Source organism: Anaeromyxobacter sp. Fw109-5 (genome assembly GCF_000017505.1).
Lineage (GTDB): Bacteria > Myxococcota > Myxococcia > Myxococcales > Anaeromyxobacteraceae > Anaeromyxobacter.
Map to the genome: position 1 here is coordinate 1,410,393 of NC_009675.1, position 56,211 is coordinate 1,466,603.

The following is a 56,211-nucleotide window of genomic DNA, read 5'->3' on the forward strand; positions in this document are numbered from 1 at the left end:
TCGAGAGCCGGGCGTGGCCCAGGCCCGCGCGGCGGTCGCGGTAGAGGCCGAGCTCGTCCGGGCCCCGGTGCCGGATCGCCCCGACCATCGCCCGCAGGTCCTCCAGCGCCGGCGGCGGCAAGCCATCGCGAAGGGCGACGCAACCGGCGATCCCGCACATGCTCAACTCCCCGGGAGCTCGGTCACGAGGAGCGGGGCCTCGTGCAGGTAACGGCTCGCCCGCCGCTTCGCCTCGATGTCGCGGTAGACGCGCTCGACCTGCTCAGCGGTGAGCCCCAGGGCGGCCCCGACCTGCGCCGCCGAAACCTCGTGATCGTGCGCCCAGAGGCAGAGGTCCATCTCCCGGTACGGGAGCGCGAAGAAGAACTCCTCCTGCGTCTGGGACAGCGAGAACGTATCGGTGGTGGGGGGACGCGCCCGGATCTCCCCAGGGACGCCCAGGTGCTCGGCGAGCGCGTAGACCTGGGTCTTGTACAGGTGCGCGATCGGCTTGAAGTCGGCGGCGCCGTCTCCCTGCTTCACGAAGAACCCCTGGTCGTACTCGAGGCGATTCGGGGTGCCGGCGACGGCGAAGTTGAGCCGATCCGCGTGGTAGTACTCCATCATCTTGCGCGCGCGCTGCTTGAAGTTCGTCGCCGCCACGAGCTGGAGATACGCCGCGGCCGACATCCGGGAGCTCCGCTCGCGACCCAGCGGGTCCGCGACCGTGAGGAGCGTCACGTTGAGGCGGTCTCCCGCGAGGAGCGAGGGGAGGGTGAGCTTGCACCGCCATCCCTCCCCGTACTCGGGGACCACCGACCGGATCGCCTCCAGCTGCCGCTCGTAGCAGCCGAGCCCTGCCAGCGCGGGTCCGACGTCCTCGACCAGGTGGCGGATCCCGAGGTGGTCGGCGAGCGAGCGGCCGAGCCTCAGCGCGTCGCTCGAGGAGTCGCGCTCGGGCATGAGCAGCCCGAGCACCCGGTCCGCGCCGAGCGCGCGCGTGCAGAGCGTCGCGACGACGGAGCTGTCGATGCCCCCCGACATCCCGACGACGGCGCCGCGGCGCCGTAGCGTCCCGAGCACCTGGTCACGGATGGCCTGCTCTATCCCTTCGGCTGCCCTCGCCGCGTCGATTCGCAGCACATCCCGCGTGAACATGGCGTGTCGGACAATAGGACGTCTCCGCGCGGGCAACACGCCACGGAATGGGGCGGTCGTTGCGATGAGGAGCTCCCGCCCAATACTTACCCGCACCGTGAACTCGCCGTTCCTGCACGAATGGCTCTTCTTCCACGCCGCCCGCCGGCCCGACGCCCCGGCGGTGGCGACCCCCGCGCTGCGCCTGACCTACGGCGAGCTCGCCACCCGGGTACGCGCGCTGGCCGCGCACCTCGCGGAGCACGGGGTCGCGGCGGGGGACCGGGTCGTGCTCGCCGTGCCGAACACCCCGGCGACCGTCGTCGCCGGGCTCGCCGTGAATGCGCTCGGCGGCACGGCCGTGGAGGTGAACCGGGAGTGGGGCGGAGAGGTGCTCTCCGGGGTCGTCGCCCAGACCGGTGCCCGCCACGCGGTGATCTGGGGGCGCGACCTCCGAACCTGGGCCGGCGTCGCCGCGCGCTCGCGGCTCGACGCCGTCTGGGTGCTCCACGCGGCCGGGCTCCCGGAGGCGCTGCCGGGCGTCGCGTCCACCTCGGTCCTCCTCGAGGACGGCCGGCTGCACGCGGCGGCCCCGGCTTCGCCGCCGCCGTCACCCGAGCTGCGGCCCGACTCGCCGGCGCTCATCCTGTACACGTCCGGGAGCACCGGCCGGCCGCGCGGGGTCGTGCAGACGTTCCGCAACGTCGACGCGAACACCCGATCGATCGTGCAGTACCTCGGACTCGGCGCGGACGACCGCGCCCTGCTGGTCTTGCCGCTCTACTACTGCTACGGCCGCAGCGTGCTGCAGACGCACCTGTTCGCCGGCGGCTCGGTGTTCCTCGACAGCCGCTTCGCGTTCCCCCGGGTGGTCCTGGACGCGCTCGCCTCGGAGCAGTGTACGGGCTTCGCCGGGGTCCCGCTCACGTTCGAGATCATCCGGCGGCAGGTGAACGTGGCGTCGATGGCGTTCCCCAGGCTGCGATACCTCACCCAGGCCGGAGGCGCCATGGCGCCGGAGACCATCGACTGGGTGCGCCGCGCGTTCGAGCCGGCGAAGCTGTTCGTCATGTACGGACAGACCGAGGCGACGGCACGCCTCTCGTACCTGCCGCCCGGCAGGGCGGAGGACAAGCGCGGCTCCATCGGCGTCCCCATCCCCGGGGTCGAGCTGCGCGTGGTCGACGAGCAGGGCCGTGAGCTGGCGCCCGGCGCCGTGGGGCACCTCGTGGCGCGCGGGGGCAACGTGACCCTCGGATACCTCGACGAGCCCGAGGCGACCGCGGAGATCCTGCGCGAAGGGTGGCTCTGGACCGGGGACCTCGCCTACCGAGACTCCGAGGGGTTCCTGTTCCATCAGGGACGCTCGAAGGAGATCCTGAAGGTCGGTGGCCATCGGGTGAGCCCCGTGGAGATCGAGCACGTCATCGCGGACCACCCCGACGTCGCCGAGGCCGCGGTGATCGGGATCCGGCACGACCTCGTGGGCGAGGTCCCCGCCGCGTTCGTCGTCGGCCGGGCGGGCAGGAGCCCGAGCGAGGCGGCCTTGCTCCAGCATTGCCGCGAGCAGCTGCCGCCCTACAAGGTGCCCGTCAAGTTCACCGTCGTCGAGGCGCTCCCGCGCAACGAGGCGGGCAAGCTCCTGCGCGCGGAGCTCGCCCGCCGCGCCTCCGAGTGAACCCCGGCGCCGGGGGCGCGCCGGCTCGGTCCTCGGTGAGGCTCCTCGCCCGTGGAGCGTGCGCTGGGAGGAACGAGCGTGACCCGGATTCTCGGGACGCGCTCGGCGTGCAGACGCTCGCCGTGCCGCCCCCGTGAGATTGCGCCGGCGGGAGGAACCTCTCATGCCGTGGGATCGCAGGACTCGACGTGTGAGATAAGCGCCCTTACCTGAGCGTACGGTTCCAAAGGGCGAGCGCGGTGGGGGGTGAAGATGGCTCACGCTGGGTCCATCCGGGTGGATGGCTGGTTGACGATGCGCTGTCGGGCCGCGGCTGCGTTCGCTGCGGGTACGGCCGCGCTCGCTCACCCCGGCTGGCGGTACGCCGCCATCTTCGCCGTGGACGGCGCCGCCGCCCTCGCCGCTCTGCACGTCGCGTTCTGGCTGCGGTTCGAGGGCGAGCTCCCGCTCTTCTACGGCCGGATGCTCCCGGCGGTGTCGGCCCTCCTCCTCGTGACGCGGCTCTCGTCCAACGGGCTCGCCCGCCTGCACCGATGGTCCTTCCGGCTCGCGGGCCTGGACGAGGCACTCCGGGTCGTCGCGGCTGCCGCGGCGGGTACGGCGGTCTTCCTCGCCGCGACCGTGGTGCTCTCGCTGCGGCTCCCGCTCACCGTCTACGCGCTCGAGCTCTTCCTGTCGGCCACCGCCTTCGGCGCGGTGCGCTTCCTTCCGCGCGCCGGCCTCCAGTGGCTGGGGAACCGGTCCCGGACCCGCGCGGGGGCGCCGCGCGCGCTCGTCATCGGCGGCGGTCACGCGGCGGAGCTGCTGGCGCGCGACCTGCTGCGCGAGCCCGGCGGCCAGTACCAGCTCGTCGGGTTCATCCACGAGGACGGCCACACGGGGTGCGCGCGCATCGACGGGATCCCGATCCTCGGCGGGGTCTCCGATCTGCCTCGCCTCATCTGGCTACACCGCATCACGGCGGTGCTCCTCGCCGATCCGCGCGTCGGCGCGGCGCGGATCAGGGAGATCGTGTCGCTCTGCTCCACCTCCCGCGTGCGGTTCAAGATCGCCCCGTCCTCCTGGTGTCACCTCGAGCAGCGCCTCTCGGGGGCGATGCTCGCGGACATGTCGCCCGAGGACCTGCTGCCGCGCGACGCCGTCGCCTTCGACGAGTCGGAGATCCGTCGGCTCGTCGGCGGACGGCGCGCGCTCGTGACGGGCGCCGGCGGCACCATCGGGGGGGAGCTCTCCCGCCAGCTGGCGCGCAACGGCGTTCGACAGCTCGTGATGGTCGACATGAACGAGAACGAGCTCTACCTGCGCCGCCTCGCGCTCGCCGAGGAATACCCGGACGTCGAGATCCGCTGCGAGGTGGCCGACGTCCGCGAGGCCGCGCCGCTCCTGCGCCTCGGCCAGCGCTACCGGCCGGATGACGTCTTCCACGCGGCGGCGCACAAGCACGTGCCCCTCATGGAGGATGCGCCGGCGGAGGCGGTGAAGAACAACGTCTTCGGGACCTTGAACGCCGCGCGCATGGCGGACGCGTGTGGCGCCGAGCGGTTCGTGCTCATCTCGACGGACAAGGCGGTGAACCCGACGTCCGTGATGGGAGTGACGAAGCGCGTCGCCGAGCTCGTGGTCCGCGACCTCGCTCGCCGCTCGCGCATGCGGGTCACCGCGGTCCGGTTCGGGAACGTGCTCGGCTCCTCCGGCAGCGTCATCCCGATCTTCAAGCGGCAGATCGCGCGCGGCGGCCCCGTGACCGTCACGCACCCGGAGTGCACGCGCTACTTCATGACGATCCCGGAGGCGGTGGGGCTCGTGCTGCTGGCCGGCCTGGGCGGCCACGGCGAGCTGTGCGTCCTCGACATGGGCGAGCCGATCCGGATCGCCGACCTCGCGCGGAGCATGATCACGCTGTCCGGGCACGTGCCCGGAGAGGACGTGGAGATCGTCTACACGGGGCTGCGCCCCGGCGAGAAGCTGACCGAGGAGGTGCTCACCGAGCAGGAGGAGCGCTCCCTCGTCGTGCGCGATCGCATCCGGGTGACGCAGAGCCCTCCGCCGCCCGACGACCTGCAGGCGCGGCTGCGCGAGCTCCGTGCCGTCGCGGATGGGGGTGAGCGCGACGAGCTCCTCGCTGCCCTCGCGGCGCTCGTGCCGACCTACCTGTCGCCGCGCGACCGGTTCACCCACGGGCCGCCGGTCGCGACCACGCCCCCCGCGCACGGGAGCGGCAGGGGCGGGAGCTACGGACCGCCGGGGCTGAGCGTCGTGGGACGCCCCGGTGACGCCGGGGCCCGCCTGTGAGGGTTGCGCGATGCGACGAGATCGGCAGGCAGACGACGCGGTCGTCGAGGTGAACTTCGCGGCGGGAACCCTCAAGGAGGAGTCCCGCCGCCCGGCGACGGAGGAGCTCACGTTCGCGGATCTCGTGCGGGCGCTCTTCGCCGCGCGCTGGCTGGTCGGCGGGTTCGCGCTCGCGGCGCTCGCGCTCGGCTTCGCGTACGTGCTTCACGCGGTCCCGCTGTACGAGACGGCGGCGCTCCTCCAGATCGAGGAGACCAGCCCGACGCTGCACGGGCTCGAGGACCTCTCGGAGATCATCGGCCACACGACCTCGCCCGCGGAGACCGAGATCGAGATCATTCGCTCGCGAACGCTCATCGGCTCCGTCGTCGATGGGCTCCGGCTCGACCTCCGCGCAGAGCCCCGCCGGGCGCCCCTGATCGGCCGCGCGATCGCGCGCCGCTGGAAGGGCGACGGCCCGGCGCCTGCGCGGTTCGGCCTCGGAAAGTACGCCTGGGGTGGCGAGCGCATACGCCTGGCGGAGCTGCGGGTCCCCGATCGCCTGCTCGACCAGCCGCTCGTGCTCACGGCGCTCGAGGGGGGGCGGTACCGGCTCGCCGAGAGGGAGGGGGGCCAGCTGCTCGAGGGGAGGGTGGGGCAGCGGGTGGGCGGCGACGGCGCGGCCGTCGAGATCGACGTCGACGAGCTCGTCGCGCGGCCGGGCACCGAGTTCGTGGTCGTGCGAAGCGAGCGAGGCGGGGTGGTGACGGCCGTCCGCGAGGTGCTCCGGGCGTACGAGACCACACGCAAGTCCGGCGTCCTCGTGGCGCGTTTCCAGGACACGAGCCCGGAGCGCGCCGCGGCGACCTTGAACGCCATCGCCCAGGCGTACCTGCGCCGGAACGTCGAGCGGAAGTCCGCCGAGGCCGCGCAGATGCTCGGATTCCTCGAGTCCCAGCTCCCGCACCTGAAGGAGAACGTCGACAAGGCCGAGCTCGCGATGAACGAGTATCAGCGCGACAAGCGGACCCTCGACCTGTCTCACGAGGCGCAGGGGATGCTCGAGCAGTCCATCCGGATCGAGACCGCGCTGCAGGAGCTGCAGATGCAGGCGACCGATCTGCGGCAGCGCTTCACGTCGAGCCATCCGGCCGTGGTCGCGGCGCAGGAGAAGATCGCGAAGGTGAAGGCGGAGCGCGCCGGCCTCGAGGAGCAGATGCGCGGGCTGCCCAAGCGCGAGCTCGAGTCCGCACGCCTCGCGCGCGACGTGACGGTCGCGTCGGAGCTCTACGTGCTCGTGCTCAACAAGGCGCAGGAGCTCAAGGTCGCGAGGTCGGGCGTCGTGGGCAACGTGACCGTGCTCGATCCGGCGGAGATCCCTCGCAGCCCGGCGCGCCCCCGCCCCCTGCTGGTGCTGTCGCTGGCGCTCCTGCTGGGCCTCGGCGCCGGCGTCGCCGCCGCGCTCGCGCGCAGGGCGCTCACGGAGGGCGCCGACGACCCCGACGAGATCGAGGCCCGCACCGGGCTGCCCGTGTTCGTCATGGTCCCGCACAGCGACACCGAGGGGCGCCTGGATCGCGAGGCGCGCCGCGTGCCGGGCGCGTTCCGCACCGCCCTCGCGGAGGCGGCCCCGGACGATCTCGCCGTCGAGGGGCTGCGCAGCCTCCGCACGGCGCTCCAGTTCGCCCTCGTGGAGGCGCGCAACAACGTCATCGCGCTCGGCGCGCCGGCCCCGGCGGTCGGCAAGTCGTTCGTCTCGGTCAACCTCGCCCACCTCCTCGCCGCCGCGGGGCGCCGCGTGCTGCTCGTCGACGGCGACCTTCGCCGCGGCCGCCTGCACCGCTACTTCTCCCTCGAGCGGACCCCCGGCCTCTCCGACGCGGTGAGCGGCACGGTCCCGCTCGAGCAGGCCCTTCGCCGTACGGGGATCGAGCGCCTGGACGTCCTCTCGACCGGCCGCATCCCCCCCAACCCGGCGGAGCTCCTGGCGAGCCACCGCTTCCAGCAGCTCCTCGCGTCGGTGTCGGAGCGCTACGATCTCGTGCTCGTCGACACGCCGCCCGTGCTCGCCGTGACCGACCCCGCGCTCGTGGCGCGGCTCGCCAGCGTGAACCTCCTCGTCCTGCGGGCGGGGGCGCACTCCATCGCGGAGATCGCGCAGGCCGCGAAGCACCTGGCGCAAGCCGGGGTGAAGCTCCAGGGCGCGATCCTCAACGAGGTCCAGGGAACGCGCGGCGGGCGGTACGGGCGCGGAGGGCGCTACTACCGCTACGACTACCGCTCCGACGCCTCGTAGCGGCGGCGGGGGCGGGCCCGCCGGAGCCGGCGCGCGACTCGGGGCCGCGCAGCGGGACGCCGCCCGCCCGCGCGAAAGTGGACCTCCGGAGTCCCGTAACGACGCGTTCTCCCGAGGTTTTCGGCGCGATCGCGGGGTGACGCCCGCCGACCTGCCGTGCTATACGGCCCGAGCTTTCCCGACCTGCGCCCGCCGTCGGCTCGCCGCCGTTTGGCGCGCGCCACGTTCCGTCGGGAGCGAGGAGCCACCGTGATCGAGGCGTACCTGAAGCACGAGGCGGAGCGGAAGGCGCAGGGGATCCCGCCGAAGCCCCTCGACCCCGAGCAGACGCGCGAGCTCGTGAAGCTGCTCGAGAGCCCGCCCAAGGGGCAGGAGGCGTTCCTCCTGGGGCTGCTGCGCGACCGCGTCTCCCCCGGCGTCGACCCGGCCGCCGAGGTGAAGGCCGCGTTCCTCGCCGAGCTCGTGAAGGGGACGAAGAAGTCGCCGCTCATCTCGAAGAAGGAGGCGGTGCAGCTCCTCGGCACGATGATGGGCGGCTACAACGTCCCGCCGCTCGTCGCGGCGCTCTCCGACGCCACCCTCGCCGACGACGCCGCCAAGGCGCTGTCCGGCATGACCTACGTCTACGGCGCCTTCGACGAGGTCGTCGCGCTCGCGAAGACGAACGCCGCCGCGAAGAAGGTCGTGGAGTCGTGGGCGAAGGCGGAGTGGTTCACGAGCCGCCCCGGCGTCCCCGCGCAGGTGAAGGTGAAGGTCTTCAAGGTCGACGGCGAGATCAACACCGACGACTTCTCGCCCGCGGGCGACGCGTCCACCCGCCCGGACATCCCGCTCCACGCGCTCGCCATGGGCAAGACCCGCTTCAAGGGCGGCCTGCAGACCATCGCCGACTTCCGCGCGCAGGGCTTCCAGGTCGCCTTCGTGGGCGACGTGGTCGGCACCGGCTCCTCGCGCAAGTCCGCCTGCAACAGCGTGCAGTGGCACATCGGCGACGACATCCCGTTCGTCCCCAACAAGAAGCGGGGCGGCGTCATCATCGGAGGCGTCATCGCGCCCATCTTCTTCGCCACCGCGCAGGACTCGGGCGCGCTCCCGATCCGCGCGGACGTGACGAAGCTGAAGACCGGCGACGTCGTGGTGGTCGACTCCGTGAAGGGCGAGATCCGCAGCGAGGCCGGGGAGGTGCTCTCGACGTTCAAGCTCGCCCCGAACACCCTCGCGGACGAGTTCCGCGCCGGCGGCCGCATCCCGCTCACCATCGGCCGCTCCGTCACGGAGAAGGCGCGGCAGGCGCTGGGGCTCCCGGCCACCGACCTCTTCGCGAAGGTGACGAACCCGCAGCCGAAGGCCGGCCAGGGCTACTCGCTCGCCCAGAAGATGGTCGGAAAGGCCTGCGGCATCCCGGGCGCGCTCCCGGGCGGCTACTACGAGCCGAAGATGACCACCGTCGGCTCGCAGGACACCACCGGCCCCATGACCGCGGACGAGCTGAAGGAGCTCGCCTGCCTGCGGTTCCAGTCGCCGATGTTCATGCAGTCGTTCTGCCACACGGCGGCGTACCCGAAGCCGGCCGACGTGAAGATGCACCGCACCCTGCCGCAGTTCGTCCAGGAGCGCGGCGGCGTGCCGCTCCGCCCGGGCGACGGCGTCATCCACTCGTGGCTGAACCGGCTGCTCCTCCCGGACACGGTCGGCACGGGCGGCGACTCGCACACGCGCTTCCCCCTCGGCATCTCCTTCCCGGCGGGCTCGGGCCTCGTGGCGTTCGCCGGCGCGATGGGGTTCATGCCGCTCGACATGCCGGAGTCGGTGCTCGTCCGCTTCAAGGGCAAGCTCAACCCCGGCATCACGCTGCGTGACGTCGTCAACGCCATCCCGTACTGGGCCATCCAGCAGGGCCTGCTGACGGTGCCGAAGAAGAACAAGAAGAACGTCTTCAACGGCCGGATCCTCGAGATGGAGGGGCTGCCCGACCTCACCGTCGAGCAGGCGTTCGAGCTGACCGACGCCGCGGCGGAGCGGAGCGCGGCGGCGGCGGCGGTGAAGCTCTCCGAGAAGAGCGTCGCCGACTACCTGCGCTCGAACGTGGCGCTCATGACGAAGATGATCGAGGACGGCTACGGCGACCGCGAGACGCTGAAGGGCCGCATCGCCGCCGTCGAGGCGTGGCTCGCGAAGCCCGAGCTGCTCTCCGCCGACGCGAACGCCGAGTACGCCGCGGTCATCGAGATCGACCTCGCGCAGATCGCCGAGCCGATCCTCGCCTGCCCGAACGACCCCGACGACGTGAAGAAGCTGTCCGACGTCGCGAACACCAAGATCGACGACGTGTTCCTCGGCTCGTGCATGACGAACATCGGCCACTTCCGCGCGGCCGGCGAGATCTGGAAGGGCCAGAAGTTCAACCCCGGCGTGCGCACCTGGATCTGCCCGCCCACGCGGATGGACCAGCAGCAGCTGAAGGACGAGGCGTACTACTCGACCTACAGCGCGGTCGGCGCCCGCATCGAGATCGCCGGGTGCTCGCTCTGCATGGGCAACCAGGCGCGCGTGCCGGACGGCGTGACGGTCTTCTCGACCTCGACCCGCAACTTCGACGACCGCATCGGCAACGGCGCCAAGGTGTTCCTCGGCTCCGCCGAGCTCGGCGCGGTGTCGGCGAACCTCGGCCGGCTGCCCACGCCGGCGGAGTACTTCGCCGCGTACAACGAGAAGATCGCGCCGAAGGCCGGGCAGGTGTACCGCTACCTCCAGTTCGACGAGCTGGAGGGGTACAAGGGCCTCCGGGTCGTCGCCTAGGCACCCACCCTTTCGCCACGAAAATCGGAGCGGCGCGCCGCGAGCACGGCGCGCCGCTCCGCTGAACAGTTGGCATCGCGAGGCGCAGGAGACCGGAGCCGAGACGGGCACCCGCAGCGAAGAGCGCCGAGGCGTACTGCATCCGTACGCCGCAGGCGCGATGAGCGAGGACGCCCGTCGCAGGCCCGGTATCGTGCGCCGCGGCGCTCAGTGCGCCGCGCCCGCCTGCTCCCGCTCCCAAAGCCGCTGGTCGAGCGCACGCTCGAGCCAGGCGAGGTGCCGCTGCTCGTCGGCGTAGTTGCGACGGACGAGCTCGAGGAGCTCCTCGGGGAAGGGCTTCGCCAGGGCGCGCGCGTACGTGGAGGTGGTGAGCTCCTCGTTGGGCTTCATCGCGCGGAGCGCCTGCTCGGTCCCGAGGCGGGCGCGCAGCCCCGTGACGCTGCCCAGGATCGTGCCCTTCATGTCCGGCTTCGCCCCCGGCGGCCGCACGTTCATGTCGAGCAGCGCCTTCGAGAGCTCGAGGATGTGGCGCTGGTGGTCGAGCCTGAACCGGGCGAGCTCCGTCGCGATCCAGCCGTCGCCGATCGCCTCGATGGCCCGGTCGTAGGCGACGACGGCGTCGACGTCGAGCTGCACCAGGTTCGTCAGCTCCTCCGCGATCTCGTGCACGTTCATCTCTTTCGCTGCCTCCCGGGCACAAGGTGGTGACGCGGCGCGGCGCCCGCACCGGCGCCTCGCGGGAGCGCGCGCGGACCGCGGCCTAGGGGAGCGCGGCGACGGAGGAGGTGTCGAGCCAGATCGCGCGGGCGAGCGCCTCCTCGAGCCACGCGAGGTGCCGCTGCTCGTCGTCGCCCGCCCGCTCGACGAGGGCACGCACGTCCGCAGGGAGGGGCGTCCCGAGCACCTTGCGGTAGACCGCCGTCGTGAGCTGCTCGTTCCAGCGCATCGCCTCGAGGAGCTCCTGGGCGTTCAGGCGGCGCAGCGGAGGCGTGAGGGCCCCGATGACCACGCCCTGCACGTCGGGCTCGACGTCCGGGGCGCGTCCGCCGAGCGCGTGGAGCGCCTCGTGGAGCGCGAGGGCGTGGCGCTGGTGCTCGACCTTGAAGCGCGCGAGCTCGCCGCCGATCGTCGTCCCCGCTCCCCCGACCCAGGCGATCGCCACGTCGTAGGCCTGGAGGGCGTCGATCTCGAGCTCCATCAGGCGCGACAGCTCGGCGATGACGTGCGACTCCTTCATCCGGTCCTCACTGTCGGAAACGTGCTCTTGTCGACCAGTGCGGTCCACGACCCCCTTGCAGGCAAAAGAGAGCCGGGGAGGCGCCCGGGAGGGGGGAGGGCGAGCGGGCGAGCGGGTTCCGCTTGCGCGCGCCCGGATCGGGCGCAGGCTTCCGGGATGCCGAAGGTCGACGCCATCGAGGTCGTGGAGGACTACACGGACCGCGCCCGCTGCGACGAGGGCTTCCTGCGCCTCAAGCGCTACCGGGCACGGAACCGGCGCGCGGACGGCTCCGCCTCACCCGTCTACCCGATCGACGTCATCGACCGGCCGACGCTGGATGCCGTGGCGGTCGTCCTCTGGGCGCGCACGCGTCGCGGGATCGAGGTCCTCACCCGCAGGGGGCTCCGGCCGGCGGCCTACTTCCGCCGCGGAAAGCCCGCGGTGCTCCCCGAGCCCGAGTACCTGCTCGTGGAGGAGATCGTGGCGGGCGTGCTCGAGCCGGGCGAGCGGGGTCTCGACGCGCTGCGCAGGCGCGGCGCCGAGGAGGCTCGGGAGGAGGCGGGCATCGAGCTCGCGCCGGAGGCGCTCGAGCTGCTCGGCGGACCGTTCTTCCCGCTCCCCGGCATCGTCTCGGAGAAGATCCACCTCCTCGCCGGCGAGGTGGCGAGGCCGGACGGGGAGGGGAGCTACGAGGCGCCGCACGAGGGTGACGGCTCCCCGCTCGAGGAGGGCGCGCTGCTGACCTGGCGCGAGCTGGGCGCCGCCGTCGCGGCGTGCGAGTCCGGCGAGATCGAGGACGGCAAGACCGAGCTCGCGCTGCGGAGGCTCGCCGCGCGGCTCACGTGCCGTTGAGCCCCCGCGGGCGCTAGTTGTTCGGCGCGCCCGCCTCGATCCAGCTCAGGATCACCACGCGCTCCGCACCGGTCACGGCGACCGGGAGCGCCGGGTGCCCCGAGAGCAGCCCGGACGCCGCCTGGTAGAGCGGGGCCGACTCGTTCGCCGGCGTCGCGAGGTTCTGCGACTGGATGACGGCGTGGGCCGCGGCCTTGTCGCTCTGCGCGAAGGGCAAGCTGTCGGCGAGCCCCTCGGGCACGTGGCACGCGTTGCACCTCTGGACGAGGATCGGGTGGACCTCGCTGAAGGTGTGGTGGATCTCTCCGGCGCCGCCGGCGTCACCTTCGTCGTCGTCGCCGCAGGCGATCCCCGTCGCGACCACCGCCGCCAGCATCCACGGCCATCTCCTCGAAGGCGTCATCGTCTCCCTCCCGGCGAGAACAGGTTTGGGACGAGGCGAGCGGACGGCGACCTCCGCCCGAGCCGGCTGCCCGTAAGAAACGAGTGCCCGACCGGAGGATCCGGTCGGGCACTCCCGCCCCCGAGGGCTCCACCGATCGGCTACTGCTGGATCGGGTGCGCCTGGTTGAGGTCGAACGCCGTCCCTGGGCCGTGGCACACCGCGCAGCCCGCGTCGGTCGGCTGCGCCCCGCCGGAGTGGAGGCACTCCTCGCTGTTCAGCTCGGCGAGGGTGTTGCACGCCGGCAGCCCCGTCCCCTCGAACCGGGTCTGGTCGTGGCAGGCGGTGCAGACCGCGATCGTGGCCGGGACCTCCGTGTCCGCGCCGAACAGCGTCGTGTCGAAGACCGCGGCGTTGAGCGGCAGGTTCCAGGTGTTCGCCACGTGGCAGATGGCGCAGTTCGCGGTCGTGTTCGGGATCTCACCGGGGAACGTGTGCGGGGTGTTCCCGAAGCCGTAGATGGTGACCTCCTCGCCGCGGATCCCGGCCGCGTGGATCTCGTGGATCATCCGCTTGAAGTCGATCGACTCCGCGGGCGTGCCCGCGCCCGGGCTGCCCGTCCCGCGCCGCCCGGCGTCGGTGGCCCGCGGGTTGTGGCACACCGCGCAGACCTGGATGACGTTGTTGCGGTTGGCCCCGTGCGCGGAGAGGTAGCCGTGGCAGGCGTCGCACTTCTGGACGTCGACCACCTGCCGGCGGTCCGCCGCCGCGCCGCCGCCGACGCCGAAGTTCCGGATGGCGTTCTCGACCGGCATCTCCTCGCCGTTCAGGATCGGGTGACCCTCGAGGTGGACCGACGCGCTCGTGACGTCCGCCGGGATCGCCGCCGTCGCGCGCAGGTCGTACACGCCCGGCTGGCCTGCCACCGGCGTGACGTTGCTGGTCACGGCGGGCGCCGTGCCTCCCGTGGGCGTCGCGACGATGGGGACCCGCAGCGGCTGCCCCGGAGACGTCGCGCCGGAGCCCTGGTTCGTGTAGTCCGTCGTCGGCCACCCGAACATCGCGTTGAGCGACGCGCCCTGCGTGGTGTAGGCGGCGTCGGTCTCGAGCGCGTACGCGGAGTTGTCGGGCTTGCGCACCGCGAACCGCACCACCGGGACTCGATCGTCACCCACGGTGACGTTCATGATGTCGTAGCGGAACGCCTTCGCCTGCTCGGAGAGCGGCACGTGCCGCTGCTGGATGTCCGCCGCGGTGTGGCACCCGGCGCAGTTGGCGGTCGCAGGCTGGCTGAGGATGTGGTTGCACAGCGCGGGCGGCGCCGCCGTCGCCGTGCCGCAGTCGGGCAGCCCGGCCTGGGCGAAGCGGACGTTGTCGTGGCAGGAGGTGCACGCCGCCGCGGACGGCCGCGTGTTCCAGCGCGCCGCGTCCTCGCCCTGGTGGCAGAGCGCGCAGTCGCGCACGTCGTTGATGAAGCCGGCGTCGTAGACGTGCACGCCCGCCGCCGGATCGGTGCTCGTCGCCTGGCGGAAGCCGACGATGGTGTACGGCGCGCCGGCCCCCTGCGCGGACGGGAGGTCGCCGCCCATGTGGATCTTGTGGACCATCACCTTGAAGTCCACGGTGTTGCCGGTGTCCGGATCGGTGGACTGCGGCGAGTGGCAGGTCTGGCAGACCGTCACCCCGAGCCGCTCGTCGTGGGCGTTGACCGCGGGCGCGTGGCACCGGTTGCAGGCCTGCAGGCTCACGACCTCGTCCTTCGCGGCCGTCCCACCGGCGGGGATGAAGTTCACCGTGTCGGTCGACGACGAGGTCGCCGCCTCACCCGCCGCAGTGTGGCGCGTCAGCCAGATGCCGGCCGTGTGCGTCGCGGCGCGGTCGACCTGTGCGCCCGCCGGGAGGGCCGCGAGCGTGTAGCGGTAGACGCCGTCCCCCTGGTGCGTCAGCCGTTGATCGAGCGTCGCGTCCGTGGGCGCCTGATCGAACGTCGCCTGATCCGCGCTGGCCTGGACCGGTTCGTTCACCCCCTCGCCCTCGCGCTGCCACTGGCGGCCAGTCTGCGGGCGCGTGTAGTACGAGGTGTAGTCGCCCGCCTCGGCGTCGAGCTTCGAGAGCGTGATCCGCGGCACGCTCGTCCACGGGAAGGTCTGGGGCGTCGCGGCGCCGTTCTTGATCTCCTGCACGAGGGTGGTCACGGCGGTCGTGCCGTCCGTCACCTTGAACGTGACCGTGGGGGCGCCTCCGCCCTCGGGGATGTCGACCCCCTGGATGTCCACCTTGAGCGCGCCGGTCTGGATGGCGGCGTTGTCGCCCAGGGCTCCGCCTCCTCCTCCTCCTCCGCCGCCGCCACCACCGCCGCCGTCGTCGTCGTCGTCGCCGCAGCCGGCGGCGAGCGCCATCATGATCGCCACGGCGATGCTCCACGCCGCCCCTCGGACACGCCAAGTCATCGTCCGTCCTCCTTCGTGCACCGAGGGTCACGTGCCGCGGAAGATCGCTCTGGACCGAGCGCACACACGTGCCCGCGGCGAAGTTGCCCGCGTTCAGGGCACGGTGCACCACAACCGGGAGAGAAGGCAGGCCCCGCGGCGGGGCGAGACGCATGCGGAGCTACCCGGCGGGCCGCGGCACGGGCGGGCGGACGGGGCAAGGTGTCGCGCGGCAGCGTACGCCTCGTGAATTTACGCGCAGGACGTGCGTGCGCAAGCCGCGCGGCGGCGCCCGCTCGCCCCGCCGCCGGTCGAGCGCCCGCACCGCGCGACGGCGAATTGCGCAGACCGCGGCGAGCCGGGAAGATTCACTGCATGGCAAACGATCGTTCCCGGCGCCGTCGCGGCGCGCGGCGCGCGGCGCCCGCGAATCCGCGGACGCGCGTGGAGAAGGACACCATGGGCGAGATGACGGTGCCCGCCGACGCGCTCTACGGCGCGCAGACGGCCCGCGCCGTCGAGAACTTCCCCATCTCCGGCCTCCGCGCCCACCCGGCGTTCGTCGACGGCACCGTGCGCGTGAAGCTCGCGGCGGCGCGCGTGAACGCCAGGCTGGGGCTCCTGCCCCGCGCGAAGGCGCGGGCCATCGAGGCGGCCGCGCGCGAGGTCCTCCGGGGCGAGCACCGCGAGCACTTCGTGGTGGACGTCTACCAGGCCGGCGCGGGCACCTCGCACAACATGAACGTGAACGAGGTCCTCGCGAGCCGCGCGACGGAGCTCCTGGGCGGGCGGCGCGGGCAGCCGCTCGTCTCCGCGAACGACGACGTCAACATGGCGCAGTCCACGAACGACGTCGTCCCCACCGCCATCCGGCTCGCCGCGCTCGAGCTCGCGCCCGCCACCATCGACGCGCTCGGCACGCTCGCCGGTACGCTCGAGGAGAAGGCGCGCGCGTGGGAGGGCGTCGTGAAGTCCGGGCGCACGCACCTCATGGACGCGACGCCGATCCGGCTCGGGCAGGAGGTCTCCGGCTGGGCCGCCGCCCTCCGCGCCGCCGGAGGGCGGATCCGGGACGCGCTGCCGGAGCTCTCGGTCCTCGGCCTCGGCGGCACCGCCGTCGGCACGGGGCTGAACGCCCATCCGCGCTACGCGAGGCTCGTGGTCGCGGAGCTCGAGGCGCTGACCGGCGTCCCGCTCACCCCGTCGCCGAACCTGTTCTACGCGATGCAGTCGCTCGCTCCGGTCGTGGCGCTCTCCGGCGCGCTCCGCACCGCCGCGCTCGAGCTGCTCCGCATCGGGGGCGACGTCCGGCTCCTGGGCAGCGGCCCGAACACCGGCCTCGGCGAGCTGAGGCTCCCGGCGGTGCAGCCTGGCTCGTCCATCATGCCCGGCAAGGTGAACCCGTCGATGGCCGAGATGCTCGCCATGGTGTCCTACCAGGTGGTCGCGATGGACGCGGGGATCGCCTGGGCCGCGAGCGGCGGGCAGCTCGAGCTGAACGTCATGATGCCGCTCGTCGCGTGGGACCTCTGCCACGCGCTCGAGATCCTCGCGAACGCCGTGCGCGCGTTCGACCTCCGCTGCGCGCGCGGGCTCGAGGCCGACGAGGCGCGGGCCCGTCACTACGCGGAGCGCACGGTGAGCCTCGCGACCGCGCTCGCGCCGCGGCTCGGGTACGCCGCCGCCGCCGAGATCGTGAAGGAGTCGGTGCGGACCGGCCGCTCCATCGTGGAGGTGGCCGTGTCCCGCGGCGGCCTGACGGAGCGGGAGGCCCGGCGGATCCTGGATCCAGGCAAGCTCACGCGGCCTGGCAGGGCTTGATGGCGGTATCATCTGCCCGTGCCACGCCTCGGCGAGCTGCTCGTGCAGGAGGGGACGTGCGATCCGGACGCGATCCGCGGCGCGCTCCGCAACCAGGTCATCTTCGGCGGACGGCTGGGGACGAACCTCCTGGAGATGGGCGCGATCGCCGAGGACGCGCTCGCCGCGGCGCTGGGCCGGCGCCACCGGCTGCCCGCGCTCTGCGGCGAGCTCCCGCTCGAGCCGAAGGCCCTCTCGCTCCTGCGCGCAGAGGTCGCCGACCGCCACGACGTCGTGCCCTACCTCGTCGCGGATCGCCGCCTCGCGATCCTCGCCTGCGATCCCTCGAACCTCCGCATGCTCGACGAGGTCGCCTTCGCCACCGGCAAGCAGGTGCACCCCATCGTCGTGCCGGAGGCGCGCCTCTGGACGCTCCTCAGGCGAGCCTACGGCGTCGCGCGGCAGCTCCGCGGCATCGACGTGGAGTTCGGGTCGCTGAAGGACGGGGGGGCACCCGCGGTCGCGCCGCGCGCCGCCCCCCCTCCGCCCGGCGCCGCCCCGGACCTCCTCGGCGAGGGGGACTTCGAGGCGCTCTACGCGCGGAGGGGCGCGTTCGAGCTCCAGCCGCCCCGGGGACGGGCGATGGGGAGTGGGCCGGACCAGGCCGGTCGCCCTCCGCTCGCCGGCGGGACCGCGGCGCGCGGTCCGGCTCCGGCCGCCGCCGAGCCCGCCGGGGGAGCGGCGCGGGACGAGCCGCCGGACGACATCATCGAGCTCACGGACCTCCTGTGCCCGGACGACGAGGTGCCCCTCGCCGCCGACCTGCTCGCGTCCCTCGCGCGCGTCCCCGGCCACGCGCCGCCCGCCCGCCTCGTCGCGCCCGCCGCGCCGCGCGAGGAGCCCGAGCCGACCCCGCTCCGGTTCGAGGACGCGCTCCGCGCGCTCGAGGGCGTGACCGATCGCGGCGCCATCGCCCGCACCGTGCTGCGGTACGCCCGCTCCCACTTCCGGCGCGCCGTGCTCCTCACCGTGAATCGGGACGTCGCGCAGGGCTGGGCGGGGCTCGGGGAGGGGGTCGGCGCCGACCAGGTGCGCCGCCTCCGCCTCCCGCTCGGCGCGCCCGGCATCGTGGACACCGTGGTGCGGACCCGGGCCCACTTCCTCGGCCCGATCCCCAAGACCGAGGCGAACATCCGGCTCCTCAAGCGGCTCGGCGGCGGCGTGCCCGGAAACGCCTTCCTCGTGCCGATCCTGGCGCTCGGGAGGGTGGTGAACGTCTTCTACGCCGACGACGGCCGCGGCGGGGTCCTGGACGCGGCGGGGGTGGGGGAGCTCCTCATCCTCGCGACCCGGATCGCGAAGAGCTACGAGACGCTCGTCGCCCGCGTGCGGTAGAAGGGGTGCGCTCCATGGCCGCCACCCTCCACTACTTCATGCTCCCCGATGACGAGCGGGCGCTCTTCCGCCACCTCGAGCGCCGCGAGCTCACCGTCTACCCGGAGCTCGTTCCGCCCGGGTGGGAGGCCCCCCGCGTCGCCCCCGAGCTCGTGGACGCGCTGGAGCTGCCTGCCTACTACCTCGCCCTGGAGCGGCTCGGGCCCGTGATCGTCCACCCGGTGAAGCGGGGGAAGGACAGGGGCATGCTCGAGATCGAGGAGATCCCGTCGCCGGTGTTCCATTACGAGCGCTCCGTCCGCAACGAGGAGGGCGAGCTCGTGGCGGGTCGGCTCTGGGCGGAGCTCGACGTCACCGACGACGCGAACACCCGCATCGGCAAGCCGCTCGCCCTGAAGTCGCTCTTCCAGGAGATCCACGACCTCTTCCGCAAGAACTGGCGGCGGAGCGATCCCAAGGGGTTCTGGGTCGGGCCCACGGCGGGGGCGGCGTGGAAGCGCGGCGAGCTGAAGCTGCGCGAGGCCGGTCACAAGGGGCGGCTGGTGGGGGTCTGGCGGTGAGGCGCTCGCAGGCGGCCACGCCGATCTCGGCGGTTGACGCACGCGCCCAGGGCCGGTACACGTGCCGCTTGACTGTGCCCCTCCCGCCTCGCTATAAGGCCGCGCTCGCAGCGGTTCTCCTGACGCTGCCGGGTGTCGCGCTGGCCGAGCGGGTCGCCGGAGCGGTCCTCCCCGACGAGGCGGTAAAGGTCGGAGAGAACCGGTACCGGGTCTCGAAGAGCTACGACGACACGCTGAAGTTCTTCCGGACGGTCTACTCGCCGGGGAAGTTCAGGAGACGGCCGATCGCGGACCAGCCCGCCGTGAAGGCCGTGCACATCGAGAACCCGGAGGCGAAGCCGGGGCAGTGGGAAGGGCTGAACGTCTACGAGCTGAGGGGCGAGACCCGCGTCTTCGTGCTCGTGAAGGGAAAATAGGTTTCTGGGGGATCGTCTAACGGCAGGACGCCAGTCTCTGGATCTGGCTATCTAGGTTCGAATCCTAGTCCCCCAGCCAGCATCAAAAAGAAGCACCGCGAGCGTTGACTGCCGAACCGCTCGCAGATACATAAGCCGCCGTTGATGGCCCGTTAGTCTAGCGGTTAGGACATCGGCCTCTCACGCCGAGAGCATGGGTTCAAGTCCCGTACGGGTCACCATTCGTAGCCCCCGCAACCTTGTCCAGTTGCGGGGGTTTTTTGTTTCTTCGGCCGACGTCGGCGCGCGGAGCGTGGGGTCGCCCGTCAGTCCGTGACCGTCGACTCGATGCGCCGGTCGGGGACGAGCCACATGAGCGCGACCGCCACGTAGATGGCGTCCGCCACCCACTCGCGCACGAAGGCCAGCGGGATGGCGAGGGCGTACAGGACGGGCGAGATCCTGCCCTTCAGATCCTGTCCCACGGCCGCGGCGAGCTTCGAATCCCGGCCCTGGCCCGCGAGGATCACGCCTCGATCCGCGACCCGAGCACCTTCAAGAACTGGCGCATCCACTCCGGGTGCGCCGGCCACGCCGGCGCCGTGACGAGCTTACCGTCGGTGAGCGCGTTCGACGCCGTGGCGTTCACCTCGCCGAAGCGCGCGCCGGCCGCGGCGCACTCCGGGCCGACGGCGGGGTAGGCGATGCACGCCTTGCCCTTCAGGATCCCCGCGGCGGCCAGGATCTGCGGGCCATGGCAGATGGCCGCGATGGGCTTGTCGTCGCGCGCGAAGGTCTGGACGAGCTCGATCACGCGCGGGTCGAGCCGCAGGTACTCCGGCGCGCGCCCGCCGGGGACGACGAGCGCGTCGTAGTCGCCCGGGCGGATCTCCTCGAACGTGGCGGTGACCGCGAAGCGGTGGCCGGGCAGCTCGACGTAGGTCTGGTCGCCCACGAAGTCGTGCACCGCGGTCTTCACCGTGTCGCCCGCCTTCTTGCCGGGGCAGACCGTGTGGACCGTGTGGCCGACCATCGTCAGGATCTGGTACGGCACCATCGCCTCGTAGTCCTCGACGAAGTCGCCGACGAGCATGAGGATCTTCTTCGCGGACATGGACGTCCTCCTCGCGGTGCGGGATGTGGCGAGGATGGCTCGCGCCCTCCCGCGCGGCCCGTTCCAGTTGGGTGCGGATCGGGGACGCGGCATGCCCGGCCAGCCGGGCTATCGCAGCTTCTCCTCCAGGACCTGCCGCACCAGCGCCGCGTCCGCCGCGCCGCCGGTCTCGCGCATCGCCGCGCCGACCAGCACGCCGAACAGCTTCTTCTCTCCGGCGCGGTAACGGTCGGCCTCGGCCCGGCGCGCCTCGAGCGCCCGCGCGACGGCGGCCTCGACCGCGCCGCGGTCCTCCACCTTCTCGAGCCCGAGCGCCTTCATGCGCGCCTCGGGCTCTCCGCCCTTCTCCACGAGCTCGGCGAGGAGCGCCTTGCCCGCCGCGGGCGTGAGGCGGCCGGCGTCGACGAGCGCCACGAGCCGGCCGAAGGCGCCCGGCCCGAGCGGGAGCGATTCGAGCGCGCGATCCCGCGCGGCGCCGAGGAGGTCGTTCAGCAGCCAGCGCGCCACCGAGCGGGCGCTCGGGTGGACCGCGAGCGCGGCGTCGAACCACGTCGCGAGCGAGGGGTCGCCGGAGAGGAGGTCGGCCTCCTCCTCCGGGAGCGCGAGCGGCCCCGTGTAGCGCGCGTGGCGCGCCGCGAGCTCCGGGTTCGCGGCGCGCGCCTCGGCCCGCAGGTCCGCCCGGCTCCTCCGCGCAGCGGCTCCCTGCTCCGCCGTCGTCGGACCACCGTCGCCCCGCGCGCCGGGAGCGGGCTCGCGGCGGGTGCGTCGCTCCACCGGCTTCGCCGCGGCGGAGCGCGCCGCCCAGGTGTCCTTGAGCGTGATGGTCCGGTTGAACACGGGCGCCCCCGGGCGCGAGTCCACCGGGTCCACGAAGAAGTAGCCCTGCCGCAGGAACTGCCAGCGGGTGCCGGAGGCGGCCGCGGCGAGGGCAGGCTCCACGCGCGCGCCGGCCGTCACCGCCAGCGAGCGAGGGTTGAGGGCCGCGAGGAAGTCCGGCTCCGCGTCGGGCTGCTCGGCGCCGAAGAGCCGGTCGTACAGCCGGACCTCCGCGGGCGCCGAGCGCGTCGCGTGGACCCAGTGGATCGTCCCCGCCACCTTGCGCCGCTCGCCCTCGCCGCGCGAGGCGGGATCGTGCGTGCAGCGGACCGCGGCGATCGCGCCCGACGCGTCGCGCACCACGCCCTCGCAGCGGACCACGTAGCCGCCCGCGAGGCGCACCTCGCGGCCGGGGGCGAGCCGCTTCCAGTCCTTCGGCGGCGCCTCGGAGAAGTCGTCCCGCTCGATGAGGAGCTCGCGGCCGAACGGCACCTTGCGGCTCCCGCCGCGCTGCGGCTCGGCGGGCCACCACGGGACGTCCAGCTCCTCGGTCCGGTCCGCCGGCCAGCTCTCGACGACGAGCGGCAGCGGGTTCAGCACCGCGAGCGCGCGCGGCGTCCGTCCCTCGAGGTCGGCGCGGATGGCGAACTCGAGCTTGCCGATGTCGACGACGCTGTTGTTCTTCGCGACGCCGATGAGCTCGGCGAAGTCGCGGAGCGCCTCGGGCGTCACCCCCCGCCGGCGCATCCCGGCGATGGTGGGCATGCGCGGGTCGTCCCAGCCCGCCACGCGCCGCTCGTTCACGAGCTGGAGGAGCTTCCGCTTCGATAGCACCGTGTAGCCGAGCGCGAGCCGCGCGAACTCGTACTGCCGCGGCCGCGGATCCCACGGGCCGAGGTTGTCGAGCACCCAGTCGTACAGCTCGCGGTTCGACTCGAACTCGAGCGTGCAGATGGAGTGCGTCACGCCCTCGAACGCGTCCTCCAGCGGATGGGCGAAGTCGTACATCGGGTAGATGCACCAGGTGTCGCCCGTGCGGTGGTGGCTCGCGTGCCGGATCCGGTAGAGCAGCGGATCGCGCAGGAGCACGTTCGGGTGTGCCATGTCGATCCGGGCCCGCAGCACCGCCGCGCCGTCCGGGAGCTCACCCCCGCGCATGCGCCGGAGCAGGTCGAGGCTCTCCGCCGGGGGACGGTCACGGAACGGGCTGTTCACGCCCGGCCGCTCGAAGCTGCCGCGCTGCTCGCGGATCTCGTCCTGCGTCTGGGTGTCGACGTACGCCTTGCCGTCTCGGACCAGCCGCTCGGCGCACTCGTACATCCGCTCGAAGAAGCCCGACGCGTAGTAGAGGTGCTCGCCCCACTCGCACCCGAGCCAGCGCACGTCCGCCTGGATGGCCTCGACGTACTCGGTCTCCTCGGTGACCGGGTTCGTGTCGTCGAAGCGCAGGTGGGTGCGGCCGCCGTAGGCCCGGGCGAGGCCGAAGTTGAGGAGGATCGACTTCGCGTGGCCGATGTGGAGGAAGCCGTTCGGCTCGGGCGGGAAGCGCGTGACGACCCGGCCGCCGTTCCTGCCGGCGCGGAGGTCCGCCTCGACGATCTCGGCGAGGAAGTTCTGGGGGCGCGGTGCGTCGCTCATCGTGGCCGATGGTGGTATCCCAGCGCGAAACGCCCCGCAACCTGGTGATGCCGGTGCGCCCTGAGCTCCAGGCTCCAGGCTTCGGGAACCGCGCGACGCCGTCGCCGCAGCCCCCCGCTACCCGATGATCCGGAGCGCGTCGTCGAGCCGCCGCAGCGCCTCGTCCTTCCCGAGGATCTGGAGGACGTCGTACATGCCGGGGGAGGCCGTGCCGCCGGTGAGCGCCACCCGCACCGGCTGCGCGACCTTGCCGAGGCCTAGCCCGCGCTTCGCCGCCTCGTCGTGGAAGAGCTTCTCGAGCGCGGCCGTCTCGAGCGCCTCCAGCGCCGCGATCCCGGCCCGGATGGCCTCGAGGATGGGCCTCGTGTCCTGGGTGAGGAACTTGTCCTTCGCCTTGGGGTCGAGCTGGACGGGGGCGTAGAAGTAGCGGAACTGCTGCACGTACTCGCCGAAGGTGCGGGCGCGCTCGCGGGCCACGGCGCACACGTGGCGCAGCTTGGCGTCGTCCGCGGCGGGGAGCCCCGCGGCCTGGAAGTAGGGCAGCGCCCGCCGCGCGAGCTCCTCGTCGGAGAGCTTCTTCAGCCACTCGTGGTTCACCCAGGCCATCTTGTCCTGGTTGAACACGCCCGCGGTCGCCCCCACGTCCTTGAAGTCGAAGAAGCGGACGAGCTCGTCGCGGGTGAAGAGCTCCTGGTCGCCGTGCGACCAGCCGAGGCGCACGAGGTAGTTCACCACCGCCTCGGGCAGGTAGCCCATGTCGCGATAGGCCGTGACGCTGGTCGCGCCGTGGCGCTTCGAGAGGCGCGTCTTGTCCGCCCCCAGGATCATCGGCAGGTGCGCGAAGCGGGGGGCGGGATACCCGAGCGCCTCGTACATGAGGATCTGACGGGCGGTGTTGTTCACGTGGTCGTCGCCGCGGGCGACGAGGTTGATCGCCATCGTCACGTCGTCGACGACCGCGCCGAAGTTGTAGAGCGGGACGCCGTCGCCGCGGAGGATCACCTCGTCCTGCAGCACCTCGTAGGGCGTCTCGATCGGTCCCTTCACGAGATCGACGAACGTCTTGGAGCCGGTCTGCGGCACCCGGAAGCGGATGACGTGCGGCCGGGACGGGTCGTAGGGGAGCTCCCGGCAGGTGCCGGGATAGCGGAACTGGCGCTTCTCCGCCTCGGCCTGCTTCCGCTGCGCGTCGAGGACGTCCTTCGTGCAATAGCAGGCGTACGCCTTGCCCTCGCGGATGAGCTTCTCCGCGTGGGTCTTGTAGATCTCGAGCCGCTGCGTCTGGAAGTACGGCCCGTGTGGACCGCCGACGTCGGGTCCCTCGTCCCAGTCGAGGCCGAGCCAGCGCAGCCCATCGAAGATCGCGTCCACCGCCGCCTGGGTGGAGCGCTCGCGGTCCGTGTCCTCGATCCGCAAGACGAACGTGCCGCCGTTGCGACGCGCCCACAGCCAGTTGAAGAGCGCGGTGCGCGCCCCCCCGATGTGCAGGTAGCCGGTGGGAGAAGGAGCGAAGCGAACGCGGGGCTTGTCCATGGCGGGCGGAACCTAGCATGGGTAGAATCGCGCGCGTGCCGACACGCGCCGCCCTGCTCCTCCTCGCCTCCCTGCTCGCCGGCGCGCCCCGCCCCGCGAGCCCCGCCACCTTCCTCGAGACGAGCGTCGAGGACGCCGCGCGGACCTCGCACGCGGTCGTGCGCGGCGTGGTCGAGGTTACCCGCGCTCGCTGGGCAGGCTCGCGGATCCTCACCGAGGTCACCGTGCGCGTGACGAGCGCCTGGAAGGGGCAGCCGGGCGAGCAGCTCGTGCTCCTCGTCCCCGGGGGGACGGTGGGCGAGCTGGCGCAGACCGTGGACGCGGCGCCGACCTTCGAGCGGGGCGAGGAGGTGGTGGTGTTCGCCGCGCGACGCGGGCAGCGCTGGCGCGTGAACGGGCTCGCGCTCGGGAAGTACCGCGTCCGGGATGGGATGGCCACACCGGGCACGGGCGACGCGCGCATCGAGCGCCGCGCCCTCGCAGCGGGGGAGCGTGCGGTGGGTCCGATGCCGGTCGCCGAGCTCGAACGGCGTGTGAGGAACGCGCGATGAGCGGGCGCACGTCCCGGGTCGCCGCCGCCGTCGCGGCGGTGCTCGTCGCCTTCGCCGCGCAGGCCTACGAGCGCACCAAGAGCTCGCAGGGCGCGTGCTTCTACTGGCCCCAGCGGACCGTCCCCTTCTGGATCAACGCGAACCGAAGCGCGAGCTCGGCGAGCTGCGCGGCGCCGAGCGGCGCCGAGACGGTGGCCATCGAGGCGGCGCGCGCGTCGTTCCGCACCTGGACCGGCGCCGCGCAGTCCTGCACCGATCTGGTGCTCGAGGACCGTGGCCTCAGCGCGTCGTCGATCGTCGGCTTCGATCAGCGGAGCGGGGCCACGAACCAGAACCTGGTGGTGTTCCGCGACGGCTGGTGCTCGAACGAGTTCAGCGACACGGATCCGTGCTGGGACGTCGATCCCTTCACGAGCCCCTCCGCGATCGAGGAGACCTGCGCGAACCTGCGCAACTGCTTCGAGGACCCCTCCCCGCTGGACCGGGCGACGATCGCCATCACCACCGTGACGCACGATCCACGGAGCGGCCAGATCCGCGACGCCGACATCGAGCTCGCCGACTGGACCGGCCTGCGCGACGGTCAGTCTCTGGGGTCCACGCAGCCGCCCGAGGGCTGGTACTTCACCTGTGGTACCTACCCCAGCCCCTGCGGCACCTACGGGCAGGACAGCTGCTCCTACATCGATCTGCAGTCGAACGTCACCCACGAGGTCGGCCACTTCATCGGCCTCGCCCACCCATGCGAGCTCGGCGATGGCGACTGCGGCCAGAACAGCCCGTTCCGGGACTTCGTCATGTTCCCGTCGGCGAGCCTGGCGGACTTCGACAAGCGCGTCCTCCACCCCGACGATCTGGCGGGGCTGTGCGCCATCTACCCCACGGGGAAGGCGCCCGTGACGTGCGGGTCGAGCGGCGGCGGCGGCGGCGGCTGCGCCTCGGCGGGCGGAGGGGCGGGGATCCTGTCGGCCGCGCTCGCCCTCGCGGCGCTCGCGTGGCGGCGCCGGCAGCGATAGCGCGGCGCCCGGCTGATCTGGTGGAGCACGGACCCTCTCGTACATCGGGACTCAGCGCCATGGGCCTCTTGACCTTCGCGCTCAACGTGACGCTGGACGGGTGTTGCGACCACCGCGAAGGGGTCGCCGACGACGAGATGCTCCGCTACTGGACGCGCGTGATGGACGCGGCGGGAGCGATGCTCTTCGGGCGTCGGACCTACGAGCTGATGGAGGACGCCTGGCCCCAGGTGGCGCGAGACCCGAAGGCGACACCGGCGGACCGGGACTGGGCGAAGAAGCTCGAAGCCAAGCCCAAGTACGTGGTCTCGACGACGCGCCGCGACTTCCCGTGGAGCAACACGCATCGCGTCGAAGGGGACCTGACCCGGGCGGTGAAGGCGTTGAAGAAGGCCACGCCGCGCGGACTGCTCGTGGGTAGCCCCACACTTTCGGCCGCGCTCCAGCGCCTGGACCTCGTCGACGAATATCGCTTCGTGGTCCACCCCGTGGTGGCCGGGCACGGTCCGTACTTGTTTTCCGGCCTGCAGCCGTCGTTGCGCCTGGAGTTCGTGGCCGCGACACGGCTCGAATCGGGCATCGTGGCGTTGCACTATCGCCGGCGCTCGAGCTCCCGAACCTCCTTGCGCCGCGGATCCCGGCGTGATCCAGCAACCGGATGAAGAGCGTCGTCCGTTCCCGTCGCTTGGTCACGCGATCGCGATCCCCGCGTAGCCTACTACCTGGTCCTCGTCCCCGCTCACCTCGCCCGAGTGGGCGTAGCGGACGAGCTCGGCGCGCGTGGCGCCCATGAGCCGCGCGGCGACGAGCATCACGGTGGCCGGGACGATCCCGCACATCGAGATGTCCTCCGCGTGGACCACCTCGTAGAGCCCGCGGGGATCGAGCGCGAGGATCCGCTCGATGGCGCGGTGATCCTTCTGGCGCGCGACCGGCGCGGGGAGGTAGTGGCTCATGTCGCTCGAGGCGACCACCAGCGCGCCCGCGGCGGACGCGGCCTGCGCGACGGTCCGGCCGATCTCGACGCAGTCCGCGTAGGGGAGGTGCGTGAGGCAGAGCGCCGCGATGGAGACGCCCGGCCGCGCCCGCTCCAGGAACGGCACCTGCACCTCCAGCGAATGCTCGAGCCGGTGCGCGCGCGTGTCGGCGGTGACGAGCGGCGAGGCCGAGAGCGCGGCGGTGAGCTCGGCGTCGACCGGGACCTGGCCGAGGGGCGTGCGCCAGGTGCCGCTCGCCGGCCAGAGCGCGGCCGCCGCGCCGATGCCGGTGTGGTTCGGGCCGAGCACGAGCACGCGCGCGGGGATCTCGACGCGCGCGTAGACCGCGCCGGCGACGGCGCCGGAGTAGACGTACCCGGCGTGAGGGACGACCACGCCGCGGGCCCGGAGCCGCTCGCCCGGCGCGGCGAGGAATCGGTCCACCTCGCCGGCGAGCACGGTGGGATCTCCGGGATAGAACCGGCCGGCCACGGCAGGCTCGCGGATCATGGCCGGAGTATAGGGACGCCGCGGGGAGCGGTCCCGCTCCCGGGCGTGCGCTGCGCGCGCGAGCGCGGGGCGAAGGGTTCGGGGCGCGCATGAGGCGCCCCGCCCGGCGGCGGGCCCTGCGGGGACGGGCGGGCGGGCGCCCGGCGCTCGCCCGGCGGGAGGCGCGAGCGGCGACGCGGGCCGTCCCCGGGCGAGCGGCAGGTTGACGGTCCGAGCGGCGCGTGCGATCCCCGCCGCAGTGCCGACGACGTCCGCCGACCCGCGCGCCGCCGCGGCCCTCGCTCCTTCCTCGCTCCCCCCCGAGCCGCCGCGCGCCCTCGTGCGCACGTGGCTCGTGGCGATCGGGGGCCTCGCGCTGGCGAAGCTGGTCTCCGCGGTGGAGCCCACGGGCCTCCTCGGCGCGAACCTGGCCGGCGTCGCCGCGTTCCTGTTCATCGCGCTCCCCGACGGCCGGATCCGGCGACGCCACGAGTCCTGGAGCGCGTACGGCCTGCCTCCGCTCGCGCTGCGCGACGCCCGGGCGTGGCGCGCGATCGGGCGCGGCACGCTGCAAGGCCTCCTCGTGTGCGCGGTGGTGTTCCCCGCGTTCGCGGCGATCTTCTGGGCGTACGCGGAGCTCGTCCCCCACGTCCCCGGCGCGATCGCGCGCGTCGTCGCTCCCTACGGCGTCGCGCCGCGGCCCGCCTTCCGGCTCCCCGATCGCGTGCTGCTGCTCCTCGTCGTGCAGCTCCTCGTGGTGGCGGCGCCGGAGGAGCTGTTCTACCGCGGGTGGATGCAGACGAGCTGGAGGCGCTCCGCCCCGGAGCGCGGGGTGACGGTGCTCGGCGCGCGGCTCGGGAGCGGGTTCCTCTGGACGCAGCTCCTCTTCGCCCTCGGCCACCTCGTCGTCCTCCAGCCCTGGCGGCTCGCCACCTTCCTGCCGGGGCTCCTCTTCGGGTGGGTCCGGGAGCGCACCGGCGGGCTCGTCGCGCCGGTGGTGGTGCACGCGCTCTCGAACGTGTTCCTGGCCACGCTGGAGGCGAGCTTCTACGGGTGACAGGTCCGGGCGCGAGCGCTACATAGCGCGCATGCCCGGGTCCATCCGAGAGATGCTCGAGGAGCTGGAGGAGCAGACGCTCCACCCGCGCGCCGCGCGCGCGGCGCGGTCCCGCGGCCGGGAGCGGCGAGAGCCCGAGGACGACGAGCGGCCGTCGTTCCAGCGCGACCGCGACCGGCTCGTCCACTCCAAGGCCTTCCGGCGGCTCGCCGGCAAGACGCAGGTCTTCCTCGCGCCCCGCGGCGATCACTACCGGACCCGGCTCACCCACACGCTCGAGGTCGCCCAGGTCGCCCGGTCGATCGCCCGCGCGCTGCGGCTCAACGAGATGCTGGTCGAGGCGATGGTCATGGGCCACGACCTCGGGCACACGCCGTTCGGGCACGCCGGCGAGCGGATCCTGAACGAGGTCCTGCCGGGCGGGTTCCACCACGTCATCCAGTCGGTGCGGGTCGTCGACGTCCTCGAGAACGACGGGCACGGGCTGAACCTCACCGCCGAGGTGCGCGACGGCATCCTGCGCCACTCCAAGGGGAAGGGGAACGTGCTGCTCAAGGGGAGCGGCGCGAAGGCGCTGACCCTCGAGGCCGAGATCGTTCGGCTCGCCGACATCATCGCCTACGTGAACCACGACCTCGACGACGCGCTGCGCGCCGGCCTGTTCACCGAGGCGGACGTCCCGGCCTCCATCCGCGCGGTGCTCGGCGGCGGGCCGACCCCGCGCTACCGCACCCTCATCCGCGACGTGATCCGCCGCTCCGACGTCGACGGCGGGGGGCACATCGAGATGTCGCCGGACGTGCACGAGGCGCTGCTCGCGCTGCGCGACTTCCTCTATGCGCGCGTGTACGAGAACCCCGTCGTGCACGACGAGTTCGTGAAGACGCAGCGGATACTGCGCGACCTGTACGGCTGGTGCCTCGAGGACGCGGCGCGGCTGCGCGAGCGTCACGGCGTGGTCGGGCGCGAGGGTGACCCGCCCGAGCGCACGGCGACGGACTGGCTCTCCGGCATGACCGATCGCTTCGCCATCGGGGTCTGGGAGGCGATCTTCGTGCCGCGGCCGTGGAGCGTGGTGTGACGGCGCGGCGCGCTCGCTCGTGCTTCGACACGCTCGGCACGAGCGGACACCCGCTCACCCTGCGCCCCGCCGAAGGGTGGCCGGCCCCGGCCGTTGCCTCGCGATTCCGCTACGGTCCGTTCAGGCTCGACACCGTCACCTGCAGCGACCGGTTCACCGCGACCACGCTCCCCTCCGGGACCTCGATGAAGCCGTTGGAGGCGCGGAGCCGGGTGGCGAACGCCACCGCCTTCACGCGCCGGTGCGGCCGGACGCGGGGATCGCTCTCGGGGGTGTCCACCGCGAGCTCGTCGAGGGCGCACGGCACGATGCCCTCGTACAGCGCGTAGAAGAGGGGACCGCCGCGGCGGGTCGCCGCCATGATCCGCCCGTTCGTCGCGACGAAGACGAGCGGGCTCTGCTTCTGCTCGCTCGCGTCGCGCGCCCAAGCCTCGAGCTGCCGCACCGTCTTCGCGAGCGCGCGCCCGGCGGTGGCCGCGTCGAGATCCAGATCTTCGAGGCGACCCTCGTCCTTGAGCTGCTTCACGAAGAGCATGAAGGCATGCTCGGCAGGAGTCTCGCCGGCGATCTGGCGGCGCAGGTGGTCGGGGAGGGCGGCGAGGAGCCGCGGCCGGATCGCCTCCCACCCGGCGATCGTCCCGGCGTGGGCGAAGAGCCAGCGCCGGTAGCGGAAGGGCTGCGTGTTCTCGTCCTTGGACGGCAAGCCCGGCGTGTGACGCGCGTGGACGAGCAGCGCCTCGGAGTCCACCTTCCCGACGACCTCGGGGAGGGAGAGCGGGGAGGTCGCGCCCGAGGGGCGCTTCCCGAGCAGCACGTTGCCCGCGGCGTAATAGCCGAACCCGTACGCCAGCGCCGGGGTGGCTCCCTCCCCCTGCAGCGAGACGTGCGACTTGAGCCGCTCCAGCTGGCACCGGAGCAGGCTGTCATCGGTCTGGAGCACCGCGACGAGCGCGCCCATGGATTCCCTTCCTCGCTTCGGACCGCGGGGCCGATGGTCCGGTCCCGCACCGATCACGTTAATAACCGCGTCCGTCGCCCGGGGCTGGCTCCGGTCGCCCACCGGGGGGGCACGGGACGGCCCGGTCGTTTGACAGGCGTCGGAAGCGGCCGCTAGGATGCGCTAACCCGGCGAAACCGCTGGGCAACCGCCATGAGCGACGACATCGCCGTCGGAATCGACCTCGGAACCAGCTACAGCGCCGTCGCCGCCGCCGCCGAGGCGGGTGGCGCCCCGAAAGTGCTCCCCAATGAGTGGGGGGAGCGTACGCACGCCTCCGTCGTGTCGTTCCTCGACGACGGCTCGGTGCTGGTCGGGAACAACGCGAAGCGGAACATCATCACGAACGCCGAGAACACGGTGTACTCGGCGAAGCGGCTCATCGGCCGGTTCTACTTCTCCGACGAGGTGAAGAAGGCCCAGGCGGTGATGCCGTACCGCATCGTGGAAGGGCCGAACAACGCCGTGCGGCTCCAGGTGCGCGAGCGCGACTTCGCGGTGCCCGAGATCTCGGCCCTCGTCCTCAAGGAGATGAAGGCGATCGCCGAGACCGCCCTCGGGCGCGAGGTGACGAAGGCGGTCATCACCTGCCCGGCCTACTTCAACGACAACCAGCGGCAGGCGACGAAGGACGCGGGCCGCATCGCCGGCCTCGAGGTGCTGCGCATCATCAACGAGCCGACCGCGGCGGCCCTCGCGTACGGGTTCGGCCGCGACATCTCGCAGAAGATCTGCGTGTACGACCTCGGCGGCGGCACCTTCGACGTCTCCATCCTGGAGATCGGCAAGGACGTCTTCGAGGTGCTCTCGACGGCGGGCGACACCTACCTCGGCGGCGACGACTTCGACGACCGGATCATGAGCTGGCTCGCGGACGACTTCCTCGCGCGCCACGGGCTCGACCTCCGCCAGAACAAGTTCTGCCTGCAGATGCTGAAGGAGGCGGGCGAGCGCGCGAAGATCGAGGTCGGACGCGACGGCGCCGCGACCATCCAGGTCCCCGGCATCTGCCAGTCGCCCGAGGGCGAGGTCCTCGACCTGCAGGGGAAGCTCACCGGCGACCAGTTCAACCGCATGGTGATGGACCTCGTGCAGCGGACGTTCAAGGTGTGCGACGAGGCGCTGCAGTCGGCGCGGCTCACGGCGGGCGACGTCGACGCGGTGATCCTGGTCGGCGGCCCCACCCGCCTGCCCATCATCCGCAACAGCGTCCGGCACTACTTCCAGAGGGAGCCGATGACCGGGATCGACCCCGACGAGGTGGTCGCGCTCGGGGCGGCGATCCAGGCGCACGCGCTCCAGAACCGCAGCGCCGCCGAGTACGGCCAGGCGAGCTACCTGCTCGACGTGACGCCGCTCTCGCTGCGCGTGGGCACGGTGGGCGGGTTCACCGAGAAGATCATCGACAAGAACACGCCCATCCCCATCGAGAAGGCCAAGACCTTCACGACGAGCCGCGACGGCCAGGATCGCGTGAAGATCCGCGTCTACCAGGGGGAGTCGAACCGCGCGGACGGCTGCGAGCTGCTGGGCGAGTTCGAGTTCAAGGGCTTCCGGGTGGCGCAGCGCGGCGCGGTGCAGATCCAGGTGACGTTCGAGATCGACTCGAACGGCATCGTGAACGTCTCCGCCGCCGACCTCGAGACGGGGCAGCGCACGTCGACGACGATCAGCCTCTCCTCGGGCCTCTCGGAGCACGATCTCCGCGCGGCGATCGATCACAACGCCGAGCTCGAGCTGGCCCGCGGGCCGCGCGCGGCGTAGCCGGGGAGGCAGGCGATGGCCTTGGACGCCCAGTTCCTCATCGAGGTGGAGACGCTGGCGGGCGCGCTCGACCAGCTCGACTACTTCGCCGTGCTGAAGCTCCCTCAGAGCGCCGCGCCGGCGGACATCAAGGCCGCCTACTACCGCGAGTCGCGGGCCTACCACCCCGACCGCTTCGCCGCCTTCCCGAACGCGGCGCTGCGCGAGCTGGTGGGCCGCATCTACCGCCGCGTCAACGAGGCGTACACGGTGCTGCGGGACGATCGGAAGCGGGCGCGCTACCTCGCCGACGTGACCGGGCCCGAGCGGGCGGCCAAGCTGCGCTTCACCGAGGTCGAGGAGGCCGCGGTGAAGGACGAGCAGAAGCGCAAGCTCGAGGAGCAGCTCGGGCAGACCCCGAACGGCAGGAAGTTCTACGCCGCCGCGCTCGTGGAGATCGAGGCGGGGCGGTGGGAGGGCGCGGAGCGCGCGCTGAAGAGCGCCCTCGTGTACGAGTCCGCCAACGCGCGGTTCAGGGAGCAGCTCGAGGCCGTCCAGCGCGAGCTCGACAAGGGCCGCGCGAAGGGCGACGCCTTCAAGATCAAGTGACCGGAACGGCGATCGATCTCGCGGCGCTCGCGACGGTGGCCCTCGCCGCCCTCCTGGGCGCGTCGTCGGGCGCGCTCCGCCAGGTCCTGCAGCTCGTCGCGGTCGTCGCGGGCGTGCTCGCGGCGCGCCACCTCGCGGCGCCCGTGGCCGCGGGGCTGGGCAGCTTCGCCTCCGCGCCGGTGGCCCGCGCGATCGCCCCGGCGTTCCTGTTCCTCGGCGTCTCCGCGCTGGTGTCGCTGGTGGGGGGGGCGCTCCTGCGGGGCACCGCCGCGTCGCGGATCGTGCACGGCCCGGCCGACCGCGGCCTGGGGTCGCTCCTCGGCGGCGTGAAGGGGCTGCTGGGCGCATGGGTGGCGCTGTCCCTCCTCCTCCTCGTCGCCTCCGTCGCCCCGCGCGAATGGGAGCGGGACGTGCGAGAGAGCCAGCTCGTGCGGCTCGCCGCGCGCTACGACCTCGTGGCGCGCGTCGCGCCGGAGGGCGCGAGGACGCTCGAGCGGTTCCGGACGAGGGGGGAGGGGGAGCCCGGCAGGAAGTGAGGTCGCGCGAGCTCGTCGGCGGGCTTCAGGCTCCGGGCCTCGGGCCTCAGGCGCAGCCCTGAAGCCTGTAGTCCGAAGCCTGGAGCCTCGACTTCAACCCTGCTGCGACCGCAGCATCCAGCCCACGAGCTTGTACAGGAGCCGGGCGCCGACGTTGCCGTCCCACTCCCCGCCGTCGGGATCGGGCGCCACCTCGACCAGGTCGAACCCGACGAGGCGCCGGCCGCTCCGGACGATCCCTCCGACGAGCGCCGCCGCCTCCTGGAAGGAGAGGCCACCGGGCACCGGCGTGCCGGTGTGCGGGCAGAGCGTCGGATCGAGCCCGTCGACGTCGAAGGAGACGTACACGTCGCGCGGCAGCGGCTCGAGGATGCGCCGCACGACCGCCGCCCAGGGCTCTCCCTCGAAGCGCGCCTGGGCCAGCCGGGCGTCGTGGTGCTGCACGATGCGCCCGCCCGAGCGCTCGGCGTAGGCGTGCTCCTCCTCGGAGAGGTCCCGCAGCCCCACCTGCACGACGCGGGAGATCCCGGGGCACCGCTCCGCGGCGTTGTAGATCACGGACGCGTGGCTGTAGGTGAACCCCTCGAACGCCACACGCAGATCCGCGTGGGCGTCCACGTGGAGGAGCCCGAGGCCGGGGTAGCGCCGCGCGTGGGCGGCGATGGCGCCGAGCGCGGTCGAGTGATCGCCGCCCACCAGGCCGACGCGCTTGCCGCGGGCGAGCAGCCCGTCCACGCGCTCCTCGACCCAGCGGTTCACCTGCTCGCAGGCCGCGTCCACCGCCGCGGCGGCCCGCGCGAGATCGTCCCGCCCGGGCAACACGCCGCCCGCGTCGATGACCGGCGCCGCGGCCGCCCGCGCCTCCCGATCGAGCCGCGTGACGTGCTCTGGGACCTCGAGCATGTGGATGCCGGCCTCGTACGGACGCCCGGTCTCCACGTCGAAGAGGTCCACCTGCCGGCTCGCCGACAGGATCGCCTCCGGGCCGCGGCTCGTGCCGCCGCCGTAGGAGGTCGTCGCCTCGAACGGGACGGGGACGAGGACGACGCCCGCCTCGTCCTCGGAGTGCGGCAGGCCGAAGACGCCGGAGCCCGGCTGGGCGGCGGCGGAGGGATCGAAGGACATGGCAGGTGGTCTAACGCCGCGGGAGCGCGCGGCCAGGGCCCATCGTCTTCGCCTTGCCGGAGTCGCGCATCTCCGGCAGCGCATCCGACCCCGGGTGCTTCCTCACGTGCGCCTTGCGGAGCGTCTCGTACATCTCCGGCAGCCGCTTGAACAGCCGCTTGGGCTTGCGCTTCTTGCGCGTGGCGAGCGCGTACGAGAACACCACGGGCGCGGCGATCGTCGTGTCGGAGTAGACCACGACGTGGTTCTTCATCATGTTCGCCTGCACCTTGCCCCAGCTGATCGCCTCCGACGGCGTCGCGCCCGAGAGGCCGCCCCACTGCGGCGAGTCGGTCGAGATCTGCAGCACGTACTCGTGCCCGCCGCGGTTCAGGTCGAGGATCTGCCAGAGCGTCGGCTGGGTCTGTAGATAGAAGTTCTTCGGCGAGCCGCCCCCGAGGATGACGACCCCGTTCACCTTCGCGTCGTAGACGATGGCGGTGGACTGGAGGACGTCGAGATCGGGATCGACCGTGGTCTCGCCGCCCCGGAGCTTCATGGCGGCGACGTTCATGCCGATCGAGGAGTCGCCCGGCGAGGAGGTGAAGATCGGCACGTCGTACCTGGCGGCCGTCGCGACCCAGCTCTTCTCGGGCAGCGGCGCCTGCTGGTTCACGAGCTGGCCGAGGTAGTGGTGCAGCTGCGGCGTGGAGATGTGGCCGCGCAGCGACTTCGGGGCCTTCTCCAGCGCCTCGCGCACGAAGGCGTCGGTGTCGAGCAGCGAGTCCTCGGTGATGAAGACGTCGTAGATGCGCTCGATCCCGGCCTGGTAGAGCTCCTTGTCGTCCACGTGGAAGTGGCCCTGGACGACCGGCAGCTTCAGCGCGAAGTGGAGGTCGTGGTACAGGTTCGCGCCCGTCGCGATGACGAGGTCCACGAAGCCCGCCTCGATCATCGCCTGGATCGCGCCGCCCAGGCCCGCGGGCGCCATCGCGCCGGTCACGGTGAGCGCGATGGTGGCGTCGGAGTCGATCATCCGCGCGAACAGATCGCAGCCCTCCGCCAGGCGGCCGCCGTTGAAGGCGCCGGCGCGGCGGTACACGTCGACGAGATCCTCGACCGACATCCCGGGCCGGAGCCGCATCGGCTCGACGGGCGGGCGGGAGAGGTACTTCTTGCGGAGAACCTTCGAGTTCTTGGCCATGGCGGGCGCGGACGTTAGCGACCGCGGCCGGCACCGTCAAGGAACAGCGGCGACGCGGGAGCTCACGGGCCCCGCGGGCCAGCGAGCGGAGGTGGGCCCCGCGCCAGACGCCTCACGCCTCGCGGGCGGAGGCCTGGAGCTGAAGCTGCACGAGCCCGATCTGGCCATCGTCCGCCGGCTTGAAGGCGAGCTCGTTGAGCTTCGCCTGCCGGTACACGTCGAGCATCCGCTCCTGGCCCTGCCGCCACACCGACACCATGGTGCACGCGGTCGAGTGCCCGCAGGCGTCCTCACCGTCCAGGCACACGTTGAGGGCGACCGGCCCCTCGACGGCCTCGATGACGTCGAGGAAGCTGATCTCGCTGGGAGTGCGCGCCAGCGCGTAGCCTCCGTGCGGGCCGCGCGTGGACCGAACCAGGCTCTGGTCCACCAGCGTCTTCAGGATCTTCGCGAGGAAGTCCTCCGGCACGTCCATCTGCCGGGCGATCTCCCGGAAGGGCACGACCGACTCCTGCGGGATCGAGGCGAGGTAGATCATCGCCCGGAGGCCGTAATCGATCTTCCTGGAGATTCGCAGTACGTGCTGCATCGAGCCCTTCCTCGCGCGCCGCCTCTGCCGCCGAGCGCGCAGCTTTAGTGCCGCGTATTGTAACACGCACGAGGTGGACATTTCATGGCAGCCCAGCCCCCCGCCGGCCTCATCGACCTTCACTCCCACAGCCTCGCGTCCGACGGGGAATACGCCGCCGGGGAGGTGGCGGAGCGCGCCGCCGCGGCGGGCCTGCGCGTGTGGGGCCTGTGCGATCATGACACGGTGGCAGGTCTCACGGCCGCCCAGCAGGCGGCCGATCGCGTCGGCCTCCGGTTCGTGCCCGGGATCGAGCTCTCGGCCTTCCTCGATCGGCGCGAGATCCACCTCCTGGGCCACTTCGTGGACCCGGAGCACCCCGGCCTGAAGCGCTTCGAGGACTTCCTCGCGGAGCGGCGGCGGGAGCGCATGACCCAGATCGTCCAGCGCCTCGCGACGCTCGGCGTGACCCTGCGAGTGGAGAACATCGAGAAGCACAGCGGCGGCAAGACCATCGGGCGGCCCCACGTCGCCAAGGCGATCCTCGAGACCGGGGTGGTCTCCAGCGTGAAGGAGGCGTTCGATCGCTTCCTCGGCGAGGGAAGGCCCGCGTACGTGCAGCGCTACCGCCTGGAGGCCGACGAGGCGGTGCGGCTCGTGCGGGCGGCGGGAGGCACCACGACCATCGCGCACCCCGGCGTCAACGGCCTCGAGCGCGGCGATCTCGAGCGGCTCCGCGCCGCGGGCGTGGAGGGGATCGAGGTGCTGCACGCGGATCACAACCCGTCGGTCCGCGAGAAGTACCGCCGCCTGGCCGAAGCGCTCGATCTCGTCCCGACGGCCGGCTCCGACTTCCACGGACCGGCGATCTCGCCGGACCGCCACTTCGGCGACGTCACGATGACCGAGGCGGACCTGGCGCGGCTCGAGGCGCGGAGGCCGTAGCGCCGGCCGCGCGGCGCTCGAAAAGGAAGCGGCCCGACCGGATCGACCGGCCGGGCCGCGCGCGCCGCGACGGGCGGCTCCGCTAGCCGCGGAAGAGCTGCAGCGAGGCCTCGGTCCAGCGGACCATCGGCGTCCACCAGATCCCGAACACCAGGATCGCGACGGAGAACGCGCCGAGCATGACCTGGTAGCCGACCCGCAGCCGGACGGGCGGGGCCTCGGCGACGTACGGAGCGTCGATGAACATCGCCCGGATCACGCGCACGTAGTAGTAGAGCGCGATCGCGGTGTTGAGCGCGCCGATGAGCGCGAGCCACGCGTACCAGGCGCCCCCCGGCCCGTCGATCCGCTCGAACACCGCGTAGAACAGGTACCACTTGCCGACGAAGCCGGCGAAGGGCGGCAGCCCGGTGAGCGAGAAGAGGAAGATCGCGAACGCCACGGCCGCCGAGGGGTGCCGCTTCGAGAGCCCGCGGTAATCCAGGATCGACTCGGAGCCGGTCGACTCCGCGACGAGGATCACGACCAGGAACGCGCCCACGTTCATCACGAGGTACACGAGCATGTAGATCATGACCGACTGCATGCCGCGGTCGGAGACCGCGGAGAGGCCCATGAGCGTGTAGCCGGCGTGCGCGATGGAGGAGTACGCGAGGAGCCGCTTCAGGTTGGTCTGCCCGAGCGCGGTGAGGTTGCCGAGCGTCATGGTGACCGCGGCGATGACGCCGACCACCGCCGGCCAGGGGATGCCCGCGAGCGACTCGGCGAACCCCGTGACGGGCGACGAGGGCCCGGCGAGGGCGGAGTGGAAGATCCGGATCGCGAGCGCGAACCCGGCCGCCTTGGGGCCGACGGAGAGGAACGCCGTGAAGGGGGTGGGCGCGCCCTCGTACACGTCGGGGCACCACATGTGCCACGGCACCGCGGCGACCTTGTAGCCGATGCCCGCGGTCACGAACACGATCGCGACGACGAGCGCGACGCGGGTGGCGGCGACCGAGACGGCCGAGCCGGCCTGCAGCGCCTGCAGCTGGGCGCCCAGCTCGTGCAGGCTCGTCGTGCCGGTGAGGCCGTACAGGTAGCTCATGCCGAAGAGCATGACGCCGGACGCGACCCCGCCGTAGATGACGTACTTCAGCGAACCCTCGGTGGCCTTCCGGTCGCCCTTGCGGAAGCCCGCGAGGACGTAGCTCACCATCGAGACCAGCTCGAGGGAGAGGTAGACCATGAGCAGGTCGGTCGCGCTCGCCATCATGAACATGCCGAGCACGATCGCCATGAGCAGCGCGAAGAACTGGCCGATGCGCTCGGGAGGGAAGTCCCGGCCCTGCGCCGCGATGATCACGGTGAGGGCGCCCGCGGCGAGGAACAGCCACTTGAAGAAGATCGCGAACGCGTCGTTCGCGAGCATGCCGTTGAAGAGCGCCTGCGCGTCGGGCGGCTGGATGGCGAGGAGCCCCGCCGCCGCGGCGAGGACGGCGAGCGCCCCGGCGGTGAGGAGCGCGACCCGCGCCTGACTCCGCCGGAAGACCAGGTCGAGCACGAACAGGACGAGCGTCCCGAACGTGAGCGCCATCTCCGGCCGGAACCAGAGCGCGGAGCGCAGGTTCTCGTCGACGAGAGGGAGGAAGGATTCCATCGCGGTCTCGCTCCGGGCCTACAGCGGCCGGATGTTCTGGATGAGGAGGTGCAGGCTGCGGTTGATGACCCCGAGGATCGCCTGCGGGTAGAAGCCGAGGACGATGGCGATGGCGGCGAGCGGGTAGAGGGAGATGCGCTCGCGCCAGTTGAGGTCCGGGTAGCCCTTGTAGACCGGGTTCAGCTTGCCCAGGAACATGCGGTGGATCGCCCACAGGTAGTAGGCGGCGGTGATGATGACCGCGGTCGCCGAGATGATGGTGTAGGTCGTGAAGACCGGGAACGCGCCCGTGAACACCATGAACTCCGCGATGAAGCCGGCCAGGCCGGGGAGGCCGAGCGACGCGAAGAACGCGAGGCCCATGATGGCGGTGTACTCGGGCAGCTCGGCGGCGAGGCCGCCGAACTTCTCGATCTCGCGGTGGTGGGCGCGGTCGTAGATCACGCCCACGATGAGGAACAGCATCGGGCTGATGATGCCGTGCGTGAAGAGGTTCAGCACCGCGCCGGAGATGCCCGCCGGCGTCATCGCCGCCATGCCGAGCAGCGAGAAGCCCATGTGCGAGACCGACGAGTAGGCGATGAGCTTCTTGAGATCCTTCTGCCCGAGGCAGACGAAGGCGGCGTAGACGATGTTGATGACGCCGAACACCGCCATCGCGTTGGCCGCCCACGCCGTCGCGTCGGGGAGGAGCGGGTAGTTGAAGCGCAGGATGCCGTAGATGCCCATCTTCAGGAGCACGCCGGCCAGGATGACGGAGATGGGCGTCGGCGCCTCGACGTGGGCGTCGGGCAACCAGGTGTGGAACGGGAACATCGGGATCTTGATCGCGAACCCGATGAAGAGCGCGACGAAGGCGAGCTTCGTGAACTGCATCCCGAGGATGGGCGCCGCGTTCAGGAACTGGCCCTGCGCGCCCTGCTTCCCGAGCTCGATGAGGTTGAACGTGTGGCCGCTCGACATCGTCCCGTCGGCGAGCATCGCCGGGAGGCTGTTGTAGTAGATGCCGATGATCGCGAGGAGCATCAGCACGGAGCCGGCGAGGGTGTAGAGGAAGAACTTGATCGCCGCGTACTCCTTGCGCGGCCCGCCCCACACGCCGATGAGGAAGTACATCGGCAGGAGCATGACCTCCCAGAACACGTAGAAGAGGAACATGTCCAGGGAGACGAAGGTCCCCATCATGCCGGTCTGGAGGAGCAGCAGCATGACCATGTAGCCCGGCACCATCCGCACCGAGAAGTGCTTCGGGTGGTGCGCGTCGTCGTGCCCGTGGCCGTGGTCGTCGTCGACCATGCCGGCCATCTCGGCCGCCTTCGCGCCCGACCACCACGGCATCGAGGCGATGGTCGCCACGAAGGAGATGAGGCCGGACAGGAGCACCATCGAGATGGAGAGCCCGTCGACGCCGACGTAGTACTCGATGTTGAACGCGCGGATCCACACGAAGTGCTGCGCGAGCTGCACTCCGGTGTCGGTCGGGTCGTACATCCGCCACGCCGCGATGGCCGCCACGAAGGAGAGCCCGCTCGTCAGCAGCGCGATGAGGCGCGCGCCGTCGTCGACGAGCTTCTTCGGGAGGTTCGCGACGAAGCGGACCGCGAGCAGGACGACGATCGCGGCCGCTCCGAGGAGCGGGAAGAAGGTGGCCCAGCTGAGGACGTTGCCCGGGTTCAGGAACATGTCTCGGCTCTCCTGGCGCTACGAGATGAGGAAGTTCAGCAGGACCACCACGAGCGCGCCGCCGAGCGCGCCGTAGAGGTACGTCTGGATCCGGCCGGTCTGGACGTGGCGCATCTGGCGACCGATGCCCCAGGTGGCCTGCGCCACCGCGTTGACGAGGCCGTCCACGAGGTACTTGTCGATGGCGGCGTCGAGCCGGCCGAGGGTGCGGCCCACGGCGCCGACGAAGTTCACGGCGCCGTCGATGACGCTGCCGTCGAACCGGCCGAACGTCCGCGCGAGCGCGACGGCGGGCCGCACGACCACGAAGTCGTAGAGCTCGTCCACGTAGTACTTGTTGTAGACGACCGTCCAGGCGGCCTCGAAGCGCGCCTTGAGCCGCGCCGGCACGTCGCTCCGCCCGTCCTTGTAGAGGGCGCGGGCGGCGAGGAAGCCCACCGTCGCCGCGAGCACGCCGGCCGCCTGGAAGACGTACTCCCAGACGTGCTCGACGTGCGCGAAGGGGACCTCGGCGAGCAGCGTCGGCTCGAGCCAGTGCTCGAGGAGCGGCGCCGTGTGGGTCCACGCGGCGGGGATGCCGAGGAACAGGGTGAGGAACGAGCCCGCCGCGAGGAGGCTGAGCACGAGGGTGATGGTCCAGGGCGACTCGTGCGGCGTGCCGCCGTGGTGGCCGTGCCCGTGCGCGTGGTCGTCGTCGCGCGCCGGCGCCGCGTGGGCGGCGGCGTCGTGGCCGTGCGCCGCGTGCGCGTCGTGCGCGTGGCCCACCGCGTGGAGCTTCACGGCACCGTGCGACGGCGCGTGGCTGTCGACGCCGAACGCGTGGGCCGCGCCGTCGTCGGCGTGGACCGCGTGCGTGTGCGCCGAGGCCTTCGCCGCGACCGCCGCGTGGGGATCGACGTTGTGCTCGTCGTGGTGCCCGGCGCTGCCGCGGTACTCGCCGGTGAACGTCATGTAGTACGACCGGTACATGTAGAAGGCGGTGCCGGTCGCCGCGATGATGCCGACCACCCAGATGAGCGGGCCGAGCCACGGCGTCGGGACGCCGAAGAGCTCGAGGTGCCGGCTCGTGAACGCCTTCCAGAGGATCTCGTCCTTCGAGTAGAAGCCGTTCGCGATGGGGAAGCCGGCGATGGCGACGCAGGCGAACAGGTAGGTCCACCGGGTGATGGGCATGTACTTCTTCAGCCCGCCCATCTTCCGCATGTCCTGCTCGTGGTGGCAGCCGAGGATGACGGAGCCGGACCCGAGGAAGAGCGTCGCCTTGAAGAAGGCGTGCGTCATGAGGTGGTAGACGCCGGCCCAGTACGCGCCGACGCCCACGCCGATGAACATGAAGCCGAGCTGCGAGACGGTGGAGTAGGCGAGGACCTTCTTGATGTCGTACTGGAAGAAGCCGATCGACGCGGCGAACGCGGCGGTGAGCACGCCGATGAGCGCGACCCACCCCATCGCCGACGGGGAGAGCGCGAACAGGAAGTTGAGGCGCGCCACCATGTACACGCCGGCGGTGACCATCGTCGCCGCGTGGATGAGGGCGGAGACCGGCGTCGGGCCCGCCATCGCGTCCGGCAGCCACGTGTAGAGCGGCAGCTGGGCGCTCTTGCCCATCGCGCCGACGAACAGCAGCATGCCGATGAGCGCGAGGATGGAGATGCCCCACACCTTCGTGTCGAGGAGGTGCTGCTTGACGCCCGTCGCCTCGACGACCACCTGGTCGCGCAGCTCGCGGAAGTTCAGCGTCGGCCCGACCTTGATCCCGTCGACGCGAGGCGCGAGCGCGTCGGCGGCGTCCGCGTCGGGCGCGCCGGTGACCGCGTTCAGCTCCGCCGCCGGGCGGTACTCGAGGTTGCGCACGAGGCCGTCGCGCGGCGCCCAGGCGCCGCCGAGGGCCCAGAACAGGAGCAGCAGGCCGACGATGAACCCGAAGTCGCCGAAGCGGTTCACCACGAAGGCCTTCATGCCGGCCTTCGCCTTCTCGGGGTCCGTGTACCAGAAGCTGATGAGGAGGTAGCTCGCGAGGCCGACGCCCTCCCACCCGAAGAACATGACCGCGAAGTTGTCCCCCATGACGAGGAGCAGCATCGCGAACACGAACAGGTTCAGGTACGAGAAGAACCGCCAGTACGACGGCTCGTCCGCCATGTAGCCGATGGAGAACACGTGGATGAGCGCGCCGATCCCCGTGATGATGAGGACCATCATCATCGAGAGGGGATCGAGCGCGAACGCGAGGTCCACGGTCACGCGCCCGGCCGTGAGCAGGTTCCAGAGGGTGTTCTGGAGGAACCGCTCCCCCGCCGGCAGCTGCAGGAGCTGCCAGAACGCGCGGACCGCGACGGCGAACGACGCGAACATCGCCGTGACCGCGATGCGGTGGACGATCTTCTTGCCGAACGCCTTCTGCAGCTTCCAGCCCACGAGCGCGTTGATGGCCGCGCCGACGAGCGGGAACAGCGGGATGAGCCAGAGGTACGAGACGTTGTGCACGGCCAGCCGGCCGAGCTCCCCGGCCGCGTGTCCGACCGCCTGAAGGTTCGCGTGTGGTTCCATCGCTACTCTCGCATGAGGTCCGCGTGGCGGACGTCGATGGTCTTGAACGTCTGGAAGATGGCGAGGACGATCGCGAGGCCGACCGCGGCCTCCGCCGCCGCGAGGACGATGACGAAGAGCGCGAACACCTGCCCGGTCACGCCGCCGGTCACGTAGTGGTTGAAGGCCACGAAGTTGACGTTCGCGCCGTTCAGGATGAGCTCGACGCCCATCAGGACGCCCACGGCGTTGCGCCGGGTGGCGACCGTCACGAGGCCGAGGGTGAAGAGCAGCGCGCCGACGACGAGGAAATGGGTGAGCGAGATCATGGCGTCTCCGGCCGTCAGTCGGCCTTGAGCTCCTTGCGCGCGATGACGACGGCCCCGACCAGCGTCGCGAGCAGCACCATCGACGCGACCTCGAAGGGCAGCAGCCAGCGGGTGAGGAAGGCGTTGCCGATGGAGGCGGTCGTCGGGGCGAGCGCGTCGGGGATGCGCACCGCCCAGGGCGTGAGGAGCGCGACCGCGAGGAGGACCGGCGCGGCGGCGACGAAGAGCAGGGCGCCGCCGACCGGGCCGAAGCTCGTGTTCGACACCTTCACGTCCGTGATGCGGCTCGTCAGCATCACCGCGAACAGCACGAGCACGAGCACGCCGCCGATGTAGACGAGGAGCTGGGTGATGGCGACGAAGTCCGCGGAGAGGAAGACGTAGAGCCCGCCCGCGCCGAGCAGCGCCATGAGGAGGCCGAGCGCGGAGTAGAGGATGTTCCTCGAGACGGCCACCCCCACCGCGCCGGCCACGGCGATGGCCGCGAGCACGTAGAAGATCACGCCGGGCACCGTCAGCGGAGCCGCGGCGCCCGGCTCGCTCGGTGGGACGACGACCTGCTTCGTCATGTAGACGACGAACGCGACGACGAGCGCCGCGGCGGCGACCCAGGCGACGAGCTTTCCTGTGTTCGATCTCACGGGCGCGTCCTCACTTCGTCTCGGGGTTCGGGGTGACGGCCGGCTCCGCGGCCTTCTCGGGCGCGGGCGCCTGCTCCGGCGCGGCCTTCTTGGCGACGGGGGCGGCCGCGGCGGCGACCGCGGTGTTGGCGGCGGGCGCCGCGGGAGCGGGCTTCTCGCCGGCGGGGGCGCCGTTGCCCGGGACCGCCTTCGCGGCGGGGGCGGGGGCCGCGGCGGGGGCCGCGGCGCGCGGCGCGGCCCCGGCGGCCGCTGCGGCAGCCTTCGGCTGCGCGACCGGCTTGGCGGCGCCGGCCGGCTCGGGCGGCAGGAACTCCGGCCCGGCCGCGTCCCACCGGTGCGCCTCGAGCTTCACGCGGACGAGCGAGCCGAGCGGCGCGCGCGGGTAGTACTCCGCGTTCTTGTCGACCTTGTAGACCGGGAACGGGCTCAGCGGGTCGGACCAGCGGAAGGTCAGGTTCCGGATGTTCCGCTGCGAGCCCTCGAACTCGCGGGTGTGCTGGATCGAGCCCGTCGGGCAGGGCTCCACGCACAGGCCGCAGAACATGCACTTCGCCTCGTCGATGTCGAACTGGGTGACGACGCGCTGCTTCGGGTTCGTCGGATCCTTCTCGAGCGTGATCTGGATGCAGTTGATGGGGCACGCCCGCTCGCAGGCCTGGCACCCGGTGCAGATCGCGGCGTCCACCTCGAGGAACCCGCGGTAGCGCGGCGGCAGCATGTCGCGCACCGGCATCGGCGTGCGATCCGGGTACTGGACCGTGATCGGCCTGCGGAGCAGGTGCGAGAGCGTGATCGACATGCCTTGCCAGAAGGACTTGACGGTGTCCCTGATGGCGCCGGTGTATTCGCTGACGGACTGGGCCATGTTCGTGTCCCGCCTTACCAGTTGGAGAGGTCGACCTGGTCGCCGCCGGCCTCGACGTTCCGCTTCGCGAGCCGCAGCATCTGGACGAGGGCGAGGACCGCCGCGACGGTCAGGACCACGCCGCTCACGGTCGACGCCGCCGGCACGCGGGCCACGAGGATCTGCCAGAGCAGCGTGGCGACGAAGGTCGCGAAGGCGCCGGGGACGAGGTACTTCCAGCAGAGGTTCATCATCTGGTCCACGCGGATGCGCGGGAAGGTCCAGCGGATCCAGATGACCAGGTTCATCACGAGGAAGGTCTTCACGAAGAAGACCGCCATGGACGCCACCTGCAGCCCCCACCACGCCGGGGCGGGGAGGGCGCCCGCGCCGCGCGCCGCCTCGTACGCCGCCGCGCCGACCCCGGGCACCTGCCAGCCGCCGAAGAAGAGCGTCACGGCGATGGCGCTCATGATCCAGACGTTGCCGAACTCGACGAGGAAGAAGATCGCGTAGCGGAACGCGGTGTACTCGGCGAGGTAGCCGGCGACGAGCTCGGACTCGGCCTCGGGCAGGTCGAAGGGCGGCCGGTTCGACTCGGCGAGCTGCGCGATGAAGAAGATGACGAACGCGATCAGCGCCGCCGGGTTCGAGAACACGAACCACTGCCACGGCCAGGCGCCCTGGGCGCGGATGATCCCCTGCATCGACAGGGTGCCGGCCATGAGGATGGGGACCATCACCGCGAGGCCGGCCGGGATCTCGTAGGAGATCACCTGGGCGGCGGAGCGCATGCCGCCGAAGAGCGCCCACTTGGAGTTGGAGGACCAGCCGGCGAGGAGGATGCCGACCACCACGAGCGCGGTGACCGCGGTGATGTAGTAGATGCCGACGTTGAGATCGGCGGCGATGACGCTCTCGCCGAAGGGGAGCGCCACGAAGATGAGGCCGAACCCGGCGAAGACGAAGTACGGCGCCGCGCGGAAGAGCATCCGGTCGGACTCGGCGGGGATGAGGTCCTCCTTGAGGAGGAGCTTCACCGCGTCCGCGATCCACTGGAAGAAGCCGCCCGCGCCCACGCGGTTGTAGCCGATGCGGCTCTGCATGCGGGAGCTGACCCGCATCTCCCACCAGATCGTCACCGCGGCGACGACCGCGCCGAAGTTCAGGATCATGAAGGTGAGCGCCGCGGCGACGGCCGCGAAGACGAGCCCGGTGTACGGCCAGGTGGCCGGATCGTGGCCGAGCACCTCGCGCACGAACACCTGCACCGGCTCCGGCTTCGCGAGCGTGGCGAGCACGAGCACGGCGCCGAACAGGATCACGGGGAGCGCGAGCGCCACCGCGACGGTGAGGAGCAGCTTGGTCCGGGGGTTGCCCTTCGGGAGGGTGACGGTGGCCATTAGCGGTCGATCTCCGGAGCGGCGACGTCCACGCGGCGGGCGAAGCCCGCCGGATACGAAGTGTGCAGCCCTCGTCGCTGGACGTCGGAAGTCATCGGTCGATCTCCGGAGCGACGACGTCCAGCGAAGAGATCAAAGCGACGAGGTCGGCGACCATGAGGCCGCCCGAGATGTCCTCGATGATCGACATCGCGGTGAACGAGCCCGTGCGCGAGCGGAGCCGGTACGCCTTGTTCGTCCCGTCCGACACCACGTAGTAGGCCATCTCGCCGCGCGCCGACTCGACGCGCGAGAGCACCTCGCCCGCCTCCGGCTTCACGTTGCGCGGCACCTTGGCCATGATGTCCTCGGGCGTCTGGCCGATGGTCTCGAGCGCCTGGCGGACGATGCGCGAGGACTCCTTCATCTCGAGGCAGCGCACGTAGTAGCGGTCGAAGCAGTCGCCGACCGTGCCGGCCCAGCCCTTGCCGACGGGCACCTCGAACTGGAAGTTCGGGTAGGCGCCGTACGGCAGGTCGCGCCGGATGTCCCAGTCCACCCCGGAGCCGCGCAGGTTCGGGCCGACCAGGCCGTAGGAGATGGCCTGCTCGCGGCTGATGGTCGCGACGTTGGCGAGCCGCTTCTTGTAGATCTCGTTGAACGTGATGAGCCGGTCGAACTCGGGGAGGAACTTGTCGAACCGGTCGAGGAAGGCGAGGACCTTGTCGCGCCACCCCTCCGGCAGATCGAAGGCGACGCCGCCGATGCGGTGGTAGTTGTAGGTCAGCCGCGCGCCGCAGAGCGCCTCGATGTAGTCGTTGATCTCCTCGCGCTCGCGGAGGCCGTGCACCATCGGCGTGAACGCGCCGATGTCCATCGTCATCGTGCCGACCGCGATGAGGTGGCTCGCGATGCGCACCAGCTCGCCGCTGATCGCCCGCAGCCACTGGGCGCGGGGCGGCACCTCGACCTTGAGGAGCTTCTCGACGGCGATCGCGTACCCCTCGTTCGCGAACATCGCTGCGACGTAGTCGATGCGGTCGGTGAACGGCATGAACCCGGGGTAACCGGTCACCTCGCCGATCTTCTCGATCGAGCGGTGGAGGTAGCCGACGTCCGGGATCGCCCGCTTCATCACCTCTCCGTCGGTCTCGACGATGAAGTTGATGACGCCGTGCGTGGACGGGTGCTGCGGACCGAAGTTGAGGACCATCTCCTCGTTGTTGCGGTCGACGCGGCGGAGGATGAGCTTCTCCATGTTGTCTCCCTACGCCTTGGCGGGGCCGTCGACGCCGCCGGCCGCCTTGGCGGCCTCGGCGCGGCGCACGTCATCGAGTCGCTTCAGCTCCACGAGCGGGTTCTCGCGGACGTTCGAGAACCCGTGGTACCCGCCCGTCTCCTGGTAGTCCTTGCGCAGCGGGTGCCCGATCCAGTCGTCGGGGAGCATGATCCGGCGGAGGTCGGGGTGGCCGGCGAACGTGACGCCGAAGAGGTCGTAGACCTCGCGCTCGAACCAGTTGGCCGTCTTCCAGACGCCCTCGACCGTCGAGATGGAGGGCGCGGCGCGGTCGAGCTGCACCTTCAGCACGATGGAGTGGCGGTGCCGGTACGAGAGCAGGTGGTAGACGACCTCGATCTGGTTGTTCTTCGGCCAGTCGAGGGCGGTGAGGTCCTCGAGGAAGTCGAGCTCGAGGCCGGGCTCGTCCCTGAGGAAGGTGCAGACCTCCACGATCCGCTCCCGCGTCACGACCGCGAACGCGTCGATCTTCGGCTCGGAGAGCGGGCCGACGTCGTCGCCGAAGCGCGCCTTCAGCCGGTCATGGATTTCTGTGGTCGTCATTCGGTCCCCGTCTGCTAAGCGAGGCGAGCGGGCCGCTCTCGCGTGCCCAGGCTCGCCCCGTCCGGAAACAACCCAACGTGAAGCCTTCGTCTCGGCACGTCGCCGTTACGCGGCGCTCCCCTTGGCCGGCCGGCGCTTCGTCGCCCAAGGCTCGGAGCGGATCAGCTCCTGCAGGCGGATGAGGCCCTCCGTCAGCGCCTCCGGGCGCGGGGGGCAGCCCGGCACGTAGACGTCCACGGGGATGACCTTGTCGACGCCCTTGCAGACCGAGTAGCCGAGCTGGAAGAGGCCACCGCAGTTCGAGCAGGAGCCCATGGAGATGACGTACTTGGGCTCGGGCATCTGGTCGTAGAGGAGCTTCGCCCGCTCGGCCATCTTGTAGGTGAGCGTGCCCGCGACGATCATGAAGTCCGCCTGGCGCGGGCTCGCGCGGGGGATCGCGCCGAAGCGCATCACGTCCGCGCGCGGGCCGCCGAACTGCATGAGCTCGATGCCGCAGCACGCGAGGCCGAACAGCAGGTACCAGAGCGAGTTCTCGCGAGCCATGTTGATGAGCTTGTCGAGCTGGCTCGTGTGGAAGAGCGTGACGTCCCCGGTCCCCGCGTCCATCGTTCTTGCCGTCATTTCCAGGCGATCTCCTGTGCGTGCAACACGTGCGGGTTACGCCGCCTTCCGTCCCGAGGGCGCCTCCGGGGCGCGCGTGGTCGTCGAGGACGTCAGCGTCTTCACCCACTCCAGGTCGCCGTGCGCCCACACCCAGGCCAGGCCGACGACGAGGATCGCGGTGAAGAGGAACAGCTCGGCGAAGGCCACCCACGCCAGCCCGGGGCTCGCCGAGACCCAGTCGCGGTAGACCGCCACCACCGGAAAGGTGAGGGCGATGTCGACCTCGAAGATCACGAAGACGAGCGCGACCAGATAGAAGCGCGGATTGAAGTTGAACCAGGCCACCCCGATGGGCCGCTCGCCGCACTCATAGATCGTCGCCTTCTCCGCATTGGGTACGCGAGGACCCAGGAGCCGCGACAGGGTGACTCCACCCAGAGCAAAGCCCAGGGTGACGATCGCGAAGACGAGGATGGTGCCGAACTGATAGCCCATGCCGGCGCTCCTAAAGTGGACCTATGTTGTCGGCAAAACTCAGGAAAGTGCGCGCGGAGTCTACACAACGCCCCCCCTGTGTCAAGGGGGCCAAACCCGTTGACAACCCCGATCGCGACAGGCACTAAAGGGGCCTTCAAGCGGACCCCTGCCCACCCATGCTGACACCTCTCCAGACCTATTTCCCGATTGCAGTCGCTCTGCTGGTCGCGGTCGGTCTCGCGGCCGTCATGCTGGCGCTCGCCAATGTGCTCGGTCCACGGCGGCCCAGCGAGGTGAAGAGCACCCCGTTCGAGTGTGGGTCGCTCCCGGTCTCACCCGCGCGCGAGCGCTTCAGCGTGAAGTTCTACGTCGTCGCGCTGCTCTTCATCGTCTTCGACATCGAGGCGATCTTCCTCTACCCGTGGGCGGTGCTGCTGCTGCCGAGCGACGGCTATCCGGGCCTCGGGTGGGCCGGCTACATCTCTATGGGTATCTTCGTGGCCACGCTGGTGGCCGGCCTCGTGTACGTCTGGAAGAAGGGCGTGCTCGACTGGGCGGACTAGGAGGCGCAATGGCATCCGAGTTGGACAACCTCCCCGTCATCACCACCCGCCGGGAAGAGGCGCAGGGTTTCCTTCAGGGGCTCGTCTCCAAGGGCCTCGGGTGGGCGAGGAAGTACTCGCTCTTCCAGTATCCGTTCGTCACCGCCTGCTGCGGCATGGAGTTCATGACCGTCGCGTCGGCGCGCTACGACCTCGATCGCTTCGGCGCCGCGCTGCCGCGGTTCTCGCCGCGCCAGGCGGACCTCCTCATCGTGGTCGGCACCGTCAACTGCAAGCAGGCGCCGATCCTCCGGCGCGTGTACGAGCAGATCGCCGAGCCGAAGTGGGTCGTCGCGTTCGGCGTCTGCGCGTCGTCGGGCGGCTTCTACGACAACTACGCGACCGTGCAGGGCATCGATCGGATCGTCCCGGTGGACGTGTACATCCCGGGCTGCCCGCCGAGGCCGGAGCAGGTGCTCGACGGCATCATGCTGCTGCAGCAGAAGATCCAGGGTCAGCAGCACAAGCTCATCGACCGCAAGCCTCTGCCCGTGGTCGGCCAGGAGCCGATCTCGCGCTGAAGCGAGGGACCATGTCGAAGGCCGTGATCGACGCGCTCGTCGAGCGCTTCCCAGATGCCGTGTACGACCCCTACGTGGGCGTGGGCGGTGACGACTGCGCGTTCGTGAAGAAGGACCGCATCGTCGACGTGTGCCGCTTCCTGAAGAGCGATCCCGGCATGCTCTTCGACATGGCGCCGTACATCACCGCGGTGGACTACCTCGGCCAGGAGCCCCGGTTCGAGGTCGTCTACAACCTCCTCTCGCTGAAGACGAACCGGCGCGCTCGCCTGCGAGTGAAGGTGCCGGAGCAGGACGCGGTCGTGCCGAGCGTCACCGGGCTGTGGCGCGGCGCCGACTGGTTCGAGCGCTACTGCTTCGACATGTACGGCATCCGCTTCACCGGTCATCCGGACATGCGGCGGCTGCTCATGTACGACGAGTTCGTCGGGCACCCGCTGCGCAAGGACTATCCGCTCAAGGGACGGCAGCCGCTCGTGCAGGAGCGCGAGGTCCGCGACATCGTGCGCGGCCCCGGCCCCGCGACCCGCGACTAGCACCCTTCGACAGGCTCAGGGACGGACGGGAGACTCATCGTGAACGATCACAAGGGGCTTGGGGGGCTCGACACGGAGGCGACGCCGGGCAGCTTCGGCGCCGGTGAGCCGCCGCGGGCGCTCGGGCAGGCCGGCCTGGCCGCCGAGAACGAGCTCGACGCGCCGCTGGCGTCGAAGCTCATGACGGTGAACCTCGGTCCTTCGCACCCCGCGATGCACGGCGTGACGCGGGCGGTGGTCGAGCTCGACGGCGAGATGATCCGCTCGATGAAGCTCGACATCGGCTTCCTCCACCGCGGGTTCGAGAAGAGCTGCGAGAACGTGACGTGGACGCAGTGCTTCCCTTACACGGACCGGCTCAACTACGTCTCGTCCATCATGAACAACGTGGGCTTCGCCCTCGCCGTCGAGAAGCTGTGCAAGCTCGACGTCCCCGAGCGGGCGAAGTACCTGCGCGTCGTGACCTCCGAGATCCACCGCATCTGCGACCACCTGACGCTGGTGGGGGCGATGGCGATGGAGCTCGGCGCGATGACCGTGTTCCTCTACGCCATCGAGGCGCGCGACATCATCTACGACCGGCTCGCCGAGCTGTGCGGCGCGCGGCTCACCTCGAACTACGGCCGCATCGGCGGCGTCGCGCGCGACACGCCCGACGGCTGGATCGAGAAGACGGAGAAGACGCTCGACCGCGTGAAGGGCTACGTCGACGAGATCGACCAGCTCGTCAGCCGCAACCGCATCTTCATCGACCGCACGCGCGGGACCGGCGTCGTGCCGCGCGCGGACGCGATCGAGCTCGGCTTCACCGGCCCGTGCCTGCGCGCGTCGGGCGAGCCGTACGACCTCCGCAAGGCGGCGCCGTACCTCGTCTACGACCGCATCGACTTCGACATCCCCGTGGGCACGAACGGCGACAACTTCGACCGCTTCCAGATGCGCATGGAGGAGATGCGGCAGTCGGATCGCATCATCCGCCAGTGCTTCGCGCAGATGGAGCCGGGCGAGATCGCGGTGCAGGACTTCCGCTACGTGCTGCCGCCGAAGCCGCTCGTGTACGGGACGATCGAGGGCCTCATGGCCCACTTCAAGATCATCATGGAGGGGATCCAGGTCCCCGCCGGCGAGGCGTACGGCTACACCGAGGCCGCCAACGGCGAGCTCGGCTTCTACGTCGTCTCGGACGGCGGCGGGCGCCCGTACAAGCTGGGCCTGCGCGCCCCCGGCTGGCCGATGCTGGCGGCGCTGCCGTTCATGTCGGTGGGGTCGCTCCTGTCCGACCTCATCCCGACGTTCGACAGCATCAACATGATCGGCGGCGAGGTCGAGCAGTAGGCCCCCCGTAAACCTTCAGGAGCGAACGAGCAATGGCCGACGAGAAGAAGCCCGACTCCGCGCCCGCTCAGCCTGAGCGTAGCGGCGCCGCAGGCGCCGCGGAGCCGAAGGCCGCGCCGCCGAAGCCTCCCCCCGGCCCGCCCGCGCCGCCGCCGCCGAAGAACCCAGGAATGGTCACGGCGACCATCGACGGGCGCGAGGTGGTCGCGAAGCCCGGGACGACCGTGATCGAGGCCGCGAAGGCGCTCGGGATCGAGATCCCGTACTACTGCTACCACAAGCGCCTCTCCATCGCGGCGAACTGCCGGATGTGCCTCGTGGAGATGTCGAACGCGCCCGGCGGCAAGCTCGTGCCGGCGTGCCAGATGCCGATCGCCGAGGGCGTGACGGTGAAGACCGACACGCCGCGCGTGAAGGACCAGACGCGCGCCACCCTCGAGTTCCTGCTGCTGAACCACCCGGTGGACTGCGCGATCTGCGATCAGGCCGGCGAGTGCAAGCTGCAGGATTACTACATGAAGTACGACCGGCAGCCGTCGCGCCTCGACGTGCCGAAGGTCACGAAGGGCAAGCGGGTCGTGCTCGGCCCGACGGTCGTGCTGGACCAGGAGCGCTGCATCCTCTGCACGCGCTGCGTCCGCTTCATGCGCGAGGTCGCCAAGGCGCCGCAGCTCGGCGTGGCGGAGCGCGGCAACGAGAGCTTCATCACCACCTTCCCCGGCCAGCCCCTCGACTCGAAGTACGCCGGCAACGTGGTGGACATCTGCCCGGTCGGCGCGCTGACCTCGACGGACTTCCGCTTCCGCGGCCGCGTCTGGTTCATGAGCGCGGCGCGGTCCGTGTGCACCGGCTGCGCGCGCGGCTGCAACACGTTCCTCGACTACCTGAACGACACGACGTACCGCTACCGCCCCCGCGAGAACGAGGCCGTCAACCAGGAGTGGATGTGCGACGACGGGCGGCGCTCGTACAAGTACCTGAACGCCGAGCGCGTGCTCGTGGCGCGCGAGGGGCGCGGCGCGCAGGCGAAGGCGCTCGGCCGTGACGCCGCCCTGGAGCGCGCCGCGGCCGCCCTCGCGCCCCACGCGCGCGCCGGGAGCCTGGCGGTGCTCCTCTCGCCGGTCGCGTCGCTCGAGGATCTGCTCGCCGCTGCGGCCGTCGCGAAGGAGGCGCTGGGCGTCGCGGAGGTCTTCGTGGGCGGGCGCCGCGACGGCTGGCAGGACGACTTCCTGAAGCGCGCCGACGAGAACCCGAACCGCCGCGGGCTCGAGCTGGTGGCCCAGGCGCTCGGCCTCGCGGTGCGGCCGTTCGGCGATCTCGCCGCGGCGGTCGCGGCCGGCAAGGTCCGCGCCGTGTGGGCGGTCGGGACCGAGGTCCCCGACGCCGCCGCGGCCGCGGCGCTCGAGGGCGCCGAGGTGCTGGTGGCGCAGGCGTACGACGACGATCCGGTCGCGAAGCAGGCGACGGTGCTCCTCCCGGCCTCGCCGCACTCGGAGTCGGACGGCACGTTCGTCAACTTCGAGGGGCGGGCGCAGCGGTTCGAGCTCGCGTACTACCCGCGCGGCGACTCCCGCCCGCACTGGCTGCTCGCGTCCGAGCTGGGCCGCGCGCTGGGGCTCCGCTACCGGTTCGCCACGGCCCGCGACGTGTTCCTCGAGCTGGGGCCGAGGCTCGGGACCACGCTGGGAGACTTCCGCTGGGACTCGCTGCCCTCGACGGGCCGGCGCCCGGGCATCGTCCCGCTCGCCGCCGGCACGGTGGATGGGCGGCTCCCCGGCTACCGCGACCGCGTTCCGCCCGAGACGTCCGAGGACGCCCGCCGCGCGCTCGCGCGCACGATCTAGGAGGAGGGCCAAGTGAACCGTCTCATCGGGATGGTGGTGCTCATCGGCGCGCTGCTGGCCGGCCTCGCCGGGCTGTCGGCCCTGTTCTACCTGGCCGCGGGCGGCCTCGCGTACGTCTTCGCGGAGTACCTCGGCCTGCCGCCGGCGTTCGGCGCGGCGATCGCGAACGTCCTCACGCTGATGCTGGTCGTGATGATGGTGTCGGGCTCGCTCCTCACGGTCGCCGAGCGCAAGTGGTCGGCGATGATCCAGAACCGCATCGGCGCGAACCGCATCCGCGTGATGGGCTCGGCGCTCGGCGGGATCCCGTTCCTCGCCGCCGACGCGCTCAAGATGCTGACGAAGGAGAGCGCGGAGCCGCGGGGCCGCACGCGCGTCCTCTTCGAGCTCGCGCCGGCGCTCGCGTTCGCGCCGGTCTTCGCGCTCTTCGCCATCATCCCGGTCGGCCCGTCGATCCCGCTCGGCAGCCTCGTGGACGGGGCGGCCGGGGCGCTCGGGAGCGCCGGCGTGGCGCTGCAGGTGGCCTCGATCGACGCGGGCCTCCTCTACATCTTCGCCATCTCGTCGCTGGCGGTGTACGGCACGTCGCTCGCCGGCTGGGCGTCGAACAACAAGCTCGGCCTCCTCGGCGGCGTCCGCGCGTCCTCGCAGATGATGAGCTACGAGGTCTCGCTCGGCCTCTCGCTCGTCGGCACCATGCTCGCGTACCGCACGCTGCGGCTCGAGGAGATGGTCGCGGCGCAGGGCGCGCCGGTGCTCGGCCCCGTCCCCGCCATCGGGCTGCTCCTCCAGCCCATCGGGTTCTTCATCTTCTTCGCGAGCGCCTTCGCCGAGACGAAGCGCGCGCCGTTCGACCTCCCCGAGGGGGAGAGCGAGATCGTCGGGTACTTCGTCGAGTACTCGGGCATGAGGTTCGGCCTCATGTTCCTCGGCGAGTTCGTCGAGATCGTGGTGCTGTCGGCCGTCGTCACCGCCGTCTTCCTCGGCGGGTGGCACCCGCTCGTCGTGTCGACCGAGTGGCTGAGGCAGACGCTGACGCCGCTCTGGTTCGGGGCGATCTGCGCCGCGTCCTTCCTCGCGAAGATGATCGTGCTGATGTGGCTGCAGCTCACCATCCGCTGGCTGCTGCCGCGCTTCCGCTACGACCAGATCCAAAAGCTGTGCTGGAAGATCCTGCTCCCGGCCGCGATCGTGAACATCTTCATCACCGCCGCCGCGCTGCTCGTCGATCCCTCGATGCGGCTCCTCGCCTGGATCGGCGTGGCGACGCTCGTCATCGTCGGCGCCATCACCGCCGCGGTCGGCCGCGCTCCCGCCCGGGAGGAGCACGGCGCCGCCCACGGTCACGCCGTCGCGGGACACTGACCATGCCCTACCAGATCGAGAACCGCCCCCCCGACCTGCGCGAGCGGATGTACTTCCCGGAGATCATCCGGGGCATCGGCGCGGTCACGAAGCACTTCCTCCGGAACCTGTTCTTCACGCGCGACAAGAACCCCGACATCCTCGAGCGCCGCCGCGGCGAGTTCGGATGGGCGGACAACGTGACGCTGCAGTACCCGGAGGAGCGGGCGCCGTATCCCCCCGGCTACCGTGGCCTTCACCGCCTCGTCCCGCGCGAGGACGGGCGGGCCCGCTGTGTCGCCTGCTACATGTGCGCGACCGCCTGCCCGGCGCAGTGCATCTACATCGAGGCCGGCGAGTACGCGGACGATCCGATCGAGAAGTACCCGGTGAAGTTCGTCATCGACGAGCTCCGCTGCATCGTGTGCGGCTTCTGCGTCGAGGCGTGCCCGAAGGACGCCATCCGGATGGACTCGGGCGAGCACACGCCGCCGTCCTACGAGCGCGGCGCCCAGATCTGGGACGAGAAGCGGCTCCTGCGCGGTCCGCCGGTCTCGTACCAGTACGATCCCTGGCTGCGGCGCGGCTCGCCGTCGATCCCGGCAGAGAAGCTCGAGGAGATGCGCGCCCGCGCCCGGCCGTTCTCGACCGTCGCGACGGACGAGTACGCCCAGACGCCCGGCTTCTCCGTCCGGGCGCTGGCGCAGGAGGCGAAGGACCGCGCCGAGCGCGCGAAGTAACGCCTCGACGGTCGCGGCTCCTCGCGGGCGCGGCGCACCGGCGTCGCGCCCGCGGCCGTTTCGGGCGAGGATGACGGCGCGACGCGGCGCCGGAGCGGGCGCCCGTCGGGGAGGAGCGGGGCGTGGACGGCGGCGGCGGCTCGGGGTGG

Annotated in this window: 52 protein-coding genes and 2 tRNA genes (2 of these 54 running past the window's edge); 28 read left to right on the plus strand and 26 right to left on the minus strand. The window is 71.5% G+C overall.

The features are described 5' to 3' along the window. Positions 1-160, minus strand: partial view of an asparagine synthase (glutamine-hydrolyzing) gene (gene asnB / locus ANAE109_RS06335; protein WP_011985561.1) — the beginning only. 1,871 nt of this gene lie to the left of the window's left edge; 160 of the gene's 2,031 nt are visible here — the first part of the coding sequence; its start codon is at positions 158-160; its stop codon lies beyond the left edge, outside the window. A gap of 2 nt (positions 161-162) precedes the next feature. After that, complete coding sequence (gene nadE / locus ANAE109_RS06340) at positions 163-1,137, minus strand: NAD(+) synthase (protein ID WP_011985562.1); 975 nt, start codon at positions 1,135-1,137, stop codon at positions 163-165. A gap of 97 nt (positions 1,138-1,234) precedes the next feature. Here nadE and ANAE109_RS06345 point away from each other — a divergent pair, with 97 nt between their 5' ends. The 4 genes from ANAE109_RS06345 (at position 1,235) to acnB (ending at position 10,160) form a co-directional block, all read left to right on the plus strand. Further along, positions 1,235-2,794, plus strand: coding sequence for a class I adenylate-forming enzyme family protein (locus ANAE109_RS06345; protein WP_041448158.1), 1,560 nt, complete (start codon positions 1,235-1,237; stop codon positions 2,792-2,794). Between the two features lie 294 nt (positions 2,795-3,088). Further along, positions 3,089-5,086 carry a nucleoside-diphosphate sugar epimerase/dehydratase gene (locus tag ANAE109_RS06350; RefSeq protein WP_143827911.1) on the plus strand — a complete coding sequence of 666 codons (1,998 nt, stop codon included), beginning with the start codon at positions 3,089-3,091 and terminating at the stop codon, positions 5,084-5,086. Between the two features lie 10 nt (positions 5,087-5,096). Beyond that, the gene (locus ANAE109_RS06355; protein WP_011985565.1) at positions 5,097-7,361 is read left to right on the plus strand and encodes a polysaccharide biosynthesis tyrosine autokinase; all 2,265 of its coding nucleotides are present in this window, start codon (positions 5,097-5,099) and stop codon (positions 7,359-7,361) included. A 249-nt stretch (positions 7,362-7,610) separates the two neighbouring features. Beyond that, complete coding sequence (gene acnB / locus ANAE109_RS06360; RefSeq protein ID WP_011985566.1) at positions 7,611-10,160, plus strand: bifunctional aconitate hydratase 2/2-methylisocitrate dehydratase; 2,550 nt, start codon at positions 7,611-7,613, stop codon at positions 10,158-10,160. Between the two features lie 207 nt (positions 10,161-10,367). Here acnB and ANAE109_RS06365 read toward each other — a convergent pair whose 3' ends face one another. Both ANAE109_RS06365 and ANAE109_RS06370 read right to left on the minus strand, forming a co-directional pair. Further along, entirely contained in the window at positions 10,368-10,835 is a 468-nt protein-coding gene (locus ANAE109_RS06365) for a ferritin-like domain-containing protein (protein WP_011985567.1), read from the minus strand. Between the two features lie 85 nt (positions 10,836-10,920). After that, positions 10,921-11,397, minus strand: a complete 477-nt coding sequence (locus tag ANAE109_RS06370; RefSeq protein WP_011985568.1) for a ferritin-like domain-containing protein — start codon at positions 11,395-11,397, stop codon at positions 10,921-10,923. A 156-nt stretch (positions 11,398-11,553) separates the two neighbouring features. Here ANAE109_RS06370 and ANAE109_RS06375 point away from each other — a divergent pair, with 156 nt between their 5' ends. Beyond that, a complete protein-coding gene (locus ANAE109_RS06375; protein WP_011985569.1) occupies positions 11,554-12,231 on the plus strand; it encodes an NUDIX hydrolase in 678 nt (225 codons plus the stop codon). Between the two features lie 13 nt (positions 12,232-12,244). Here ANAE109_RS06375 and ANAE109_RS06380 read toward each other — a convergent pair whose 3' ends face one another. After that, positions 12,245-12,634: a hypothetical protein gene (locus tag ANAE109_RS06380; protein WP_011985570.1), complete on the minus strand. Its 390-nt coding sequence runs from the start codon at positions 12,632-12,634 to the stop codon at positions 12,245-12,247. Positions 12,635-12,774: 140 nt separating this feature from the next. After that, a complete protein-coding gene (locus ANAE109_RS06385; protein WP_011985571.1) occupies positions 12,775-15,063 on the minus strand; it encodes an OmcA/MtrC family decaheme c-type cytochrome in 2,289 nt (762 codons plus the stop codon). Between the two features lie 354 nt (positions 15,064-15,417). On the opposite strand from ANAE109_RS06385, the gene ANAE109_RS06390 reads away from it, so the two are divergent. From ANAE109_RS06390 to ANAE109_RS06415, 6 genes are all read left to right on the plus strand, one after another. After that, entirely contained in the window at positions 15,418-16,863 is a 1,446-nt protein-coding gene (locus ANAE109_RS06390) for an aspartate ammonia-lyase (RefSeq protein WP_011985572.1), read from the plus strand. A gap of 18 nt (positions 16,864-16,881) precedes the next feature. Continuing rightward, a complete protein-coding gene (locus ANAE109_RS06395; RefSeq protein WP_011985573.1) occupies positions 16,882-18,237 on the plus strand; it encodes a general secretion pathway protein GspE in 1,356 nt (451 codons plus the stop codon). 14 nt (positions 18,238-18,251) lie between these two features. After that, positions 18,252-18,797, plus strand: a complete 546-nt coding sequence (locus ANAE109_RS06400; RefSeq protein WP_011985574.1) for a hypothetical protein — start codon at positions 18,252-18,254, stop codon at positions 18,795-18,797. A 74-nt stretch (positions 18,798-18,871) separates the two neighbouring features. Beyond that, the gene (locus tag ANAE109_RS06405) at positions 18,872-19,213 is read left to right on the plus strand and encodes a hypothetical protein (RefSeq protein WP_234945324.1); all 342 of its coding nucleotides are present in this window, start codon (positions 18,872-18,874) and stop codon (positions 19,211-19,213) included. Between the two features lie 5 nt (positions 19,214-19,218). Beyond that, a tRNA-Gln gene (locus tag ANAE109_RS06410) sits at positions 19,219-19,292 on the plus strand. Between the two features lie 67 nt (positions 19,293-19,359). Beyond that, positions 19,360-19,434 (plus strand) — tRNA-Glu (locus ANAE109_RS06415). 84 nt (positions 19,435-19,518) lie between these two features. On the opposite strand, the gene ANAE109_RS06420 is transcribed toward ANAE109_RS06415, so the two are convergent. The 4 genes from ANAE109_RS06420 to gltX form a co-directional block, all read right to left on the minus strand. Further along, positions 19,519-19,722 carry a hypothetical protein gene (locus tag ANAE109_RS06420; protein ID WP_049768533.1) on the minus strand — a complete coding sequence of 68 codons (204 nt, stop codon included), beginning with the start codon at positions 19,720-19,722 and terminating at the stop codon, positions 19,519-19,521. Next, positions 19,719-20,306 (minus strand): DJ-1/PfpI family protein, encoded by a 588-nt coding sequence (locus ANAE109_RS06425; protein WP_011985576.1) that lies wholly within the window; start codon positions 20,304-20,306, stop codon positions 19,719-19,721. Before ANAE109_RS06425 ends, ANAE109_RS06420 begins: the two co-directional genes overlap by 4 nt. A 108-nt stretch (positions 20,307-20,414) precedes the next feature. Beyond that, positions 20,415-22,760, minus strand: a complete 2,346-nt coding sequence (locus ANAE109_RS06430) for a glutamine--tRNA ligase/YqeY domain fusion protein (protein ID WP_011985577.1) — start codon at positions 22,758-22,760, stop codon at positions 20,415-20,417. Between the two features lie 117 nt (positions 22,761-22,877). Continuing rightward, on the minus strand, positions 22,878-24,293 hold the full coding sequence (gene gltX, locus ANAE109_RS06435) for a glutamate--tRNA ligase (RefSeq protein WP_011985578.1): 1,416 nt from the start codon (positions 24,291-24,293) through the stop codon (positions 22,878-22,880). A gap of 35 nt (positions 24,294-24,328) precedes the next feature. On the opposite strand from gltX, the gene ANAE109_RS06440 reads away from it, so the two are divergent. The 3 genes from ANAE109_RS06440 to ANAE109_RS06450 are packed head-to-tail and all read left to right on the plus strand — an operon-like array spanning position 24,329 to position 26,522. Beyond that, complete coding sequence (locus ANAE109_RS06440; protein WP_234945255.1) at positions 24,329-24,844, plus strand: hypothetical protein; 516 nt, start codon at positions 24,329-24,331, stop codon at positions 24,842-24,844. Further along, positions 24,841-25,860, plus strand: coding sequence for an MYXO-CTERM sorting domain-containing protein (locus ANAE109_RS06445; RefSeq protein ID WP_011985580.1), 1,020 nt, complete (start codon positions 24,841-24,843; stop codon positions 25,858-25,860). Before ANAE109_RS06440 ends, ANAE109_RS06445 begins: the two co-directional genes overlap by 4 nt. Positions 25,861-25,919: 59 nt before the next feature. After that, complete coding sequence (locus ANAE109_RS06450) at positions 25,920-26,522, plus strand: dihydrofolate reductase family protein (protein ID WP_011985581.1); 603 nt, start codon at positions 25,920-25,922, stop codon at positions 26,520-26,522. Between the two features lie 27 nt (positions 26,523-26,549). Here ANAE109_RS06450 and amrB read toward each other — a convergent pair whose 3' ends face one another. Beyond that, the gene (amrB, locus tag ANAE109_RS06455; RefSeq protein ID WP_011985582.1) at positions 26,550-27,347 is read right to left on the minus strand and encodes an AmmeMemoRadiSam system protein B; all 798 of its coding nucleotides are present in this window, start codon (positions 27,345-27,347) and stop codon (positions 26,550-26,552) included. A gap of 238 nt (positions 27,348-27,585) precedes the next feature. On the opposite strand from amrB, the gene mrtX reads away from it, so the two are divergent. Both mrtX and ANAE109_RS06465 read left to right on the plus strand, forming a co-directional pair. Continuing rightward, complete coding sequence (gene mrtX, locus ANAE109_RS06460) at positions 27,586-28,383, plus strand: myxosortase MrtX (RefSeq protein ID WP_011985583.1); 798 nt, start codon at positions 27,586-27,588, stop codon at positions 28,381-28,383. A gap of 31 nt (positions 28,384-28,414) precedes the next feature. Beyond that, complete coding sequence (locus tag ANAE109_RS06465) at positions 28,415-29,464, plus strand: deoxyguanosinetriphosphate triphosphohydrolase (RefSeq protein WP_041448161.1); 1,050 nt, start codon at positions 28,415-28,417, stop codon at positions 29,462-29,464. Positions 29,465-29,573: 109 nt separating this feature from the next. Here ANAE109_RS06465 and ANAE109_RS06470 read toward each other — a convergent pair whose 3' ends face one another. After that, positions 29,574-30,422 carry a class II glutamine amidotransferase gene (locus ANAE109_RS06470; protein WP_011985585.1) on the minus strand — a complete coding sequence of 283 codons (849 nt, stop codon included), beginning with the start codon at positions 30,420-30,422 and terminating at the stop codon, positions 29,574-29,576. A gap of 192 nt (positions 30,423-30,614) precedes the next feature. On the opposite strand from ANAE109_RS06470, the gene dnaK reads away from it, so the two are divergent. From dnaK to ANAE109_RS06485, 3 genes are read left to right on the plus strand one after another with little or no spacing between them, the layout of a single operon-like run. Further along, on the plus strand, positions 30,615-32,225 hold the full coding sequence (gene dnaK, locus ANAE109_RS06475; protein WP_011985586.1) for a molecular chaperone DnaK: 1,611 nt from the start codon (positions 30,615-30,617) through the stop codon (positions 32,223-32,225). Between the two features lie 15 nt (positions 32,226-32,240). Then, on the plus strand, positions 32,241-32,813 hold the full coding sequence (locus tag ANAE109_RS06480; RefSeq protein WP_011985587.1) for a DnaJ domain-containing protein: 573 nt from the start codon (positions 32,241-32,243) through the stop codon (positions 32,811-32,813). Then, positions 32,810-33,349 carry a CvpA family protein gene (locus tag ANAE109_RS06485; protein WP_011985588.1) on the plus strand — a complete coding sequence of 180 codons (540 nt, stop codon included), beginning with the start codon at positions 32,810-32,812 and terminating at the stop codon, positions 33,347-33,349. The genes ANAE109_RS06480 and ANAE109_RS06485 overlap by 4 nt, the downstream gene beginning before the upstream one ends. Positions 33,350-33,442: 93 nt before the next feature. Here ANAE109_RS06485 and ANAE109_RS06490 read toward each other — a convergent pair whose 3' ends face one another. From ANAE109_RS06490 to ANAE109_RS06500, 3 genes are all read right to left on the minus strand, one after another. Then, entirely contained in the window at positions 33,443-34,474 is a 1,032-nt protein-coding gene (locus tag ANAE109_RS06490; protein ID WP_011985589.1) for an agmatinase family protein, read from the minus strand. 10 nt (positions 34,475-34,484) lie between these two features. Next, positions 34,485-35,657, minus strand: a complete 1,173-nt coding sequence (gene speY, locus ANAE109_RS06495; RefSeq protein ID WP_011985590.1) for a deoxyhypusine synthase — start codon at positions 35,655-35,657, stop codon at positions 34,485-34,487. A 112-nt stretch (positions 35,658-35,769) separates the two neighbouring features. After that, the gene (locus tag ANAE109_RS06500; RefSeq protein ID WP_011985591.1) at positions 35,770-36,246 is read right to left on the minus strand and encodes an Rrf2 family transcriptional regulator; all 477 of its coding nucleotides are present in this window, start codon (positions 36,244-36,246) and stop codon (positions 35,770-35,772) included. Positions 36,247-36,330: 84 nt separating this feature from the next. On the opposite strand from ANAE109_RS06500, the gene ANAE109_RS06505 reads away from it, so the two are divergent. Beyond that, positions 36,331-37,170, plus strand: coding sequence for a PHP domain-containing protein (locus ANAE109_RS06505; protein ID WP_011985592.1), 840 nt, complete (start codon positions 36,331-36,333; stop codon positions 37,168-37,170). An 82-nt stretch (positions 37,171-37,252) separates the two neighbouring features. On the opposite strand, the gene ANAE109_RS06510 is transcribed toward ANAE109_RS06505, so the two are convergent. From ANAE109_RS06510 to ANAE109_RS06560, 11 genes are all read right to left on the minus strand, one after another. After that, on the minus strand, positions 37,253-38,809 hold the full coding sequence (locus ANAE109_RS06510) for an NADH-quinone oxidoreductase subunit N (protein ID WP_011985593.1): 1,557 nt from the start codon (positions 38,807-38,809) through the stop codon (positions 37,253-37,255). 18 nt (positions 38,810-38,827) lie between these two features. Then, the gene (locus ANAE109_RS06515) at positions 38,828-40,492 is read right to left on the minus strand and encodes a NuoM family protein (protein WP_011985594.1); all 1,665 of its coding nucleotides are present in this window, start codon (positions 40,490-40,492) and stop codon (positions 38,828-38,830) included. Between the two features lie 18 nt (positions 40,493-40,510). Beyond that, entirely contained in the window at positions 40,511-43,042 is a 2,532-nt protein-coding gene (locus ANAE109_RS06520) for an NADH-quinone oxidoreductase subunit L (protein WP_011985595.1), read from the minus strand. Positions 43,043-43,044: 2 nt separating this feature from the next. Continuing rightward, a complete protein-coding gene (gene nuoK / locus ANAE109_RS06525) occupies positions 43,045-43,350 on the minus strand; it encodes an NADH-quinone oxidoreductase subunit NuoK (RefSeq protein ID WP_011985596.1) in 306 nt (101 codons plus the stop codon). Between the two features lie 14 nt (positions 43,351-43,364). Next, a complete protein-coding gene (locus tag ANAE109_RS06530; protein WP_011985597.1) occupies positions 43,365-43,991 on the minus strand; it encodes an NADH-quinone oxidoreductase subunit J in 627 nt (208 codons plus the stop codon). Positions 43,992-44,001: 10 nt separating this feature from the next. Beyond that, positions 44,002-44,856, minus strand: coding sequence for an NADH-quinone oxidoreductase subunit I (locus ANAE109_RS06535; RefSeq protein WP_011985598.1), 855 nt, complete (start codon positions 44,854-44,856; stop codon positions 44,002-44,004). Positions 44,857-44,870: 14 nt separating this feature from the next. Then, positions 44,871-46,238 (minus strand): complex I subunit 1 family protein, encoded by a 1,368-nt coding sequence (locus tag ANAE109_RS06540; protein WP_011985599.1) that lies wholly within the window; start codon positions 46,236-46,238, stop codon positions 44,871-44,873. 91 nt (positions 46,239-46,329) lie between these two features. Then, positions 46,330-47,475, minus strand: a complete 1,146-nt coding sequence (locus ANAE109_RS06545; RefSeq protein WP_011985600.1) for an NADH-quinone oxidoreductase subunit D — start codon at positions 47,473-47,475, stop codon at positions 46,330-46,332. A gap of 9 nt (positions 47,476-47,484) precedes the next feature. Beyond that, a complete protein-coding gene (locus ANAE109_RS06550; RefSeq protein WP_011985601.1) occupies positions 47,485-48,057 on the minus strand; it encodes an NADH-quinone oxidoreductase subunit C in 573 nt (190 codons plus the stop codon). A 105-nt stretch (positions 48,058-48,162) separates the two neighbouring features. Further along, a complete protein-coding gene (locus ANAE109_RS06555; RefSeq protein WP_011985602.1) occupies positions 48,163-48,681 on the minus strand; it encodes an NADH-quinone oxidoreductase subunit B in 519 nt (172 codons plus the stop codon). A 36-nt stretch (positions 48,682-48,717) separates the two neighbouring features. Beyond that, positions 48,718-49,158: an NADH-quinone oxidoreductase subunit A gene (locus tag ANAE109_RS06560; RefSeq protein WP_011985603.1), complete on the minus strand. Its 441-nt coding sequence runs from the start codon at positions 49,156-49,158 to the stop codon at positions 48,718-48,720. 158 nt (positions 49,159-49,316) lie between these two features. Between ANAE109_RS06560 and ANAE109_RS06565 the strand changes: the two genes are divergently transcribed. From ANAE109_RS06565 to ANAE109_RS06600, 8 genes are all read left to right on the plus strand, one after another. Beyond that, positions 49,317-49,703 (plus strand): NADH-quinone oxidoreductase subunit A, encoded by a 387-nt coding sequence (locus ANAE109_RS06565; protein ID WP_011985604.1) that lies wholly within the window; start codon positions 49,317-49,319, stop codon positions 49,701-49,703. Between the two features lie 8 nt (positions 49,704-49,711). After that, the gene (locus ANAE109_RS06570; RefSeq protein ID WP_011985605.1) at positions 49,712-50,263 is read left to right on the plus strand and encodes an NADH-quinone oxidoreductase subunit B; all 552 of its coding nucleotides are present in this window, start codon (positions 49,712-49,714) and stop codon (positions 50,261-50,263) included. Between the two features lie 11 nt (positions 50,264-50,274). Next, positions 50,275-50,799 carry an NADH-quinone oxidoreductase subunit C gene (locus ANAE109_RS06575; RefSeq protein WP_011985606.1) on the plus strand — a complete coding sequence of 175 codons (525 nt, stop codon included), beginning with the start codon at positions 50,275-50,277 and terminating at the stop codon, positions 50,797-50,799. A gap of 39 nt (positions 50,800-50,838) precedes the next feature. Next, positions 50,839-52,134 (plus strand): NADH-quinone oxidoreductase subunit D, encoded by a 1,296-nt coding sequence (locus tag ANAE109_RS06580; RefSeq protein WP_011985607.1) that lies wholly within the window; start codon positions 50,839-50,841, stop codon positions 52,132-52,134. A 32-nt stretch (positions 52,135-52,166) separates the two neighbouring features. Continuing rightward, positions 52,167-53,978, plus strand: a complete 1,812-nt coding sequence (locus ANAE109_RS06585; RefSeq protein ID WP_011985608.1) for a 2Fe-2S iron-sulfur cluster-binding protein — start codon at positions 52,167-52,169, stop codon at positions 53,976-53,978. Between the two features lie 12 nt (positions 53,979-53,990). Next, complete coding sequence (locus ANAE109_RS06590) at positions 53,991-55,343, plus strand: complex I subunit 1 family protein (protein ID WP_011985609.1); 1,353 nt, start codon at positions 53,991-53,993, stop codon at positions 55,341-55,343. Positions 55,344-55,345: 2 nt separating this feature from the next. Next, positions 55,346-56,062: an NADH-quinone oxidoreductase subunit I gene (locus tag ANAE109_RS06595; RefSeq protein ID WP_011985610.1), complete on the plus strand. Its 717-nt coding sequence runs from the start codon at positions 55,346-55,348 to the stop codon at positions 56,060-56,062. A gap of 122 nt (positions 56,063-56,184) precedes the next feature. Then, positions 56,185-56,211 carry the start of a hypothetical protein gene (locus tag ANAE109_RS06600; RefSeq protein WP_011985611.1) on the plus strand. The gene runs 1,533 nt beyond the window's last position, so 27 of the gene's 1,560 nt are visible here — the first part of the coding sequence; it begins with the start codon at positions 56,185-56,187; the stop codon falls past the right edge of the window.

Bases quoted from the DNA above. Each gene is read 5' to 3' on its own strand.
- nadE (WP_011985562.1), bottom strand. From the start codon at position 1,137: ATGTTCACGCGGGATGTGCTGCGAATCGACGCGGCGAGGGCAGCCGAA.
- ANAE109_RS06350 (WP_143827911.1), top strand. From the start codon at position 3,089: ATGCGCTGTCGGGCCGCGGCTGCGTTCGCTGCGGGTACGGCCGCGCTC.
- ANAE109_RS06355 (WP_011985565.1), top strand. From the start codon at position 5,097: ATGCGACGAGATCGGCAGGCAGACGACGCGGTCGTCGAGGTGAACTTC.
- ANAE109_RS06365 (WP_011985567.1), bottom strand. From the start codon at position 10,835: ATGAACGTGCACGAGATCGCGGAGGAGCTGACGAACCTGGTGCAGCTC.
- ANAE109_RS06370 (WP_011985568.1), bottom strand. From the start codon at position 11,397: ATGAAGGAGTCGCACGTCATCGCCGAGCTGTCGCGCCTGATGGAGCTC.
- ANAE109_RS06375 (WP_011985569.1), top strand. From the start codon at position 11,554: ATGCCGAAGGTCGACGCCATCGAGGTCGTGGAGGACTACACGGACCGC.
- ANAE109_RS06380 (WP_011985570.1), bottom strand. From the start codon at position 12,634: ATGACGCCTTCGAGGAGATGGCCGTGGATGCTGGCGGCGGTGGTCGCG.
- ANAE109_RS06385 (WP_011985571.1), bottom strand. From the start codon at position 15,063: ATGACTTGGCGTGTCCGAGGGGCGGCGTGGAGCATCGCCGTGGCGATC.
- ANAE109_RS06390 (WP_011985572.1), top strand. From the start codon at position 15,418: ATGGCAAACGATCGTTCCCGGCGCCGTCGCGGCGCGCGGCGCGCGGCG.
- ANAE109_RS06400 (WP_011985574.1), top strand. From the start codon at position 18,252: ATGGCCGCCACCCTCCACTACTTCATGCTCCCCGATGACGAGCGGGCG.
- ANAE109_RS06425 (WP_011985576.1), bottom strand. From the start codon at position 20,306: ATGTCCGCGAAGAAGATCCTCATGCTCGTCGGCGACTTCGTCGAGGAC.
- ANAE109_RS06430 (WP_011985577.1), bottom strand. From the start codon at position 22,760: ATGAGCGACGCACCGCGCCCCCAGAACTTCCTCGCCGAGATCGTCGAG.
- gltX (WP_011985578.1), bottom strand. From the start codon at position 24,293: ATGGACAAGCCCCGCGTTCGCTTCGCTCCTTCTCCCACCGGCTACCTG.
- ANAE109_RS06445 (WP_011985580.1), top strand. From the start codon at position 24,841: ATGAGCGGGCGCACGTCCCGGGTCGCCGCCGCCGTCGCGGCGGTGCTC.
- ANAE109_RS06450 (WP_011985581.1), top strand. From the start codon at position 25,920: ATGGGCCTCTTGACCTTCGCGCTCAACGTGACGCTGGACGGGTGTTGC.
- amrB (WP_011985582.1), bottom strand. From the start codon at position 27,347: ATGATCCGCGAGCCTGCCGTGGCCGGCCGGTTCTATCCCGGAGATCCC.
- ANAE109_RS06465 (WP_041448161.1), top strand. From the start codon at position 28,415: ATGCCCGGGTCCATCCGAGAGATGCTCGAGGAGCTGGAGGAGCAGACG.
- ANAE109_RS06470 (WP_011985585.1), bottom strand. From the start codon at position 30,422: ATGGGCGCGCTCGTCGCGGTGCTCCAGACCGATGACAGCCTGCTCCGG.
- dnaK (WP_011985586.1), top strand. From the start codon at position 30,615: ATGAGCGACGACATCGCCGTCGGAATCGACCTCGGAACCAGCTACAGC.
- ANAE109_RS06480 (WP_011985587.1), top strand. From the start codon at position 32,241: ATGGCCTTGGACGCCCAGTTCCTCATCGAGGTGGAGACGCTGGCGGGC.
- ANAE109_RS06490 (WP_011985589.1), bottom strand. From the start codon at position 34,474: ATGTCCTTCGATCCCTCCGCCGCCGCCCAGCCGGGCTCCGGCGTCTTC.
- speY (WP_011985590.1), bottom strand. From the start codon at position 35,657: ATGGCCAAGAACTCGAAGGTTCTCCGCAAGAAGTACCTCTCCCGCCCG.
- ANAE109_RS06500 (WP_011985591.1), bottom strand. From the start codon at position 36,246: ATGCAGCACGTACTGCGAATCTCCAGGAAGATCGATTACGGCCTCCGG.
- ANAE109_RS06505 (WP_011985592.1), top strand. From the start codon at position 36,331: ATGGCAGCCCAGCCCCCCGCCGGCCTCATCGACCTTCACTCCCACAGC.
- ANAE109_RS06510 (WP_011985593.1), bottom strand. From the start codon at position 38,809: ATGGAATCCTTCCTCCCTCTCGTCGACGAGAACCTGCGCTCCGCGCTC.
- ANAE109_RS06515 (WP_011985594.1), bottom strand. From the start codon at position 40,492: ATGTTCCTGAACCCGGGCAACGTCCTCAGCTGGGCCACCTTCTTCCCG.
- ANAE109_RS06520 (WP_011985595.1), bottom strand. From the start codon at position 43,042: ATGGAACCACACGCGAACCTTCAGGCGGTCGGACACGCGGCCGGGGAG.
- nuoK (WP_011985596.1), bottom strand. From the start codon at position 43,350: ATGATCTCGCTCACCCATTTCCTCGTCGTCGGCGCGCTGCTCTTCACC.
- ANAE109_RS06535 (WP_011985598.1), bottom strand. From the start codon at position 44,856: ATGGCCCAGTCCGTCAGCGAATACACCGGCGCCATCAGGGACACCGTC.
- ANAE109_RS06540 (WP_011985599.1), bottom strand. From the start codon at position 46,238: ATGGCCACCGTCACCCTCCCGAAGGGCAACCCCCGGACCAAGCTGCTC.
- ANAE109_RS06545 (WP_011985600.1), bottom strand. From the start codon at position 47,475: ATGGAGAAGCTCATCCTCCGCCGCGTCGACCGCAACAACGAGGAGATG.
- ANAE109_RS06550 (WP_011985601.1), bottom strand. From the start codon at position 48,057: ATGACGACCACAGAAATCCATGACCGGCTGAAGGCGCGCTTCGGCGAC.
- ANAE109_RS06555 (WP_011985602.1), bottom strand. From the start codon at position 48,681: ATGACGGCAAGAACGATGGACGCGGGGACCGGGGACGTCACGCTCTTC.
- ANAE109_RS06560 (WP_011985603.1), bottom strand. From the start codon at position 49,158: ATGGGCTATCAGTTCGGCACCATCCTCGTCTTCGCGATCGTCACCCTG.
- ANAE109_RS06565 (WP_011985604.1), top strand. From the start codon at position 49,317: ATGCTGACACCTCTCCAGACCTATTTCCCGATTGCAGTCGCTCTGCTG.
- ANAE109_RS06570 (WP_011985605.1), top strand. From the start codon at position 49,712: ATGGCATCCGAGTTGGACAACCTCCCCGTCATCACCACCCGCCGGGAA.
- ANAE109_RS06575 (WP_011985606.1), top strand. From the start codon at position 50,275: ATGTCGAAGGCCGTGATCGACGCGCTCGTCGAGCGCTTCCCAGATGCC.
- ANAE109_RS06585 (WP_011985608.1), top strand. From the start codon at position 52,167: ATGGCCGACGAGAAGAAGCCCGACTCCGCGCCCGCTCAGCCTGAGCGT.
- ANAE109_RS06595 (WP_011985610.1), top strand. From the start codon at position 55,346: ATGCCCTACCAGATCGAGAACCGCCCCCCCGACCTGCGCGAGCGGATG.